This is a genomic window from Streptomyces sp. NPDC052701 (genome assembly GCF_040678355.1).
Taxonomy (GTDB): domain Bacteria; phylum Actinomycetota; class Actinomycetes; order Streptomycetales; family Streptomycetaceae; genus Streptomyces.
Genome location: NZ_JBFATO010000024.1, coordinates 1 through 57,182 on the forward strand (window position 1 = coordinate 1; position 57,182 = coordinate 57,182).

46 protein-coding genes (1 of these 46 running past the window's edge) are annotated in these 57,182 nt (G+C 73.1%); 18 read left to right on the forward strand and 28 right to left on the reverse strand.

What is annotated here, in order from left to right; genetic code table 11:
• Positions 1–501: 501 nt before the first annotated feature.
• Entirely contained in the window at positions 502–1,182 is a 681-nt protein-coding gene (locus AB0L29_RS24495; RefSeq protein ID WP_365829897.1) for a TetR/AcrR family transcriptional regulator, read from the reverse strand.
• Positions 1,183–1,318: 136 nt separating this feature from the next.
• Here AB0L29_RS24495 and AB0L29_RS24500 point away from each other — a divergent pair, with 136 nt between their 5' ends.
• Positions 1,319–2,368, forward strand: a complete 1,050-nt coding sequence (locus AB0L29_RS24500; protein WP_365829898.1) for a medium chain dehydrogenase/reductase family protein — start codon at positions 1,319–1,321, stop codon at positions 2,366–2,368.
• 701 nt (positions 2,369–3,069) lie between these two features.
• Complete coding sequence (locus tag AB0L29_RS24505; RefSeq protein WP_365829899.1) at positions 3,070–3,393, forward strand: STAS domain-containing protein; 324 nt, start codon at positions 3,070–3,072, stop codon at positions 3,391–3,393.
• 54 nt (positions 3,394–3,447) lie between these two features.
• On the opposite strand, the gene AB0L29_RS24510 is transcribed toward AB0L29_RS24505, so the two are convergent.
• The 3 genes from AB0L29_RS24510 to AB0L29_RS24520 all read right to left on the reverse strand — a co-directional run bounded on the left by AB0L29_RS24510 (position 3,448) and on the right by AB0L29_RS24520 (position 8,851).
• A complete protein-coding gene (locus AB0L29_RS24510) occupies positions 3,448–3,741 on the reverse strand; it encodes an STAS domain-containing protein (RefSeq protein WP_365829900.1) in 294 nt (97 codons plus the stop codon).
• Positions 3,741–7,892, reverse strand: coding sequence for a SpoIIE family protein phosphatase (locus AB0L29_RS24515; protein WP_365829901.1), 4,152 nt, complete (start codon positions 7,890–7,892; stop codon positions 3,741–3,743). Before AB0L29_RS24515 ends, AB0L29_RS24510 begins: the two co-directional genes overlap by 1 nt.
• 245 nt (positions 7,893–8,137) lie before the next feature.
• Complete coding sequence (locus AB0L29_RS24520) at positions 8,138–8,851, reverse strand: STAS domain-containing protein (RefSeq protein WP_365829902.1); 714 nt, start codon at positions 8,849–8,851, stop codon at positions 8,138–8,140.
• Here AB0L29_RS24520 and AB0L29_RS24525 point away from each other — a divergent pair.
• The gene (locus AB0L29_RS24525; protein ID WP_365829903.1) at positions 8,811–9,545 is read left to right on the forward strand and encodes a D-Ala-D-Ala carboxypeptidase family metallohydrolase; all 735 of its coding nucleotides are present in this window, start codon (positions 8,811–8,813) and stop codon (positions 9,543–9,545) included. The two genes, AB0L29_RS24520 and AB0L29_RS24525, sit on opposite strands and share 41 nt — an antisense overlap.
• A gap of 100 nt (positions 9,546–9,645) precedes the next feature.
• On the opposite strand, the gene AB0L29_RS24530 is transcribed toward AB0L29_RS24525, so the two are convergent.
• Both AB0L29_RS24530 and AB0L29_RS24535 read right to left on the reverse strand, forming a co-directional pair.
• Positions 9,646–11,442 carry a ThuA domain-containing protein gene (locus AB0L29_RS24530; RefSeq protein ID WP_365829904.1) on the reverse strand — a complete coding sequence of 599 codons (1,797 nt, stop codon included), beginning with the start codon at positions 11,440–11,442 and terminating at the stop codon, positions 9,646–9,648.
• Between the two features lie 21 nt (positions 11,443–11,463).
• The gene (locus tag AB0L29_RS24535) at positions 11,464–14,238 is read right to left on the reverse strand and encodes a PQQ-dependent sugar dehydrogenase (RefSeq protein WP_365829947.1); all 2,775 of its coding nucleotides are present in this window, start codon (positions 14,236–14,238) and stop codon (positions 11,464–11,466) included.
• 844 nt (positions 14,239–15,082) lie between these two features.
• Here AB0L29_RS24535 and AB0L29_RS24540 point away from each other — a divergent pair.
• Entirely contained in the window at positions 15,083–15,487 is a 405-nt protein-coding gene (locus AB0L29_RS24540; protein WP_365829905.1) for a roadblock/LC7 domain-containing protein, read from the forward strand.
• 303 nt (positions 15,488–15,790) lie between these two features.
• Here AB0L29_RS24540 and AB0L29_RS24545 read toward each other — a convergent pair whose 3' ends face one another.
• Complete coding sequence (locus AB0L29_RS24545) at positions 15,791–17,338, reverse strand: pectate lyase (RefSeq protein ID WP_365829906.1); 1,548 nt, start codon at positions 17,336–17,338, stop codon at positions 15,791–15,793.
• Between the two features lie 898 nt (positions 17,339–18,236).
• Positions 18,237–18,686, reverse strand: coding sequence for a spore-associated protein (locus tag AB0L29_RS24550; RefSeq protein ID WP_365829907.1), 450 nt, complete (start codon positions 18,684–18,686; stop codon positions 18,237–18,239).
• Positions 18,687–19,103: 417 nt separating this feature from the next.
• On the opposite strand from AB0L29_RS24550, the gene AB0L29_RS24555 reads away from it, so the two are divergent.
• Together AB0L29_RS24555 and AB0L29_RS24560 are read left to right on the forward strand one after the other, a co-directional pair.
• Entirely contained in the window at positions 19,104–20,237 is a 1,134-nt protein-coding gene (locus AB0L29_RS24555) for an acyl-CoA dehydrogenase family protein (RefSeq protein WP_365829908.1), read from the forward strand.
• 5 nt (positions 20,238–20,242) lie between these two features.
• The gene (locus AB0L29_RS24560; RefSeq protein WP_365829909.1) at positions 20,243–22,336 is read left to right on the forward strand and encodes a SpoIIE family protein phosphatase; all 2,094 of its coding nucleotides are present in this window, start codon (positions 20,243–20,245) and stop codon (positions 22,334–22,336) included.
• A gap of 178 nt (positions 22,337–22,514) precedes the next feature.
• On the opposite strand, the gene AB0L29_RS24565 is transcribed toward AB0L29_RS24560, so the two are convergent.
• The 3 genes from AB0L29_RS24565 to AB0L29_RS24575 all read right to left on the reverse strand — a co-directional run bounded on the left by AB0L29_RS24565 (position 22,515) and on the right by AB0L29_RS24575 (position 27,404).
• Entirely contained in the window at positions 22,515–23,690 is a 1,176-nt protein-coding gene (locus AB0L29_RS24565; RefSeq protein WP_365829910.1) for an amidase domain-containing protein, read from the reverse strand.
• Between the two features lie 147 nt (positions 23,691–23,837).
• A complete protein-coding gene (locus AB0L29_RS24570) occupies positions 23,838–25,121 on the reverse strand; it encodes a hypothetical protein (RefSeq protein WP_365829911.1) in 1,284 nt (427 codons plus the stop codon).
• A gap of 54 nt (positions 25,122–25,175) precedes the next feature.
• Positions 25,176–27,404, reverse strand: a complete 2,229-nt coding sequence (locus AB0L29_RS24575; protein WP_365829948.1) for a transglycosylase domain-containing protein — start codon at positions 27,402–27,404, stop codon at positions 25,176–25,178.
• Between the two features lie 932 nt (positions 27,405–28,336).
• On the opposite strand from AB0L29_RS24575, the gene AB0L29_RS24580 reads away from it, so the two are divergent.
• The gene (locus AB0L29_RS24580) at positions 28,337–29,566 is read left to right on the forward strand and encodes a phospholipase D-like domain-containing protein (protein WP_365829912.1); all 1,230 of its coding nucleotides are present in this window, start codon (positions 28,337–28,339) and stop codon (positions 29,564–29,566) included.
• Between the two features lie 61 nt (positions 29,567–29,627).
• Here the strand turns inward: AB0L29_RS24580 and AB0L29_RS24585 are convergent, their stop codons facing one another.
• Positions 29,628–30,842: a globin domain-containing protein gene (locus tag AB0L29_RS24585; RefSeq protein WP_365829913.1), complete on the reverse strand. Its 1,215-nt coding sequence runs from the start codon at positions 30,840–30,842 to the stop codon at positions 29,628–29,630.
• Between the two features lie 492 nt (positions 30,843–31,334).
• Between AB0L29_RS24585 and AB0L29_RS24590 the strand changes: the two genes are divergently transcribed.
• The 3 genes from AB0L29_RS24590 (at position 31,335) to AB0L29_RS24600 (ending at position 35,064) form a co-directional block, all read left to right on the forward strand.
• Complete coding sequence (locus AB0L29_RS24590; protein WP_365829914.1) at positions 31,335–32,024, forward strand: response regulator transcription factor; 690 nt, start codon at positions 31,335–31,337, stop codon at positions 32,022–32,024.
• A 207-nt stretch (positions 32,025–32,231) separates the two neighbouring features.
• Entirely contained in the window at positions 32,232–33,974 is a 1,743-nt protein-coding gene (locus AB0L29_RS24595; RefSeq protein ID WP_365829915.1) for a GAF domain-containing sensor histidine kinase, read from the forward strand.
• A gap of 181 nt (positions 33,975–34,155) precedes the next feature.
• A complete protein-coding gene (locus tag AB0L29_RS24600; RefSeq protein WP_365829916.1) occupies positions 34,156–35,064 on the forward strand; it encodes a pyridoxamine 5'-phosphate oxidase family protein in 909 nt (302 codons plus the stop codon).
• A 409-nt stretch (positions 35,065–35,473) separates the two neighbouring features.
• Here the strand turns inward: AB0L29_RS24600 and AB0L29_RS24605 are convergent, their stop codons facing one another.
• Positions 35,474–35,875: an STAS domain-containing protein gene (locus AB0L29_RS24605; protein WP_365829917.1), complete on the reverse strand. Its 402-nt coding sequence runs from the start codon at positions 35,873–35,875 to the stop codon at positions 35,474–35,476.
• A 149-nt stretch (positions 35,876–36,024) separates the two neighbouring features.
• Positions 36,025–36,447: a pyridoxamine 5'-phosphate oxidase family protein gene (locus AB0L29_RS24610; RefSeq protein WP_365829918.1), complete on the reverse strand. Its 423-nt coding sequence runs from the start codon at positions 36,445–36,447 to the stop codon at positions 36,025–36,027.
• 385 nt (positions 36,448–36,832) lie between these two features.
• Here AB0L29_RS24610 and AB0L29_RS24615 point away from each other — a divergent pair, with 385 nt between their 5' ends.
• On the forward strand, positions 36,833–38,068 hold the full coding sequence (locus tag AB0L29_RS24615) for an MFS transporter (RefSeq protein ID WP_365829919.1): 1,236 nt from the start codon (positions 36,833–36,835) through the stop codon (positions 38,066–38,068).
• Positions 38,069–38,287: 219 nt separating this feature from the next.
• On the opposite strand, the gene AB0L29_RS24620 is transcribed toward AB0L29_RS24615, so the two are convergent.
• The 5 genes from AB0L29_RS24620 to AB0L29_RS24640 all read right to left on the reverse strand — a co-directional run bounded on the left by AB0L29_RS24620 (position 38,288) and on the right by AB0L29_RS24640 (position 44,625).
• Positions 38,288–39,712 carry a cellulose binding domain-containing protein gene (locus AB0L29_RS24620; protein WP_365829920.1) on the reverse strand — a complete coding sequence of 475 codons (1,425 nt, stop codon included), beginning with the start codon at positions 39,710–39,712 and terminating at the stop codon, positions 38,288–38,290.
• Between the two features lie 111 nt (positions 39,713–39,823).
• Positions 39,824–41,383 (reverse strand): beta-N-acetylhexosaminidase, encoded by a 1,560-nt coding sequence (locus tag AB0L29_RS24625; protein ID WP_365829921.1) that lies wholly within the window; start codon positions 41,381–41,383, stop codon positions 39,824–39,826.
• A 45-nt stretch (positions 41,384–41,428) separates the two neighbouring features.
• Positions 41,429–42,265: a carbohydrate ABC transporter permease gene (locus AB0L29_RS24630; RefSeq protein ID WP_365829949.1), complete on the reverse strand. Its 837-nt coding sequence runs from the start codon at positions 42,263–42,265 to the stop codon at positions 41,429–41,431.
• 50 nt (positions 42,266–42,315) lie between these two features.
• A complete protein-coding gene (locus AB0L29_RS24635) occupies positions 42,316–43,179 on the reverse strand; it encodes a sugar ABC transporter permease (protein WP_365829950.1) in 864 nt (287 codons plus the stop codon).
• A 180-nt stretch (positions 43,180–43,359) separates the two neighbouring features.
• Positions 43,360–44,625, reverse strand: coding sequence for an extracellular solute-binding protein (locus tag AB0L29_RS24640; RefSeq protein ID WP_365829922.1), 1,266 nt, complete (start codon positions 44,623–44,625; stop codon positions 43,360–43,362).
• Between the two features lie 484 nt (positions 44,626–45,109).
• Here AB0L29_RS24640 and AB0L29_RS24645 point away from each other — a divergent pair, with 484 nt between their 5' ends.
• Together AB0L29_RS24645 and AB0L29_RS24650 are read left to right on the forward strand one after the other, a co-directional pair.
• Entirely contained in the window at positions 45,110–45,952 is an 843-nt protein-coding gene (locus AB0L29_RS24645) for a GntR family transcriptional regulator (RefSeq protein WP_365829923.1), read from the forward strand.
• The gene (locus AB0L29_RS24650) at positions 45,949–46,455 is read left to right on the forward strand and encodes a hypothetical protein (protein ID WP_365829924.1); all 507 of its coding nucleotides are present in this window, start codon (positions 45,949–45,951) and stop codon (positions 46,453–46,455) included. Before AB0L29_RS24645 ends, AB0L29_RS24650 begins: the two co-directional genes overlap by 4 nt.
• Here the strand turns inward: AB0L29_RS24650 and AB0L29_RS24655 are convergent.
• The 9 genes from AB0L29_RS24655 to AB0L29_RS24695 all read right to left on the reverse strand — a co-directional run bounded on the left by AB0L29_RS24655 (position 46,413) and on the right by AB0L29_RS24695 (position 52,741).
• A complete protein-coding gene (locus AB0L29_RS24655; RefSeq protein ID WP_365829925.1) occupies positions 46,413–47,204 on the reverse strand; it encodes an ABC transporter permease in 792 nt (263 codons plus the stop codon). The genes AB0L29_RS24650 and AB0L29_RS24655 overlap by 43 nt on opposite strands.
• A complete protein-coding gene (locus tag AB0L29_RS24660; RefSeq protein WP_365829926.1) occupies positions 47,201–48,202 on the reverse strand; it encodes an ATP-binding cassette domain-containing protein in 1,002 nt (333 codons plus the stop codon). The genes AB0L29_RS24655 and AB0L29_RS24660 overlap by 4 nt, the downstream gene beginning before the upstream one ends.
• 78 nt (positions 48,203–48,280) lie before the next feature.
• Positions 48,281–48,709 carry a hypothetical protein gene (locus AB0L29_RS24665; protein ID WP_365829927.1) on the reverse strand — a complete coding sequence of 143 codons (429 nt, stop codon included), beginning with the start codon at positions 48,707–48,709 and terminating at the stop codon, positions 48,281–48,283.
• 23 nt (positions 48,710–48,732) lie between these two features.
• Positions 48,733–48,993, reverse strand: a complete 261-nt coding sequence (locus AB0L29_RS24670) for a hypothetical protein (protein WP_365829928.1) — start codon at positions 48,991–48,993, stop codon at positions 48,733–48,735.
• A complete protein-coding gene (locus AB0L29_RS24675) occupies positions 48,990–49,355 on the reverse strand; it encodes a DUF2089 domain-containing protein (protein WP_365829929.1) in 366 nt (121 codons plus the stop codon). Before AB0L29_RS24675 ends, AB0L29_RS24670 begins: the two co-directional genes overlap by 4 nt.
• Positions 49,356–50,295: 940 nt before the next feature.
• The gene (locus AB0L29_RS24680) at positions 50,296–50,739 is read right to left on the reverse strand and encodes a nuclear transport factor 2 family protein (protein WP_365829930.1); all 444 of its coding nucleotides are present in this window, start codon (positions 50,737–50,739) and stop codon (positions 50,296–50,298) included.
• Between the two features lie 386 nt (positions 50,740–51,125).
• Entirely contained in the window at positions 51,126–51,302 is a 177-nt protein-coding gene (locus AB0L29_RS24685) for a hypothetical protein (protein ID WP_365829931.1), read from the reverse strand.
• A 416-nt stretch (positions 51,303–51,718) separates the two neighbouring features.
• Positions 51,719–51,871 (reverse strand): SDR family oxidoreductase, encoded by a 153-nt coding sequence (locus AB0L29_RS24690; protein ID WP_365829951.1) that lies wholly within the window; start codon positions 51,869–51,871, stop codon positions 51,719–51,721.
• On the reverse strand, positions 51,872–52,741 hold the full coding sequence (locus AB0L29_RS24695; RefSeq protein ID WP_365829932.1) for an SDR family oxidoreductase: 870 nt from the start codon (positions 52,739–52,741) through the stop codon (positions 51,872–51,874).
• Between the two features lie 91 nt (positions 52,742–52,832).
• On the opposite strand from AB0L29_RS24695, the gene AB0L29_RS24700 reads away from it, so the two are divergent.
• From AB0L29_RS24700 to AB0L29_RS24720, 5 genes are all read left to right on the forward strand, one after another.
• On the forward strand, positions 52,833–53,429 hold the full coding sequence (locus tag AB0L29_RS24700; RefSeq protein ID WP_365829933.1) for a TetR family transcriptional regulator: 597 nt from the start codon (positions 52,833–52,835) through the stop codon (positions 53,427–53,429).
• Between the two features lie 178 nt (positions 53,430–53,607).
• On the forward strand, positions 53,608–53,892 hold the full coding sequence (locus tag AB0L29_RS24705) for a hypothetical protein (RefSeq protein WP_365829934.1): 285 nt from the start codon (positions 53,608–53,610) through the stop codon (positions 53,890–53,892).
• A 214-nt stretch (positions 53,893–54,106) separates the two neighbouring features.
• The gene (locus AB0L29_RS24710) at positions 54,107–55,087 is read left to right on the forward strand and encodes a D-cysteine desulfhydrase family protein (RefSeq protein ID WP_365829935.1); all 981 of its coding nucleotides are present in this window, start codon (positions 54,107–54,109) and stop codon (positions 55,085–55,087) included.
• A 256-nt stretch (positions 55,088–55,343) separates the two neighbouring features.
• On the forward strand, positions 55,344–56,240 hold the full coding sequence (locus tag AB0L29_RS24715) for a DMT family transporter (RefSeq protein WP_365829936.1): 897 nt from the start codon (positions 55,344–55,346) through the stop codon (positions 56,238–56,240).
• A 263-nt stretch (positions 56,241–56,503) separates the two neighbouring features.
• A protein-coding gene (locus tag AB0L29_RS24720; RefSeq protein WP_365829952.1) for a permease crosses the window boundary here: on the forward strand, positions 56,504–57,182 show its 5' portion. The gene runs 284 nt beyond the window's last position; 679 of the gene's 963 nt are visible here — the first part of the coding sequence; the start codon lies at positions 56,504–56,506; the stop codon falls past the right edge of the window.

Here is a 57,182-nt window from a genome sequence, read left to right on the forward strand (position 1 = left end):
TCAGGAAGTAGCCGAACGAGGTGATCAGGTACAGGTGCCCGATCTTCTTGTGATCGGTGGTGGTCAGCCAGGACACGATCACCTGCCCCAGGCCACGGCGCTCCACCGCCGGCACAGGAGAGACGGGTTCAGTCGCGTGTGTCGCCATCAGCGTCCTTCGTCAGTGACCGAAACGCGGCAGTTCCAGCAGCGGGGACGCGCGGGCACCTCGCGCTGGGCATCGGACGGTGCGTAACCAGACCTGAGGAACCTAATCCCGCTGTTCTCGGCACGGCAGGCCGCAAGGGGACCGAATGAGCGGTTTTTCTATCCGTCCGAGTGCACTGCCGGATCCTGTGAGACGGAGCCGGGGGCGCCGGCCCTTGCCCCGGGCCCCGGGCCCGGGGCGGCCGGGGAGGCGGGGATTTCGTCACCTGCCGGTGCTCCCGGGCGAGCCGGCCGTCGCCGGGCCGCGGCGTGCGCTCCGGGCGACGGCCGCGTCCCCGGTGGCGCGGTCCGCCGTCAGGGGCGCGAGGCCGGCGCGGCGTGCGGCAGCGCCAGACGCTCCAGTTCGGCGCTGTAGAGAACGGCCGGGTCGAACCCCATCCCCGTGAAGTGGCCCGCCAGTTCCAGGGACAGCACGCCGTGGAGGCGGGTCCAGAAGGACAGGGCCAGGCGCAGGGCGGGCGGGCCGGCGGGATGGTCGTCCGCCCACTGCCGGTGCTCGGCGAGGTGGGCTTCGAGTCCGGCTTCGCCGGGGCTGCCGGCGCCGCCGCCGGCGGACCGGGCGGCGTCGAGAAGGACCGCCATGATGCCGGACGCGATCGTGGTGATGTCCTCGGGGGCGTGGTAGCCGGGGACCGGCGTGCCGTAGACGAGGAAGTAGCGCTGGGGGTCGTCGAGCGCCCACGCGCGCAGCGCGCGCCCCAGTCCGGCCAGGTCCGCGCCGGACGCGGCGGCGGCGCGGAAGGCGTCGGCGAGGCTGTGGTAGGCGTCCCTGATCAGCTCGGTGATCAGTTCGTCGCGGCCGGCGAAGTACCGGTACAGCGCGGGTCCGCTCAGGCCCATCTGCTTGGCGATGGCGTTCAGGGACAGCCCGGACGCCCCCGACGTGGCGATCTGCTCCCGGGCGCGCTCCTTGATCTCCGCGCGCACCTGGGCCCGGTACCGCTCGCGAGGTGTCCTGGTGTCCTTGGCCGCCACGTACCGGTCCTTTCCTTCGTCGGACGGTTAGAACCTATCACCGAAGAGAGGGGTTGCAGCAATTCTCTCAGTGTGTTGTTCTTGCATGAGTTACAGCTTCTAACAAAAGCGTCGTCGTCTAGCCGTGGAGGCCGTCATGGGAACCAGCGTGGAAACCGGTACCGGGAAACTCGTCGAGGTGGTGCTCCCCGGCATCGTGGAGCCGGAGGGCCTGCAGGTCCGCCGGGGGGACGTGCCGACGGCGGGGCCCGGCCAGGTGCTGCTCCGCATGGAGGCGACCGGCGTGTCGTTCGCCGAGCAGCAGATGCGGCGCGGCCGGTACTACGACCAGCCGCCCTACCCCTTCGTGCCCGGCTACGACCTGGTCGGCACGGTCCTCGGGACCGGCGAGGGCGTCGAGCCCGGCCTGGCCGGCCGTCGGGTGGCCGCGCTGGTCAAGGTCGGCGGCTGGGCCAGCCACGTACTCGTCGACGCGGCGGACGTGGTGGAGGTCCCCGACGGCGTCGGCGCGGCCGAGGCGGAGACGCTCGTCGTCAACGGCCTCACGGCCTGGCAGATGCTGCACCGCAAGGCGCGGGTGCGCCGCGGCCAGACCGTCCTGGTGCACGGCGCGGGCGGCGGTGTGGGTTCCGTCCTGGTCCAGTTGGCCCGCGCCGCCGGCGTGCGGGTGATCGGCACGGCGTCCCCGCGCCACCACGAGACCCTTCGCGGCCTCGGCGTGATTCCGGTCGACTACCGCACGCAGGACGTCACCGGCCGCGTCCGCGAACTGGCCCCGGGCGGTGTGGACGCGGTCTTCGACCACGTCGGCGGCCGCGGCGTCGTCGACTCCTGGCGCCTGCTCGCCCGCGGCGGCACGCTCGTCTGCTACGGCACCGCCGCCACCCGCGACGACACCGGCCCCCGGCAGTGGCCCGTCCTCAAGCTCCTCGGCCGTGTCTGGCTGTGGAACGCCCTGCCCAACGGCCGCCACGCCTGCTTCTTCAACGTCTGGGCCGGCCGCGCCGTCGGCAAGGCCCGCTTCCGTGCCCGGGTGCGCACCGATCTCACCGAGGTGTTCGCGGCCGCCCGGCGCGGCGAGGTCACCGCCCAGATCGCCGCGCGGCTGCCCCTCGTCCGCGCGGCCGAGGCTCTGCGGCTGGCCGAGTCGGGCGCCGCCACCGGCAAGGTCGTCCTGCACCCCTAGGGCCTGTCGTCGAACTCCCGCCTGCCCCGCCCTCCCAGCGGACGACGGGAGGGTGACGACCGGGCCCGGCCCCTGCCGCCGCCCTCCCGGCCGCCCCGACGCCGGGCGCTTCCGCCGCCGTCGGGCGCTTGGCCCGCCCCTTTCGGGGGCGCCGGCCGTCCGGGGGAGTTCGGCCGTCAGCTCCATCAGCCGCCGCCGCGCCGGCGGGGCGGCGGCGACGTCGGCGTCCGTCAGGGCGAGCGCCTCGGGCCGGGGCCGCCCCTGCCGGGGCCGGGGCCCGCTCCGGGACACCAGTGCCGCAAGGGGGTCGTCGGCGGCGGTCAGCGCGTGCGCGGCGACCTCGAACAGGGCGTAGGCCAGCCCGAGCGCGAGGGTCCGGGCCGGCATCCGGCCGTTCGGGCACGGCTGGGCTGCCCCGCGTACGAGGGGGCAAGGGGGCTGATCGGGTGGGTCTGCCGGGCGCGACGCGGGAGCCAGGCGCTCCCGGCGTGCGCGGGGTGCGCCGGCGACGGGGCGTCCCGGACCCGACGAGCACGGCGGTCCGGGCGACGTGGTACGGCACGCGCTCCAGCCGGGCCGGGCCGGGCCGTCCGGCGGGCGGCGTGAAGGGACTGTGACGCTTGTGGAACCGTGGTGGAACCGGACCGGGTAGCCTTGCCTGCCTGGGCATCCGTCCGCTGGACGCTACGGGAGGTGAAGGGGTGCTGCACGTCATTGCGCGCGAGGGCGACCGGGTCACGGCCGAACTGCCCGAGGACGTCGACCTGTACACCACGCCCGCGCTCCGGGCGGTCGTCCACCGCCTGATCGACGAGGGATGCCGCCGCCTCGTCCTGGACGCCTCGCGCACGGTGCATCTGGACTCCACCGGCGTCAGCGCCCTGGTGGCGTGGTTCCACCGCCTCGACGGCCAGGGCGGCACCCTGGTCGTCACCGGGTTGAGCGAGGCCCTGCACCGGATGCTCACCATCCTGGGGCTCGACACGGTGATGGCCCTCACGCCCGGTCCCGCCTCCTCGCCCTGAGCGGCTGTCGCGCCGCCCGTCCCGCACGGGGCCGGTACGGAGCGGGCGGATGTCTCAGGCGTCCAGTCCGTGCACGGGAGCGATGTCGGCGAGTCCGGAGATGGTCAGCACCGGCGCCAGCAGAGGCGTGGCGATGAGCTCCAGGCGGTCGCTGTGGGTGAACAGCACGCTGAGCCCCGCGCTGTCGAGGTATTCCACCGCGGTCAGGTCGACGACCACGGGCCCGGAGGTCCTGTCGAGGGCTTCCGCGAGCGAGCCGGCGTTGCCCTGGTCGATCTCGCCGGCGACCGCCAGCAGGGGCCTGCCGTCCGGACGCCGTCCGAGGGTCAGGGTGAGCGAAGGGGTCATCAGGCGATCCTCGTGTGCATGTCGACGACGGTGCCCGTGGTGCCCGGGGTGATGGTGACATGGTCCATCAGCGCCCTCATCAGCTGCACACCGCGGCCGCGGTGCCGGTTGAGTTCGGGCTGGGGGACCTTCCACCGGCCGGTGTCGGCCACGGTCAGGCGCAGGTCGCGGGCGGAGGTCTCCGCCCGCAGGCGGATGCTCTTCCCGGGGGCGTCGCGATGTCCGTGCTCGATGGCGTTGGCGCAGGCCTCTCCCGCCGCCACCAGCACGTTCTGCACGGTCTGCAGGGGCAGGCCGCACTGGTCGAGCCAGCCGCGCAGGGCGCGGCGGACAGCGGCGAGCTGGGCGGGCTCGGCGGGGAAGGCCACGTCCAGCGGCGCGGGATGGCGGTACAGCAGGAGGGCGACGTCGTCGTCGTACCCGCCGCTGGGTTCGAGGCGCCGCATGATCTGCGTGGCCAGTTCCTCGACGGTCACGTCGTGGCCCTCCTGGACGGCCGCGCCGGCCTGTTCGATGCCCGTGAGCAGCGAGCGTCCGCGCCGTTCGACGAGGCCGTCGGTGTACAGCAGCAAGGTGGAGCGGGCGGGCACGGTGCACGCGCCTTCCGGGCGGCTGGTGCCGGGGCGGACGGCGAGCGGCAGGAAGCGGCCGTCCTCCAGCAGACGCGTGGTGCCGTCGGGCTGGGCGAGGATACCCGGCGGGTGGCCCGCGCTCGAGTAGCTCAGACGGCCGGTGGCCGGGTCGAGGACGCCGCAGAAGACGGTCGTGCACACCGCGCCGGGTACGGCGGCGGCGAACTGGTCCAGCGCCATGAGCGTACGCGCGGGGCTCGGCGTCTGCAGCAGCAGGGCGCGGCAGGCGCTGCGCAGCTGCCCCATGACGCTGGCGGCCTCCAGACCGTGGCCGACGCAGTCGCCGACGACGATGCCGATGCGGCCGTCGGGCAGGGTGACGGTGTCGTACCAGTCCCCGCCGACTTCCAGGGGCCGGGTGGCGGGCTCGTAGCGGACGGCGAAGCCGGTGGGGAGCTGGGCCGGGCCGAGGATGGCCCGCTGAAGGGCGATGGCCGTCTGGCGCTGCTGGTCGATCCGGTGCACGCGCACCAGCCCCTGGGCGAGGTGCCCGGCCAGAAGGGCCAGCAGCAGCTGGTCCTCACCGGTGAAGGGCCTGTGGTCGCCGAGCTCGATCCACAGTGCCATCGGGCCGTCGGGGTGCCCGAGGAGGATTCCGGCCCCGGTCCGGTCGGCGACCGGGGCCAGCGAGGGCTGTCCGCGCAGGTCGGCGAGGGACCGGCGGCGGTCGGCGGGCAGGTCCCGCCACGAGAGCAGGGGGTCGGTGGCGGTCAGGGCCGGTTCGTCCCCGTGGCCGAAGACACCGGCCACGACGTGCCGCGCCCCCCACAGGTCCTTCAGGGTGTGCAGCGCGCCGACGAGCGCGTCGGACAGGCTGGTGGCCTCGGACAGCCGGGTGCTCAGCGCCGCCAGGGCGCTGTCGCGCTGGATGGCGTAGTGCTCGGCGGTCACGTCCCGGAACGTGCCGACGACCATGTGACGCCCGGTGTCGGGGTCCCGGGTCCGGTTGAAGATGGCGCTGATCCACAGCCGGTGCCCGTCGCGGTGGACGACGGGGATGGTGTAGCTGCCCCGGGGACTGCTCGTCAGACGGTTGAACGCGGCCTCGACCTGCCGGTACGCCGCGGGATCGGTCGCGGCGTCGGGCCACCACGGGTGCACGGGCCGGTAGGGCAGGCCCTCGGGGCCGTACCCGAGGATGTCGGTGAAGGCGGTGTTGATCTCGATGACGGCGCCGTCCTCGTCGCAGACGAAGAAGGCCTCCTGCAGGGAGTCGACCAGTGCGCTGCGCCAGCGCATGTGGTGGGTGCGCAGCCGCGCCAGTTCGATGTTGGCCCGGACGCGGGCCAGCAGCTCGGCGGCGGCGAACGGTTTGACGAGGTAGTCGTCGGCACCGGCCTGCAGGCCCTCGATGGAGGCTTCCTGCCCGGCCCGGGCCGACAGCAGCAGCACCGCGACGGACGCGGTCCGCGGGTCCGAGCGCAGCGCCGCGACCAGGGCCAGGCCGTCCAGGCCCGGCATCATCACATCGCTGACGACGAGGTCGGGGGAGCCGGCCCGGACGAGGTCGAGGGCGGTCATCCCGTCGTTGACGGCCGTGACCCGGTACCCCGCGCCCTCCAGCAGGCGCTTGAGGTACCCGCGCATGTCGGCGTTGTCGTCGGCGACCAGGACGTGCGCCGCGGCCGGACCCGATGCGGAGGCGGTCCCGGACACCGCCGCCACGGCTGCCGGCGGTGCCTCGGTGCGGTCGTCCGGCAGCCAGCGCAGCGCCTCCTGCACGTACGGGTCGGCCACCGCGGACACCGCGGCCGTGGCGGTGGCCGGGGCGATGGCGTGAGCGGGCAGGTGCGCGGTTCCGAAGGGCAGCCGGATGGTGAAGCGGGTGCCTTCGTCCTCGGTGCTGTCCGCGGTGATCGTGCCGCCGTGCAGGCCGACGAGTTCCTTGACCAGGGCCAGGCCGATGCCGCTGCCCTCGTGGGAGCGGGAGCGGGCGTTCTCGATGCGGTGGAACCGTTCGAACAGCCGCGGCATCTCCTCGGCGGGCACCCCGATGCCGGTGTCGGCGACGCGGACGAGGGCGTGCTCGCCGTCGGCGCGCACGGTGACGCGGATGCCGCCCTCGAAGGTGAACTTCAGCGCGTTGCTCAGAAGGTTGAGGACCACCTTCTCCCACATGCTCCGGTCGACGTACACCGGATGCGGCAGCGGACGGCAGTCGACGTCGAAGACCAGGCCGGCCTTCTCGACGGCGGAGCGGAAGACGCTGGCCAGCTCGGCGGTGGCCGCCGCCAGATCGACGGGCTCGTAGGTCGCCTGCATGCGGCCGGCCTCGATGCGGGAGAAGTCCAGCAGCGTGTTGACCAGTTTGCCGAGCCGGAGCCCGTTGCGGTGGACGACCTCCAGCTCCTCCTGCAACGGCGGATCGTCCGCGAGCCGGGTGCGCAGCTCCTCCAGCGGCCCCATGATCAGCGCGAGCGGTGTGCGGAACTCGTGGCTGATGTTGGAGAAGAACGCCGTCTTGGCCCGGTCCAGTTCGGCCAGCTCCTCCGCCCGGCGCTGCTGCGCCTGGTAGCTGCGCGCGCTGCCGATGCCGGTCGCCACATGACCGGCGACCAGTTCGACGAACCCCCGGTAGGCGTCGTCCAGGGGCCGGTACCGGTTCAGTCCCGCCACCAGGAATCCGTAGGGCGAAGTGCCCTGCTGCAGGAGCGGGACCACCAGCGCCTGTGCCGGGGGCTGCGGCCAGGCGCCGGTGGGCATCTCCTCGTACGGGCCGCCGGCGAGTTCCACGAGCACCGACTCGCCGGCCGCCGGCGCGGCCGCGGGCCACGCGCCGTGCGGCTCGTCGGGGCGCAGCACCGCGGGGGCGGCCGGGTGTCCGGCGGCCAGGCCGGTGGAGGCGGCCAGACGGGCGGAGCCGTCCTGCTGGAACAGGTAGGCGGCGGTGAACGGCAGGTCGTGCGGATTGCGCCGGAGCTGCCGGGCCGCGAAGAGCAGCATCTCCTGCTCGGTGCGCACCACGCTGGGATCGGAGCCCAGGTCCCGCAGCGTGGCCATGCGCCGTTCGCCGACGACCCGCTCGGTCTCCTCGCTGACCACGCACAGCATGCCCACCACGGCGCCGTCGTCGTCCCGCAGCGGACTGTAGGAGAACGTGTGGTACGTCTCCTCGGGGTATCCGGACCGCTCCAGGAACAGCAGCAGCGCCTCGTCCCAGGTGGCCTGCCCCGTGGTCAGCACGGTGTCGATGCGCGGGCCGATGTCGTCCCAGATCTCCGCCCACACCTCGCCGGCCGGGCGGCCCAGGGCCCACGGGTACTTGCGGCCCAGCGTGTCGCGGCGGTAGGCGTCGTTGCAGAAGAACGTCAGCTCGGGTCCCCACGCCATCCACATGGAGAACCGCGAGGACAGCAGGATGCTCACCGCCGTCCGCAGACTCTGCGGCCACTCCTCGGGCGGTCCGAGGGGGGTGGCGGCCCAGTCCACCGCGGCGAGGTCCCGGCCGACCGCGTCGTCGGCGGCGAACACGTCCGCCCCGGTCGGCGGCCGGTGCCCGGCGTCATCCGGTCGCGGCATCCGTCGCCCCTTCGTACCTGTGTGCTCTCCACCGTGCCGGTCGGGGCACGCCCGTCCGGGGGAGTGCCCCGTGTCGTCGTCGGTGCACCTCGAAGCTCCGCCCCGTGGCGCGCCGCTCTCGCCGGAGGGCCGGCCGTCCCGACGAATCCGCAGGATAGATCATCCGGTTTGCGGATCTTCACCCGCGTCGGCCGCCGGTCCGGCGGAGCGCTCCGGCGGGCCGGCGGCACGGCGAAGGGACGTCCTCAGGCCTCGAGGGCGTCCCACCCGTGCCGCGGGTGGCGGCCCAGGTCGTGGCGGTCGAAGTGGGCGAGGGCCTGGGGGAGGGAGGCGCGCAGGGCGAAGACTTCCGTCAGCCCCAGGATGTCCAGCTTGGTGGTCAGGTGCTGGTTCAGGCCGGTCAGGATCAGCGTGCCGCCGAGGTCCTCGAGCCGGTGCAGCCAGCGGAGCAGCAGCGTGACGCCGGTGGAGTCCAGGTAGGAGGTGCGCGAGGCCTCCACGATCAGGTGGCGGCAGCCCTCGTCCAGCAAGCGGTCGCCGATGCCGCTCATCGCCTCGCTGGTGTGGAGATCGACGTCCTCCGGAAAAGCGACGATCACCAGATCATCGCAACGCTGCACTACCTTCAGCACGTCCATTCCACCGTCCTTGCCGCGTCCTCGCCCACCATGGTGCCCCACCGCCCGTGCGGCGGTGCGGCGGACCGGACTTCCCCCGCCCCGGGTGGCTCCCGCGGAGCCCCGCGAGTGCGCCGCGACCGTGTCCTCCCCGCCGCCTCGGTGCCTCAACCCGCATCGGCGGAAAGGCACTTGGGTTCCGCGGTGTTGACGCGCGTAGCTGCTCGGCCCCACCCTGGCGGGGCCGCCGCCGGGTGGTGGCGGCTCGCCGCAGGGCGACACGGACGGTCGGGAGGCCGGGATGTTCAGACGCGTGGCACGGCTGCTTGTCTCGTTTGTCATGATCGTGACAGGTGTGGTGGTGGGGGTGGGCGCCACCTCGGGCACCGCGCACGCCGACGAGTGCTACACCTGGAGCCGCACCCTCTCCCAGGGCTCGTCCGGCGGCGACGTCACCCAACTGCAGATACGCGTCGCGGGGTGGGTGACCTCGGGCGAGCGACTGTCCTACGACGGCCAGTACGGCGCGCGGACCGCCGAGGCCGTCAAGAAGTTCCAGGCCGCCTACGGGCTGCCCGCGGACGGCGTCGCGGGCCCGCAGACCTTCAGCAAGCTCTACTCGCTCCAGGACGCGGACTGCACGCCGGCCCACTTCGGTTACGCCGAGCTCAACAAGTGCAACTCCGACTGGTCGGGCGGTGCGGTCCCGGCGGCCACCGCCAGGGCGAACGCCCTGAAGACCATGTGGAAGCTGGAGGCGATGCGGCACGCACTGGGCGACGTGCCGATCACGGTCTCCAGCGGCTTCCGCTCCTACGCCTGCAACAACGCGGTGGGCGGATCGTCCACCAGCCGCCACCTCTACGGCGACGCCGCCGACCTGACCGGCTCGCCCAGCCTGTGCCGGCTCGCCCAGCAGGCCAGGACGCACGGCTTCTCGGAGATCCTCGGCCCGGGCTACCCCGGCCACAACGACCACACCCACCTGGCGTTCGACCCGTCACCGTACTGGTCCGCGCCCACCTGCGGGATCTGACCCGCCCACGGCACCGCTCCTCCCGCACCTCGCCGGGGTGCCGGGACCGTGACAGCGAGGGCCGGAAGCGGTACCGGCCCTCGCCCGTGTCCCGGCGACCCTAGGGCAGGGTCCATTTCTGGTTGGGTCCGGTGTGGCAGGTCCACAGGTGGACGGGGGTGCCGTCGTTCCAGGTGCCGCCGGAGGCGTCGAGGCATTTGGCGGACTGGGGGTTGCGGACGGTGCCGTCGGGCTGGGGGGTCCATTTCTGGGCGCCGGTGCCGTTGCAGGTCCACAGCTGGATCTTCGTGCCGTCCGCGGTGGCGCCGCCGGAGACGTCGAGGCACTTGCCCAGGGCGCGCAGGGTGTCGTCGCCGGGCAGGGTCCAGGTCTGGGCGGTGCTGTTGTTGCAGGTCCACAGCTGGACCTTGGTGCCGTCGGCGCTCTGGGCGTTGTCGACGTCCAGGCACTTGCCGCCGACCCCCCGCACCGCGCCCGAACGCGGCCCCGGGCCGGAACCCGACTCCTTGATGCGGATGTTGCGGAACGCCACCTCGTCGCCGTCGCCGTGGTTCTGGATGCCGATGTGTCCCTGGGCGAGGCTGCGCGCCGGGTCCGTGTTGGTGAAGTCGTTGACCTTGCGTCCGTTGAGGAAGACCTCCAGGCGCTCGCCCGTGACCCGTATCTCGTAGGTGTTCCACTCGCCCGGCGGGTTGAGCGCGGCGTCGCGTGCGGCGATGTCGGCCGACTTGAACCCGTAGACGGCGCCGGTGGTGCGATCGGCCGCGTCGGTGGCGTCGATCTGGATCTCGTAGCCGTTGTCCACCGCCGTCCACGGGTCGTCGGAGGCCGGGAAGCCCACGAAGACTCCGGAGTTGTCGTCGCCGGACATCTTCCAGTCCAGCTTGAGGGAGTAGTCGCCGGTGAACTCCTCGGCCGAGTACCACAGCATGCCCAGCCCGCCGTGCGAGGTGAGCGTGGCGTCGGCCAGGGTGAACCCGCCCGGTCCGGCCTGCTTGAAGCCGGTCGTGCCCGAGCCGTCGAACAGCGCCCGGTAACCGGTCTCGGGACGGCAGTCGGCCTCCGTCATGCCGGCCGTCCAGCGGATGCCGCCCAGCAGGTGCCGGCGGAAGGCGGGTTCGCCGTACGACTCGTCGGTGTGACCGCCGCCCGTGTAGAAGGCCCGGCCGCCCTGGTACTCCTTGCACCAGCTGATCGGGTGGTCCCCCGACATGGAGCCGCCGCTGTAGCTGGACTCGTCCAGGGAGGCCAGGACGCGTGCGGTGGTGCGGGGGTTGGTGCGGTAGTTGTACCACTCGTCGGTGCGCTGCCAGGTGCCGCCGAGGTGGGCCGTGGCGTCGTGCGCCCGGTCCTCGACCTCGACGGTCGCGGACTGGATCGCGGGATGCGAGTGGAACAGGGCCCCGGCCAGACCCTCGTAGAAGGGCCAGTCGTACTCGGTGTCGGCCGCGGCGTGCACGCCGACGTACCCCCCGCCGCCCTTGACGTACTGCTCGAAGGCCGTCTGCTGGGAGCCGTTCAGGACGTCCCCCGTGGTCGAGAGGAAGACGACCGTCCTGTACTGGGCCAGGTTGCCGCCGGTGAAGGCTCCGGCGTCCTCGGTGGCGTCCACGGTGAAGTTGTGGGCCGTGCCGAGGTCGCGCAGTGCGGCGATGCCGTCGTCGATGGACGAGTGCCGGAAGCCGGCGGTCCTGGAGAACACGAGGACCTTGTAGGCGGGGTCGGCCGCGGCCTTTTCCTTCGCCGCGGCCGCGTCCTGTGCCGCCGGTGCCTGTGCGGCGGGTGCCGGCACGGCGGGCGGGCGCTGCGCCGGGGCGGACACAGCGGTCGCCTGCGGTGCCGCGGCCAGCAGGGCGCCGGCGAGCAGGGTCAGGGCTGTACGCAGTCGGTTGCGCATGGGTGACTCACCTCCTTGTCGTTAGGGCAGGGTCCATTTCTGGTTGGGTCCGGTGTGGCAGGTCCACAGGTGGACGGGGGTGCCGTCGTTCCAGGTGCCGCCGGAGGCGTCGAGGCATTTGGCGGACTGGGGGTTGCGGACGGTGCCGTCGGGCTGGGGGGTCCATTTCTGGGCGCCGGTGCCGTTGCAGGTCCACAGCTGGATCTTCGTGCCGTCCGCGGTGGCGCCGCCGGAGACGTCGAGGCACTTGCCCAGGGCGCGCAGGGTGTCGTCGCCGGGCAGGGTCCAGGTCTGGGCGGTGCTGTTGTTGCAGGTCCACAGCTGGACCTTGGTGCCGTCGGCGCTCTGGGCGTTGTCGACGTCCAGGCACTTGCCGCCGACCCCCCGCACCGCGCCGGAGCGGGTGCCCCCGGAGGTGGTGAAGGAGAACTCGTCGATGTCGAACAGGGATCCGGAGCCGCCCTTGAACACCAGGTGGAGCGCCGTCGTGCCGGCGGGCCGGTCGGTGAGGGACGCGGTGACGTCCTGGAACGTCTCCCAGCCGCCGGTGACCGGGACCGTGGCCGAGCCGAGCAGCGTCCCGGTGGCCGACCCGGCGCGCACCTCGATCGTTCCGCCCGCCCCCGCCGAGGAGACGCGGGCGGTGAACCCGGTGGCGTTGTCCAGCGCGTACGGCGTGAACGAGATCCAGTCGCCGTTGTCGATGTGGCCGACGGTCCTGCCGCCGTGTGCCGGGCCGTGGGCGACGACCTGGACGCCCGAGGCGTCGCCGTAGTGCTCCGCCTGCCGGTGCGAGGGCTGGGTGATGTGCTGGTCGTGCGTGGTCAGCGCGAGCTGGCCGTTCACCCCCTTGTCGGTGTACTCGGCGTCTACCACGCCGAAGATGTTGGCGTTGGGGTCGTGTTCGCCGTCGGCCAGCGTCTGCAGCGTCCCGGAGCAGCCGGTCGCCGAGGTCTGCGGGTGGCCGTGGCTGTCGTGCCCGACGATGAAGGAGACCTTGACCCTGGAGCAGTCGATCGTGCCGTCCTCGGGGTCGGTGACCGTCACCTTGAACGGGATCGCCGCGCCGAAGTCGTATATCCGGCCGTCCACGGGCAGGTCGAGCCGCACCGTCGGAGCGGTGTTGCCGACGGTGATCTGCACGGAGGCGGTCGCGGACTTCCCGGTGGAGTCGGTCACCGTCAGGGTCGCCGTGTAGCGGCCGTCGGCGGTGTACGTGTGCGAGGGGTGGGCGGCCGTCGAGGTGCCGCCGTCACCGAACGTCCAGGCGTGGGTGAAGCCGTCGCCGTCCGGGTCGGAGCTGCCCGCCGAGGAGAACGACACGGTCAGCGGTGCCTTGCCGGACGTGACGTTCGCCTTGGCCTGGGCCACCGGCGCGCGGCCCCCGGTGACGTGCTCGATCCGGTACAGGGCGGAGTTCTCGTCGCCGTTGAAGTAGCCGGTGCCGTAGTCGAGGACGTAGAGGGCGCCGTCCGGGCCGAAGGCCATGTCCATCACCTGGGTGCCGCTCCAGGGGAAGGCGTTGATGGACTGGACCGTTCCGTCGCCGCCGCTCTGGATGCGCTTGATCCAGCGACGGCCGAACTCGCCCGCGAAGAAGTGCCCGTCGTACTCCTGCGGGAACTTCACCTCCGACGTCGACGAGGCGTCGTACCGGTAGACGGGGCCGCCCATGGGGGATTCCGAGCCGCCGCCGAACTCCGGGACCGAGCCGCCGTTGTACGGGATCCACGCGGGCTGGGCGGGCGGCAGGTCGGTCAGGCCGGTGTTGCGCGGCGAGGTGTTCCTCGGCGCCGCGCAGTCGAAGGCGGTGCCCGACCTCCCCGTGGCGAAGTCGTAGTCGACGTAGGCGTCGTTGCGGCCGGTGCAGTACGGCCAGCCGTAGTTGCCGGCCTTCGTGATCCGGTTGAACTCGACCTGGCCCTCGGGGCCGCGTCCGGGGCTGGCGACACCGGAGTCGGGGCCGTAGTCGCCCAGGTAGACGATGCCGGTGGCCTTGTCCACGCTCATCCGGAAGGGGTTGCGGAAGCCCATCGCGTAGATCTCCGGCCGGGTCCTGGCCGTGCCCGGCGGGAAGAGGTTGCCGCCGGGGATCGTGTACGAGCCGTCCGCGCCGACCTTGATGCGCAGGACCTTGCCGCGCAGGTCGTTGGTGTTGCCCGAGGAACGCTGGGCGTCGTAGGCGGGGTTGCGCGTGGCGCGCTCGTCGATCGGGGTGAACCCGTCGGAGGCGAACGGGTTGGTGTCGTCCCCCGTCGACAGATACAGGTTGCCCTGCGCGTCGAAGTCGATGTCGCCGCCGACGTGACAGCAGGTGCCCCGTGACGCCGGGACGTCGAGGATCTTCTTCTCGCTGGCGGGGTCGAGCGTGCCGTCGGTCCTCAGCACGAACCGGGAGAGCCGGTTGACCCCGTCGAACGGGGCGAAGTCCGAGGCCGCGCCGTCCGAGGGGGCGTCGCCGCCGGGGGTGTCGAGCTTGGGGGCGTAGTACAGGTACACATGCCGGTTGGCGGAGAAGCCCGGGTCGGCCGCGACCCCTTGCAGGCCCTCCTCGTCGTGGCTGTAGACGTCGAGCTTGCCGGCCACCTTGGTGGTGCCGGACGCGTCGGTGAGGCGGACCGTGCCGTCCCGCGAGGTGTGCAGCACCGAGCGGTCGGGCAGCACCGCCAGCGTCATCGGCTCGCCGGTCTCGGCGACGCCCTTGGCGAGGGTGACCTGCTGGAATTCGGGTGCCGCGGCGACTTCGGAGGCGTCGCCGCGGGCTTTCGGGGCCGCTGCCGCCGGTGCGGCGGGCAGCACGAGACCGACGGCGCACACCACCGCCGGTACGAGCCATGGAACGAGTCCGCGTCCGAACGGTCTCGTGCTGAACGGTCTCCTGCGCACAGGTGTCTCCCGGAGGTGGGGTGGAGACAGGCCGAGACCGGCCTGCCGAGGGAGTACAGGGCGCGCGCCGTCGCGCCATGACACACCGTCACACAGGCGTGACGGGTACATAACAAGGAAGTTAGCGGCCTCCGTACGGCGGCGTAACCCCTTTCGCACGAGATATCAGTGCTTTTTCCATGACGGGGACAAAGTCGTCCGGCAGGTGAGGAGGGACGCCTCCGGCTGCCGGAGGGCGCGGGTCCGTCCGGATTCTCGGGAAGGAGCGGGATCCTTGCCGTCTCCGCCGCCAACTCCCCTATAGTGACCGCTTATTGAGCATCGGGTGTCGCTTCTGGACCGGAATCGCGCCTCCGTCGCGATCGAGGATCTTCTTTTTCATGACTGCGCCTGGCCCTGCCGGGCGGACGGCTCGTCCTCCGTGCCGTCGTGCCCGCCGCGCCGCTCACCGCTTCGGTGGTGGTCGGCGTGGCCGTGGCCGTCCCCTCGTCGGCACGCGGGGCGCGGCGGCTCTCGCCAGGCGGTACGCGGCGGCCGCCCCGGCTCCCGGACCGCTCCGGGGCGGCAGCCGGGCCCATCGCTGCCGCCGCGCCCGCCGAACCGCCCGTGACGGACCGGTCCGAGGCCCGGCCGCCCCGGACGGCGACTGCGCGTGGACCGGGACGCCGGCCACGCCCCACCCGACCCCGACACCGACTTGGACCTGGCCCCGGCCCGATCACCCTCTTGCAGCACGGAAGGCGAAAACCACCCCATGACCGGCACCACAACCGACGACAAGCTCACCTGGCTCGTCGAGGGACTGCTCGAACGCACCCCCGGCGCCCGGCACGCGCTCGTCCTCTCCCGTGACGGGCTGAAACTGTGCCGCACCCCGGAGCTCTCCGTCGACCAGGCCGACCAGCTCGCGGCGATCGCCGCCGGCATCCAGTCGCTGTCGCGCGGCGCCTCCGTCGAGTTCGGCGACGGCAGCGGGGGAGTGCGCTCGGCGATGACCGGGTTCTACGGCGGTGTCCTGTTCATCGTCGAAGCCGGCGAGGGCGCGCACCTCGCCGTGGTCACCACCGAGGACGCCGACGCCGGACTCGTCGGGCACCACATGAACGAACTCGTGGAACGGCTCGGCGAGCACCTGCGCGCGGAACCCCGTACCTCGTGAGCCGCCCCGGCCGGGACGACGCGCCCGGCCGGCTCCGCACCCTCACCGGGGGACGGAGCCGGACCGGCCTCCTGGAGCAGCTGCTCGTCGGACTCCGCGACCTGTGACGCCCGCACCCCTACGGGTGTCACAGGTCGCCGACGACTTGAAGAGGGCGACCGCGGCCGGGGCGGCCGAAGGCGGCTCGCGCCCGGCGGGGGCCCGCCGACGAGGGCTCGGCACGCCCCTTTGCCCCCTGCTGTGGACGGGGGCGTCCGGGCCCGGGGGATGCCCCGGACCCGGACGGGCGGCGGAGCCGCTCGGTCACCCCGCGTAGGTCTCGTACTCGGCGATTCGCGGCGTGCCGGTCGAGCCGGTGATCTCGAACGTGATCTTGTGCAGCGAGGTCCGGGGGAAGGTGATGACGCCCGCTCCGCTGCCGGAGGCCAGGACGGCGCCGGTGTCGGCGTCGAGGAGCCTCCAGGAGCCGATGCCGCCCGTGGAACCCGGCGCCTCCCGGACGTCGACCCGCGACACCGTGGTGGCGGAACCCCACTTGATCGAGACGGAACCGGTCGGGCCGGCCGGCGACCAGTGGGTGTTCATGTCACCGTCCCGCACGTTGCCGTAGCTGGTTCCGTCGGCCTTTCCGGAGCCGTCGGAGCCGGCCCCGATGCTGAGATTGGTCCCGACGGGCTGGCTCGGCGTGGGTGTGGGAGTGGTCGGGGTCGGGGCGGGGGTGGTCGGCGTCGGGGCCGGGGTCTGCGGCGAGCAGCTGCCGTCCGACACCTTGAGCCCTTTGCCGGCGCCCGCCGTCTGGCTCACGACGCTCGGCACGCAGCCGGCGGCGTCGAGGCTGTAGGAGTAGGGGATGCCGACGGTGGTGTTGGACTTCGGGTCGGGACCGGCCGGGTTGTTCTCGCTGCCGGGGGCGGACCAGGTCACGTTGTCGAAGACGTTGCCGCCGACCTGCCAGTAGCCCGCCGCGTCGGTGTAGAAGGTGCCCAGGACGTCCTTGGAGTCCTCGAAGTAGTTGTTGTCCACCTTGGCGCGGGCTCCGGCCCGGGAGTTGATGCCCGACTCGTTGAGGCTCCTGTAGTGGTTGTTGTAGATGTGGGCGACGCCGCCGCGCAGCAGGGGCGTACGGGAGTCGATGTTCTCGTACAGGTTGTGGTGGAAGGTGATGTAGCCGTTCGAGAGGTCGCTCTCGCTGGAACCGACGAGGCCGCCGCGGCCGGAGTTGCGCAGGACGCTGTAGGACAGGGTCACGTACTGCGTGTTGTTCTTCATGTCGAAGAGGCCGTCGTAGCCCTCCGACTCCCCGCCCGACGCCTCCAGGGTGACGTGGTCGACCCACACGTTGCGGACGTTGCTCTCCATGCCGATGGCGTCACCGCCGTTGGACGTGGGGGAGCCCGACTTCTTGACGTTCCGGACCGTCACGTTCTGGATGACGATGTTGCGGGAGTCGCGGATGTGGATGCCCAGCTGGTCGAAGACGGCTCCGCTGCCGACCCCGACGATCGTGACGTTGCTGATCTGCTTGAGCTCGATCACGCCGTCGGCGGTGCTGCAACTGCCGCCGGACACCTTGGCGGTGTTGCCGTGGTTGATCGTCCCCTCGACCTGGATGGTGATCGGGGTGCTGCTGCTGGCCCGGTTGCACAGGGCCGCGTGGATCGCGGTTCCCGTGGTGGCCCGTACCGTCTGCCCGCCCGCACCGCCGGTGGTCCCGCCGTTCTGGGTCGCGTAGCCGGTGGCGCCGCCGGCGGCCGCCGACGCCTCGGGTGTCGACAAAGTCACGCCGGCCGCGGCCGCCAGGGCCAGTGTGGCCAGCCCCGCAGAGAGTCGCAGCGCTAATGGTCGTCTCATCCTCGCCTGTCCTTTCGCCTTCGCGTCGTGGGTGTCGGTGTTCCGTTCCGGGGTCGTTCCGCCGGGCCGCGAGGCGGTCGGCCTGCCGCCGGCCAGGTCGCCGGCCGGCCCTGGCGCGGTGCCCTTCCCGCCGCTGCCCGGGTCGGCGGTCACGGTGCGGCCGGATCTCGGGGAACGCCGGTGCGGGCCGGTCACGGGGTCGTCGTGAGCGCGGTGCGACGCGTCCTCGTCGTGCCGCTCCCGTTCGTCCCCCGGCGCGTCGGCCTCCTGGGTGAAGCCCTCGCGCCGGAGCCGGTGGCCACGGGTGCGGCACCGGCGCGGAGGGTGCCGCGACGGGCGCCCCCACCGGGCTCCTCATACATGGGGGAAAGCGCTTTCCATTCGCGAGGATAGGGCGGCGGTCGAGGGGCTGACAAGACTTGTGCGCCACTGCCGACAGCGCTTCGCCGCCTCGTCGGCGGCCGTCATCCGGGATCACGGGGATCACCTGAATCACCGGGATCACCAGAGTCACCGGGATCACCAGAGTCACCGGGATCACCGGGATCACCGGGATCACCGGGATCACCGGCTCCGGCGGAGGGAGCCGGGCAGGGTGCCGCCGGGCGGTCCGGCGCGAGCGTGAGGGCCGGCCGCCGGCGCGCTCACTGCGGAGTGCGGTTCCGGCCCCGAGCCGCGGCGGTCCGGCACACGACCCGGCGCCCACACGCGTGCTCGCCCTGGCGGAACCGCGTGGTTCCGCCAGGGCGAGCCGGGCTCCCATGGGCCCCCGTGGGCTCCCGTGCGGCCTGCGGGGCAGGGGCGCCGCCCCGGTCACCGGCGACCGTCGGCCGGTGGTTCCGCACGGCCGGGCCGTGGGAGGCGGCACGGGAGCGGGGAGCCGGACAGGAGGCGTGGATCAGCGGGTGAAGGTGACCCGGTGCTCCTTCAGGGAACCGCAGTTGGAGCCGGAGATCTGCACGTACACGTTGTCGATGCTGCCGCCCCAGTCCACGCAGTGGCCCTTGCCGTAGGCGTAGGCCGGCCCCGCGTACGAGGTGTACGACCCGTAGTCCTGGTCCGCCTGGTCGGTCTCGGGGACGTAGATCCAGGTGGACATGTCCACGGCGGTGCCGGGAGTGCTGCGGATGGTCGTGACGCAGTTCCTGCCGTTGGCGGAGTTGTACGTCAGGTAGACGGTGCCGAGCGTGCCGACGGGCGCCGAGTTCACGGTCTGGTAGCCGCTTCCGCAGACCTTCTGCGGGGTGGTGCCGGGTGCGGCGGAGGCGGGCGCCGCCAGGGCGGTCGTGGCCCCGACCGACAGGGCCGCTAACGCGCCGGCCGCCAGGGCGGAACGTGTGAATCGCATATTTCCCCCTTGTGGGTCTTGGAGCTGGTTGCTCCTGCCTGGTGTGACCCGCGGGGCATCCGAATGGTTGTGCCCCGCCCGCGGAAGACGACGGATCCGCAGGAGCGGCCGCGCGGGGAAGCCCGCCGGAACGCTTGGAGCGGACTGATCGGCTTTCCTCACCCCGCCCGCTGCCCGCTGCCCGCTGCCCGCTGCCCGCTGCCTGGTGCCCGGTGGCCGAGTGGCCGGGGCGACATCCGAAGCCTCGTGGTGTGCGGAAGGGGCAGGAGGAGTCGTTGCGGCCGAAGAGTTAAGCTGGGGGGCTGTTGGCGTCTGGCAGTAGTGCGCCTGTGACTGTCACGCCCGCGGATGCCTTCGGACCGGGGCCCTGTGAAGAAACGGAGTGCACCGGTGGTGCGAATGGAACTCGGAGCCGCAGTGTCCACGGCGCGGGAGATCGCCGAGGAGGTCCTCGCCGCGGAGGCCGCGGCGGTGGACGAGGAGCACCGCTGGCCGGACAAGGGCATCGCCGCACTGCGGTCCCGGCTGGGCGGGTTGGTGGTGCCGGAGCAGGCCGGGGGGATGGGGCACGGGCTGCTGGCGGTGGCGCAGGTCGGTGAGGCGACGGGGCGGGCGTGCGCCTCGACGTCGATCTGCTTCGGGATGCACCTGGTGGGTTCGGCGGTGATCGCGGCGAAGGCCAGCCCCCGGCAGCAGAAGCACTACCTGGAGCCGATCGCGGCCGGTGAGCACCTGACGACGCTGGCCCTCTCGGAGCCGGGGACGGGAGGCGAGTTCTGGCTGCCGCAGACCCGCATGGAGCGTGCCGGGGAGGACCGGCTCCGGCTGACCGGTGCGAAGAGCTTCGTCACCAACGCCGGCCACGCGGACTCCTACGTCCTGTCCACCCTGGCCGCCGGACCGGGAACGCCGCCGGGGCAGTTCTCCTGCACCGTGGTCGACGCCGCCGTGCCGGGGCTGGAGTGGGGGCCGCGGTGGCAGGGCTTCGGCATGCGCGGCAACGCCTCGCGCGGGCTGGAGCTGCACGGGGTGGAGATCCCCGACTGGTGCCTGCTGGGGGAGGAGGGCGACGAGATCTGGTACGTCTTCAACGTCGTCGCCCCGTACTTCCTGATGGCCATGGCCGGCACCTACCTCGGAGTGGCGGCGGCGGCACTGGAGGAGACCCGCGCCTTCCTGCTGCGACGCAAGCAGGCGCGCACGGGACGGTCCGTCGCGAGCCAGCCGGTCGTCCAGCACCGCCTGGGCGCGATGTGGGCGCGGGTGGAGCGCACCAGGCGGCTGATCTACCACGCGGCGACCGAGGCGGAGTTCGGCGGACCGGAGGCCCTGCTGGGTCTCGCCTCGGCCAAGGCCGAGGTCGCCGACGCCACCGAGGCCACCGTCAACGACGCCCTGACCCTGGTGGGAGGCGTCGGCTACGGCGAGCGCTCACCCCTGCACCGCATGCTGCGCGACGCCCGCGCCGCACACGTGATGTCCCCGGGAACCGACCTGTTGCGGGTGTGGACCGGCAGGGCCCTGCTCGACGAACCCCTGCTGGAAGGCTGACCGGGGTGAGCCACGGTCTGCCCCTGCTGCTGCTGGTCGGCCTCCCCCGGGAGACGGCCGGTGCCATCACGGCCGAGCTGGCCGCGACGGCCGAGATCGTCGAGAGCTCCGCCGAGGACGCCCCGCGTCACACGGCCGGCACCCGCGGCCGGCGAAGGCCCACGGTGGTGGTCCTCGGGGCGACGGTCACGGCACCGGTCGGCCTCGTGCACTCCCTGCGGCCGCACGCCGAGGACGTGGTGGTCGCCGTGACGACCACCACGGCCACGGACGGCGAGCTCGCCGTGCTCCCCCTGCTCTTCTCCGCCGACGTCGTCCGCCGCATGCCGCAGGGGGAGGAGCGGGTGCCCGACGTGGTCGGCGACCTGCTGCGGCGGCTGACCCACCGGCGCACCCACGCCCAGGCGCAGGCCGTGGCCCAGCAGCGACTGACCTCGGGTACCTCGATCGACCGGCAGCTGGGGGAGCGGCTGCTGGGGCAGTTCCTCTCCCAGGCCCCGATCGGTGTGCTCATGCTGGACGGCGACGCGCTGATCGCCTGGAACCGCCGGGCCGCCGACGTCCTGGAACTGACCGAGCCGGACTCGGTGCGCCGGCCGGTGACCGAGATGTTCGCCGAGGACCAGCGCACCGCGCTGCGCCGCCATCTGGCCGCCTCGAGGCGGCGCCGGGACTCCGAGCCCGACGCGGTCTTCGAACGGGTCCGGGCCGACGGCACCTCCCAGGCCCTGCGCATCGCCGCCCAGCAGGTCCTGGACACCCAGGGCCGCAGCCGCACCCTGGTCCTCGCCGAGGACGTCACCGACCGCCTGCACGCCCAGCGCAAGCTCGCCGAACGCACCAGCCACGCCCTGCTCACCGCCGAGGTCGCCGCCGCCATGACGGCCCCGGGGCCCCTGGACGAACGTCTGCGCAGGTGCGTGCGGGCCGCCACCGACCGTCTGGGCGCCGATCGCGTCTGCATCTGGACCCTGGACGCCCGCGGCGAGTTCGCGCACACCATATGCGCCGCCGACGACACCGAGTCCGCTGATCCTTCCCCCTGCCGGACGGCTCAGCGCGCCCTGGTGGCACAGGTCGTCGCGGAACGCCGTCCGCATCTGGACGTACCGCCCCGCCCGGACCCGCGCACCTCCCCCGGCGCGAGCGGCCGCGGTTCCTTCGCCGGCTACCCCCTCATCTCCGGCGGGGAGCTGATCGGCGTCCTGTCGCTGACCACCCGCCTGGCTCTGCCCGCGTCCACCCAGAGCACCCTGGAGAACATCGCCGACCAGATAGCCGTCGGCACACGGCAGGACCGGCTGCTGCACCGCCTGACCGACACGACCCGGGCCCTCGAACGCCCCCTCCTGCCGCCACGCCTGCCCGACCTGCCCGGCTTCGAACTCGCGGCCCGCTACGCGCCGTTCAGTCAGGGGCTCCACATCGGCGGCGACTTCTACGACGCCTTCACCGCGCCCGACGGCCGGCACGTCCTGGTCCTGGGGGACGTCTGCGGCAAAGGCCCCGACGCGGCCGCCATCACCGGACTGGTGCGCCACACCCTGTGGGCCGCCGCCCAGCACACCAGCGACCCCCGCCACGTCCTCGGCCTGGTCAACAACGCCCTGCGCCGCCAGGGCACCCCCTTCTGCACCCTCGTCTACGTCGTGATCGACCCCGCTCACACCCCCGCCCGTCTCCAGGTCACCTGCGCCGGCCATCCCGCGCCGCTCCTGTGCCGGGCCGACGGCGACGCCGCGCCGCTGAAGGTGCGCGGGCCCCTGCTGGGCGTGCTGGACGCGCCGCATCACCCGGTCACCGAGGTGGAACTCCTGCCCGGCGACACCCTGGTGCTCTACACCGACGGCTTCACCGAAGGAGCCGGCGCCGAGGACCTTCGTGAGCCGGAGGACCTCGCCGCCATCGCCGCCTCCCGGCCGTCGGCCGCCGCGGCGGGCCGCGCCGAGAGCATCGCCGCGGGCCTGCTGGACGACGCCCACCGCTGGTGGGGCGAGCGGCTGCGCGACGACCTCGCCGTACTCGCCCTCACGGCGAGGGCCGCACGGGAAACCGCGGGGGATCCGGTGGACGCGGCGCGCGTCCCCGGCCGGGAGTGAGGCCGCCGCCCGCACCGGCCGTCCCCGCGATGCGCCGGAGCCCTCCCGCACGGGGAGGGCTCCGGCGCCGGACGGGACCGGCCGGGGACGGGCCGCGCCCCGGCGGGGCGGAACGACCCGGACCCGCCGGGGCGCCTCGGCGGCGAGGAGACCCGACGGGACCGGCCGGACCTGCCGATCAGGTGCGGTAGGCGTAGTACGCGGCGTCCGGGTACGACGCGATGATGCTCGCCACCGACCGGCGGTAGGTGTTGGTGGAGTGGTACGTCAGGTACGGCACGCCCTGCGGGCTGCGGTACGTGACGATCATCGTGTGGTCCTTGGAGCCGTCCTTGTCGAAGTCCACCTGGAGCACGTCGCCGACGTCCATCTGGTAGACGTTGGCGAGGCTGGTGACGCGCTTGGAGTTCAGCGCGAACCAGGACCACTCGTTGACGCCGATGAACGAGTGCGACTGGATGTCGGCGGTGCCGAACCACTTGGTGTAGTCGTACACGTAGCCGGGCACGTGCTTCCAGCCGCCCGCCTTCAGGGACTGGCTGACGAAGTTGGTGCAGTCGCCGCCCGCGCCCTGCCCGTTGAAGTCCGGGTAGGCCGGGTTGTAGGCGCTCCAGTGCTTCTCCGCGTAGGCGGCCATCGCCTTGTAGTCGTAGCCGCCGGCGGTGAGGTCCTTCGGGGCGGACGGCGCGGGCCGGGTGACGGCCGCGCGCGGGGCCGACGGCATGGTGTCGTCGGCGGTGGTGGTGGCGGCGACCATCGGCTTGGCGGGCTGGTTGACCGCGAGCTGGCTCTCGTCGGTCCCGCGGATGCCGGTCAGCCGCCAGTCGCCGCGCCGGTCGGCCCGGAAGGTCAGCTCGTGGTGCGCCTGGAAGCCCGTCGTCCTCGGCTCGTCGCCGCGGACCTTCTCGTACGTCAGCGTCGTGGTCTCGGTGACCGCGACGACGGCCTTGCGGCCGCTGACACGGGTGCGGTCCAGGGTGACGGAGGTGCTGGCCGCGCTGTACTTCTCGCCGAGCCGCGCGAGCCGGTCCTTGCGGTCGCCGAGCTTGTCCAGGGCGCTGTCCTCGGTGCGGGCGGTCCCGGAGGAGAGCGCGACCTCACCGGAGAAACCGTCGGTCAGCGGCTTCTTCCCCTTGCCCGGCTCGTCGACCAGGGAGTTGGTGCGGTCGGTGAAGACCGCGTCGGCCAGCCGCTGGAACGTGGCCTTCGTCCTGGCGTCCACCTCGGGCTCGGCCGTGGTGGACGCGCCGGCGCTCCAGCTGGGCAGCAGCGCCGCGCCCGCGACGACCGAGGCGGCGGCCGCCGTGAGTATCGTCACGCGACGTCGCGTGCGACTCGATTTCCTTGACTTCACTGAAGTTTCCCCTCTTGCCCCGGCGGAGGGATGCCGGGACAAGCGGAATCTTTGCATGCCGTATGCGGCCGGTGTGCAGGGGGCCGCGCCTTGCGCCGCACGGGAGTTGGCGGGCCGTGACCGCCGCCGGACGCCGCCCGGCGGCGGTCACTGCACGATGGCGGACCAGTCCGGGGACTGCGCCGGGTCCAGACTGCGCAGCCGCTCCAGCGTGGCCGGCTTCTGGGCGTCCATCCAGTCGGCGAGCTCCTTGAAGGACACGCACTTGACGTCCTTCTTGGTGCACACGTTCTTGATGACCTCGTCGACGGCCTTCATGTAGATGCCGCCGTTCCACTCCTCGAAGTGGTTGCCGACGAACATCGGAGCGCGGCTGCCGTAGTAGACGCGGTTGAATCCGGCCATGTAGGTGTCGACGGTCTCCTGCTGCCACTCCGGGTACTTGGCCGGGTCGCCCTCGGTCTCGCCGTCGGACTGGTTGTAGAGGAAGTTGAAGTCCATGGACAGGCCCTGGTACTTGCCGCCCTCGTAGGGGAGCATCTGGAGCGGGAAGTCCCAGATGCCGTTCTTCTTCGTCGGCCAGATCTGGAAGTCGCCGGCGGAGCTGGCGTCGTAGCGCCAGCCGTAGCTCTTGGCCGCCTTCAGCAGGTTGGCCTGGCCCTCCAGGCAGGGGGCGCGGCCGCCGGCGACCTCCTTCTTGACGTCGAAGGGCAGCGGGTCGATGTCGGTGTAGCCCGTGTTGGACTTCCAGTTCTCCACGAACCGGTAGAACTGGTCGATCTCGCTCTTCCACTCCGCGACGCTCCAGTCGCCGCCGCCCTTCGCACCGCAGAAGTGGCCGTTGAAGTGGGTGCCGATCTCGTTGCCGTCCTTCCAGGCACCGGCGAGCTGCTCCAGGGTGGTGCGGATGTGCTCGTCGGTGGGGAAGCTGATCGCCGCGGTGCCCCTGGGGTGCTGCGGCGGGGAGTAGAGGTCCTTCTTGCTCTTGGGCAGCAGGTAGATGCCCGTGAGGAAGAAGGTCATGTGGGCGTTGTACTCCTTGGCCATCTCCCGGTAGTGGGAGAAGAGCCGGTCGTCGCCCTGGAGGGCGCCGTCCCAGGAGAAGACCACGAACTGGGGCGGCTTCTCGCCGGGCTTGAGCGGCCTGGGCTCCAACTGGTTCTTCTGCGGGCCGGTGTAGGAGGTCGAGCCGTCGCCGAGCACCTTGATCTTGCCGTCCCACTCCGGTTCCCCGCTCGCCCGCGAGGTCGGCCGCCGTGATCCGTCCTTGGCGGACGAGGTCGAGGTGGTGTCCTCGGTGCCGGAGAGCGCCAGGTAGCCGGCGACGAGGGAGGCGACGACGAGGAACGCCGCCAGGGTGAGGAACCCCGGACGGGCGGCGGGACGGTGTGGTGCGCGGGCCTTGCGGCGGCGGCCCGACGGCTGTTTCATCTGCGGCTCAATCTCTCGGGGACAGGGGCTGGGCGATGCCGGTCGCGCCGGTGGTCAGCCGAGCGGACTCATGGCACGTGACCAGATGCCGTACGGGACGCTGTCGGTGGCCGTGCCGCCCAGGCCCTTGAGCGGCAGGGGTTCCAGGCTCTTGCTCAGGTCGATGCGGTAGACGACGACCGCGGTGGAGACCTTCTTGGCGGTGCCGACGTACCAGGCGGCGGTGTCGTCCCGGGTCGTGCCCGCCTTCCCGGCGACCCCGGCGGAGGCGGGCGCGGCGTCCGGGTGGGCGGTGCGGAAGGCGTCGGTGAGGGCGGAGTGGACCTCGCGGGCGGTGTCGACGCCCACCGCGCGGCGGGTGGGCGGCGCGTCGAGGGCGACCTTGTGGCCGTTGCGGGTGATCCTCCGCACCGAGTAGGGCTCGGTGTGCACGCCGTCGGCGGCGAAGGTGGCGTAGCCGCTGGCCATGCGGATGGCGCTGGGCGTGGAGCTGCCGGTGGACAGGGCGGGCACCCGGGCGCCGATGCTGGAGGGCAGCAGGCCGGCGGCCACGGCGGTGGCGCGCACCTTCTCCAGCCCGGTGTCCATGCCGAGCTGCATGAACGGGGTGTTGACGGACAGGGCGAGCGCCCGGTGCAGGGAGATCTGCCCGTAGGACTTGCCGCCGTCGTTGCGCGCGGAGACCTTGCGGCCGCTGCGGTCCCAGTACGGGCCTTCGGGCGTGGTGACGGGCACGCCGTCGTCGCCGTTGTAGAGGGTCTCCCCGGTCACCGGCGTGGGCTCTCCGTCGCGGGTCTTGCGCACACCGTGCTCCAGTCCGGCGGCGTAGACGAACGGCAGGAACGCCGAGCCGGCGGGCACGGTGGTCGCGTTGGACTCGTTGTAGCCCTGCGTACGGTGGTCGGGGCCGCCGTAGACGGCGAGGATCCGGCCGTCGGCGGCGATGGAGGCGGCGCCGTAGTGGGCGGCCTCGGCGGCCTTCGGATCGTCCTTGCGGGCCTGCTTGCGGGCCTTGGTGACGGCGTCGGTGAGCTGGGCCTCGCGGTCCTTGTCGAAGGTCGTGTAGATCTGGTAGCCGCCGAGGTCGAACTCCTTGGCGGAGATGTGCGCGTTCTTCTTGACGTACTGGGTGGCGAGTTCCACCAGGTAGTCGCTCTGCTCGCCGGTGTCGTACAGCGGGTTGCTCTTCAGCGGCTCGGGGAACTTCCGGTACTTGGCGCGCTCCTGCGCCGACAGCTTGCCGATCGACACCATCCGGTCGAGGGTCCACGACCAGCGCTCCACGGCCCGCTCGCGGTTGGCCTTGCCCAGGTGGGGGTCGAACAGGCCGGCGCCCTTGAGCAGGGAGGCGAGGAAGGCGGCCTCGCTGGCGTTGAGCTCGCTGACGTCCTTGCCGTAGTAGGCCTGGGCGGCGCGCTGGATGCCGTAGGTGCCGCGACCGAACCAGCTGGTGTTGAGGTAGCTCTCCAGGATCTCGTCCTTGCTCATCTTGTTGTCGAGCTTGAGGGCGATCATCGCTTCGGTGAACTTGCGGCTGACCGTCTGGTCCTGGCTGAGGTAGACGTTCTTGACGTACTGCTGGGTGATGGTCGAGCCGCCCTGGGTGTCGCCCCGGCCGAGGGTGCGGAACAGGGCGCGGGTGATGCCCTTGAAGGAGATGCCGGGGTCGTTGTAGAAGCTCTCGTTCTCGGCGGCGAGCACCGCCCAGCGGACGTCCTCGGGGATCTCGTCCAGCGGCATCGCCTGCCGCTGGACCCAGCCGGTGCGGGCCATCGGGGTGCCGTCGGCCCAGAAGTACACGTTGTCCTGCTGGGTGGCGTAGGTGTTGAGGTCGTCCGGGATGTCGGTGGCGGCGTAGGCGACCGCCAGGAAGAGGCCGCTCAGGCCGAGGGAGGCGAGGAATCCGCCGAGGGTCTGCCGCCAGGAGGGGATCCAGCGGCGCCACCCGGTGCGGCCCGGCCGGGGGTAGTGCGGGCGCAGCCGGCGGACGTAGGGGCCGAGGAAGGCGACGACGGAGCCGAGCACGGGGGCCAGCCGGGGGCCGAGGGTCGCGGTGAGGCGGGCGGCGGGGGAGGGGCGGGGGGCTTTGCGGCGGCGACGGGAGGACGTGCCGGACATGTCGGATGCGGCGGAGGGGGTGCCGGGCGTCTCGGACGCACCGTCAGTGGCGGATATGCCGGAAGCGTCGGGTATGCCGGATCCGGCGGGTATGCCGCCCTCGGGTATGCGAAGCTGCATGGTCTCGTCCGCGGCCGGCCGCGGCGGCGGGACCTTCAACTGCATGGTGGCGTCCGGCTCCGGGGGCACCTCGTCGCCACCCTGATCCCGTCCCCCCTGTCCTGCCTGGGTCACGACCGTGTCTCCCTCCGTACTCCGTACCGCTCGCTCCGCACTCCGTATTGCTCGCGCAGGCAAACCGTACAGACGTACGAGGGTTTGGTATTGGTTGCCACAGCGGCGACCGCAAACCCTGAATCCTCCCCCCGGACCACACGGGGCATCGCGGCGCTCTCAAATTACCAGCGCCCTTCGCAATGTCTCCACACGGCGATCGGGCGGAACAGGTCACACCTGGAACCGCGAAAGCCTCAGCTGAACGCGGTGCCGCCCGGTGCCGCGGGGGCCCGGCCGGGTTCGTCGCGGGGCCCGGGACGGCGGCCCCTGCCAGGAGCGCGACGGCTCCGGCACGCGCCCGTCGGCGCCGGTACGTCCCGGTGGCCGCCCGTCCGTTTCGCCGTACCGTGGCCGGATTCCGTTCACCCGGCACGGCAACCGGCGTGCGGCGGACGGCTGGAGCGGGCGGTCCGGGGCGAAGCCGCGGGGGCCAGGTGGACTGGCCCGGGCGGGCCGTTTAGGCTGCCTGGGCTCCCCTGCCTGCGGGAGCGCGCAGAGGGGGCGAGGGATACGGCCGATGCCGCGCCGGGACGTGTCGTGCGGACGGCGGCCGGGCGTACGAGGGTGAGGGGAGCGGGTGCCATGGCGGAGGAGGCGTGCCGTGACGGTCTGCCGCGCACGCCGCGTCCGGTGAGCGCCGCGCGGCTCGGCCGTGCCGCGCACCGGCGCGCTGTCCCGGTGCGGGGGGCGTCCCGCGTGCCGCCGTCCCGTCCCGCGTGTCCGTCCGGCGTACCGGTGCCGGTCGCCGCGGACGGCGTACCGGTTCCCCGCCCTGCCGTCGGCGCCCCGTTCGCCGTTCGTCCCCGCGCCGGAGCTGCCGTATGACCGCGGCGCAGGAACGGCTCGACGGCGGCGAGGAGCGGCTCGACGGCGGCGAGGAGCGGTTCGGTGACGGCCCGTCGGGCGTCCACCGCCTGCGCCGCCGCCTGGAGCGGCTGATCGGCGTGGCCGCGACCGAGGGGAACGAACTCGTCGCGTTGCGCAACGGCGACGAGATCTTCCCGGCCATGCTCGGCGCGATCAGGGCCGCCGAGCACACGATCGACATGATGACGTTCGTGTACTGGCGCGGTCAGATCGCCCGTGACTTCGCCGCGGCCCTCTCCGAGCGGGCGCGCGCCGGGGTACGGGTGCGGCTGCTGCTGGACGGGTTCGGCTCCAGCAGGATAGAGCGGGACCTGCTGGACCTCATGGACGCCGCCGGCGTGCAGGTCGCCTGGTTCCGCAAGCCGCTGTGGCTGTCGCCCCTCAAGCAGAACCACCGCTGCCACCGCAAGGCGCTGATCGTGGACGAGCACACGGCGTTCACGGGCGGTGTCGGCATCGCCGAGGAGTGGTGCGGTGACGCCCGCAACCCGCGCGAGTGGCGTGACACCCACGTCCGGGTCCGGGGGCCCGCCGTGGACGGCATCGCCGCGGCCTTCGCCCAGAACTGGGCCGAGTGCCACGACGAGCTGTACGACGAGCGCGACCGTTTCCTGGAGCACGCCCAGCCCGGCACCTCGGTCGTCCAGGTCGTGCGCGGGTCGGCCAGCTTCGGCTGGCAGGACATGCAGACCCTGATCCGGGTGATGCTGACCTCCGCCGAACGGCGTTTCCGCCTGGCCACCGCCTACTTCGCCCCGGACGCCTACTTCATCGACCTGCTGTGCGCCACCGCGCGCCGGGGGGTGACGGTCGAGATCCTGCTGCCCGGACCGCACACCGACCAGCGCGCCTGCCAGCTGGCCGGCCAGTACCACTACACGCGCCTGCTGGACGCGGGCGTGTCGATCCGCCAGTACCAGCCGACCATGATGCACGCCAAGATCATCACGGTGGACGGCGTGGCCTCGCTGATCGGTTCGACCAACTTCAACCGGCGCTCGATGGACCACGACGAGGAGGTCATGCTCGCGGTGCTGGACGAGAACTTCACCGCGGGGCTGGACCGGGACTTCGACGCGGACCTGCGGCGCAGCGTGGCCATCGACCGGGACCGCTGGAAGCGGCGTGCCGTGCTGCAGCGGCTGCGGGAGGCGGCTGTCGTTCCGCTGCGGCGGTTCCTGTAGCGCGGCGGGCGCACGGCCAATCCTCCGTGCACCCTCGTGCGCCACGCCGGCCGGCGGGGGTTCAGGCCGCTGCGGCGGGCAGCCACAGGTCCGGGCCGAAGACCTCGTAGCGGATGCGCCGTGCCGGGACCCCGGCACGCAGCAGTCGTCCGCGTACGTCGCGCATGAACGGCAGCGGCCCGCACAGGAACACCGTGGCGTCCTCGGGGAGTTCCACTCCGCGCAGGTCCATCAGGCCGGTGCGGGCGTCGGGTTCGTCCGCCCCGGGGCGCTCGTACCAGAAGACGGCGCGGGCGTCCGGGAGCCGGCCGAGGAGGCGCCGGGTCTCCGTGCGCAGGGCGTGGTGACCGGGGGAGCGGTCGGCGTGCAGGACCAGCACGGGGCGGGCCGAGCCGGTGGCCGCGAGGTGGGCCAGCATGCCCGTCATGGGTGTGCAGCCGATGCCGGCCGAGACCAGTACGACGGGGACCGCGGCGTCGGCCGGGTCGTCGAGGACGACGTCCCCGAAGGGCGCGGAGAGGGTCAGCTCGTCGCCCTCGTGGATCTCGTCGTGCAGGACGGCGGAGACCTCGCCGTCCGGGGCGCCGGCCGTGCCGGCCACCCGCTTGACCGTGATCCGCCGCAGGTCCTCGCCGGGGTCGGAGGACAGGCTGTACTGGCGCACCTGGTGGACTCCGTCGGCCATGCGGACGCGCACGCTCACGTACTGGCCCGCGCGCGCCCGCGGCGCCGGGCCGCCGTCGGCCGGACGCAGCACGAAGGACACCACCTCCGGGGCCTCGGGGCGGCGCTCGACCACCGTCCACCGCCGCCAGATCCGGCCCGGCCGCACGCCCGCGTCCTGGTAGAGACGTGCCTCCCGGGCGATGAGGGCGCCGGCCATCAGCCAGTAGACCTCGTCCCAGGCGGCGGCCACCTCCGGGGTGACCGCGTCGCCGAGGACCTCGGCTATCGCGCCGAACAGGTACTTGTGCACGATCGTGTACTGGTCGTCGGTGACCCCGACGGCGGCGTGCTTGTGCGCGATCCGCGCCAGCAGCGTGTCCGGACGCTCGTCGGGAGCGTCCAGCAGCGCGGTCGCGAACGCGGCGATCGACCCGGCCAGCGCGCGCCGCTGGGCCCCACTGGCCTGGTTGCCGCGGTTGAACATGCCGTCGAGGAGTTCCGGCCGGTCGCGGAACATCGTTCCGTAGAAGCGCGTCGTGATCTCGTCGAGCGCTCCCGCCACGGCGGGGAGGGTGGCGCGTACGACGGCGGCGGACTCTGCGGACAGCATGGGGCCTCCCGGACGGGAAAGGGGCGAGAGCGCCGCGTCGAGGGGGCGGCGGGTCTCCTGTCTAGCAGACACGCCGCCGTGTTCCGGCGCCGTTCTGCCGCCCTTGCGCCGGGCCGGGACCATCGGCCCGCGGACTCGGGACCATCGGGCCGGCGAACCGGCGTGATCCGGGGCCGGACGGCGCCGGGAACACCCACCCGGCCGGCCCCGCCTGCGGCCGTCGGCACGGACGCCCGCCGGGTGGCGGGCACCACCGGGCCGCTGCGCCCGGCCCCGGCCCCGGCCCCGATTCCGGCTCCGGCACGCGGCCACGCCCGCCGGACGGGCGGCCGGACCGGCCGGCGCCCGCCGTGCGACGCCCCGCACCCGTCCGCCCTCGGGCCCGGACACCCCAGGGCGCCGGGAACCGGGGACCATCGGCCCTGGCCTTCAGTCCCCCGGCGGGGAAGGATCTCCCCCGGGACCCGAAGAGGACATCACGAGGAGTGACCGATGGAGGACGGCGAGCAGACCGGCACCGGAGGGCCCATCCGGGTCTTCCTCCTGGACGACCACGAGGTCGTCCGGCGGGGCGTGCACGATCTGCTGGACGACGAGCCGGACATCACGGTGGTCGGCGAGGCCGCCACCGTCGGGCAGGCGCTGGCGCGCGTCCCCGCGCTGCGCCCCGACGTGGCGGTCCTCGACGTCCGCCTGCCCGACGGGGACGGCGTCACCGTCTGCCGTGAGCTGCGCTCGGGCATGCCCGGCCTGGCCTGTCTGATGCTGACCTCGTTCGACGACGAGGAGGCCCTGCTGGACTCGATCATGGCGGGTGCGTCCGGGTACGTGCTGAAGCAGATCCAGGGCTCGGACCTGGTCTCGGCGGTGCGCACCGTGGCCCGTGGCCAGTCGCTGCTGGACCCGAGCGCCACGGCCAGGCTGATGGCCAGGCTGCGGGGAGGCCCGCAGCGGCAGGAGCCGGACGCCCTGCCGGGCCTGACCGAGCGGGAGCGGGAGATCCTGGCCCTGATCGGCGAGGGCCTGACCAACCGGCAGATCGGCCGGCGGCTGTACCTCGCGGAGAAGACGGTGAAGAACCACATCTCCCGGCTGCTGGCGAAGCTGGGCGTGGAGCGCCGCGTCCAGGCCGCGGTCATCGCCACCCAGGCCCGGGACCGGCTGCGCGGCGAGGGGCGCTGACGCGCGCAGGCGTACGGGCGCCCCCCGTTCCGGCCCCTCCCTTCCGGCCCCGCGCGGTACGCCGCCGCGAGGCCGCCGCGCCTTCGACCTGCCGGGCGTGCCCCTGGTGGCAGGGGTGGTCCCCCGTGCCCTGCTCACGCGCCGACCGCTACCGTGGCAGACGAGCGGACGGCGGTCGGCTCCGCGCAGGACGGTGGGAGGAACACGTTGCCAGGCTCCGAGGACGCCCGGAAGGCCCGGCTGAAGCTGCCCCAGCTCAGGCTGGACGAGCTGCTGGAGGAGCTGCAGGCCCGCGTGGACGCGGCCCGGGGGACCCGGGACCGGGTGCACAGCCTGCTGGAAGCGGTGCTGTCGGTCGGCCGGGAACTCCACCTGGAGCAGGCGCTGTACAGCATCGTGGAGGCAGCGACGGCACTGGTGGACGCGGAGTACGGCGCGCTCGGTGTGATCGGCCCGGACGGCAGGCGGCTGTCGGCCTTCTACACGGTCGGCGTCGACGAGGAGCAGATCGCCCGCATCGGGAACTACCCGGAGGGCCACGGCATCCTGGGCGAGCTGATCCGCCACCCCGAGCCCCTGCGGCTGCCGAAGCTCTCCCGGCACCCGGCCTCCTACGGCTTCCCGCCGCACCACCCCCCGATGAACACGTTCCTGGGCGTCCCCATCAGGGTCCGGGACCAGGTCTTCGGCAACCTGTACCTGACCGAGAAGCGCAACGGGGCCGAATTCGACGAGGAGGACGAGTCGGTCCTGTCCACCCTCGCCGTGGCCGCCGGCGTCGCCATCGACAACGCCCGCCTGTACGAGGAGTCCCGGCTGCGTGAGCGGTGGCTGCGGGCGACCGCGGAGATCACCCGCAGTCTGATGTCCGGCGGCGACCAGGGGGAGGTCCTGCGGCTGATCGCCGAGCGGGCGCGGGAGATCACCGGCGCCGAGCTCGCCGTGGTCGCGGTGCCGATGGAGGACACCGACGCGCTCACCGTGGAACTGGCCATCGGCCGGCACGCGCAGGCGCACCGCGGGCTGGTGCTGCCCGTCGGGGGCAGCCTCACCGGGCGGGCCTTCGCCGGCGCGGCACCGGTGACCAGTCCGGACGTCTCCCAGGACGACCGGGTCTCGGCCGGCCCGCCGCGTTTCGCCGGCCTGGGCCCGGCCGTGGCGGTCCCCGTGGGGACGGGGGACGGCGTACGCGGTGTCGTCCTGCTGGTGCGCGAGGCGGGGGCGAGCGAGTTCGCCGAGAAGGAGATGGAGCCGCTGTGGGGCTTCGCCGCGCAGGCCGCGGTCGCCATGGAGCTCGCCGAACGCCGCAGGGACGCCGAGCAGATCGCCGTCCTGGAGGACCGCGACCGGATCGCCCGGGACCTGCACGACCTGGCCATCCAGCGGTTGTTCGCCACCGGCATGACCCTGCAGAGCGCGGGCCGCCTCATCGACCACGCACAGGCCTCGGAACGCGTCCTGCGGGCCGTGGACGACCTCGACGAGACCATCAAGATCATTCGATCGACGATCTTCGGCCTGCGCACGCGCGACGGCGACGCCGCCCCCGGTCTGCGGGCCCGGGCCGTGCGCGTGGTCGGCGAGGCCGCGCCCGTCCTGGGCTTCGCGCCCGGCGTGCGCATGGAGGGACTGCTCGACACCCACGTCCCGAAGGAGACCGCCGACCACGTCGTGGCCGTGCTGTCCGAGTCCCTGACCAACATCGCCCGCCACGCGCACGCCGACCGCGCCGAGGTGGTGCTGGAGACCGACGGCAACGAGGTGCGCCTGACGGTCGCCGACAACGGGGTGGGCGTACCCGCGGGGGGCCGTCGCAGCGGCCTCGCCAACATGGCGGAGCGGGCGAGGAAGCTCGGCGGGGACATGGAACTCGGCGACCGGGACGGCGGCGGGACGCGACTGGTGTGGCACGCCCCGGTGCGGGAAGCGGTGGGTCCGCCCGGGAGGTGAGCACGGCGGGGTGGCGGAGGCGGCGGCCCCCGGGCCGCGCGGCGGTTCGCCGGCGCGGGCCTCGGGGAGGGGCCGTCCGGGCACCGGCCCGGTCCTCGCGGCCCATTGGTGCGGGACCCGGTGCGGCGTGATCCTGGAGGGGCGGGCCCAGAGCGGACCCATCGAGGGAAACGGCACCGTCATGCACGCTCATCTGGGCGATCTGCTGATCGTCGAAAGCCCGGCCACCGGAACCGCCCGGCGCGACGGAGAGATCGTCGGGCTGCACCACGACGACGGAACACCCCCGTACGACGTGCGGTGGTCGGACACCGGCCAGGTCACGCTCGTGTTCCCCGGCCCGGACGCACACGTCCGGCACCTTCACCACGAGGGGACGGCGCCGGGCGGGGCGGCGGACCCCGACGCGGCGGTCCTGGCCGCGACGGGCCCTCGGGGCGCCGCGGCGCAGCCGGGGGACGTGGGGCGACGCGTGGCGGCCGCGCGCCGCCGGCAGGGCCTCAGCCGGGAGGAAACGGCCCGCCGCGCCCACATGGCGCCGGAGTACCTCGCCTACCTCGAGGAGCATCCGTCCGACCCCGGTCTGGGCACCCTGCTGCGGCTGGCCGACGCGCTCGGCACCCGGCTCGCCGAACTCCAGGGCGCGGACCGGGACCTGCCACCCGGGCAGGGACACGCCCTCCTCCGTCCCCGCCTTCGGGAACTCGGCCGGGAGGAGTGCCGCACCCTGCTGTCCACGCACGGCGTGGGGCGCGTGTCGCTGACGACCGCCGAGGGCCCGGCCGTGCTCCCGGTCAACTACGACCTGGTCGACGACGCCCTCGTCTTCCGCACCTCGCCCGACGCCGCCCCCGCCGCGGCCGTCGGCACCGAGGTCGCCTTCGAGGTGGACCACATCGACGAGGCCATGAGCCAGGGCTGGAGCGTGCTGGTGGTCGGCCCGGCCCGCGCCGTCACGGACCCCGACGAGGTGCGCCGCCTCGACGAGCGGGCCCACACCGGCCCCTGGGCGGGGGGCGGACGCACGCTGTGGGTGGCGATCCGGCCCCTGCGCGTGACGGGGCGCCGCATCACGCCGGCGGACCGGTGAGCGGATGCTCCGTCGCCCGGTTCCCGGGCTCGGCCCGGTCCCCGGGCGGACGGCCCCGGCCGGCCGGCGGGACCCCGGCTCTCCCGTGTGGCCGCGGCGCCCCGCGGCGGGCAGTTCCGTGTCCGCCCAGGGGCGCCCTCGAACCACCCGTCCTCCGGAACCTCGCGGGCCGTGCGCCGTGACGAGGCCGGCCGGGGCCGGATCCGGGACGGAGGACCACCCGGGGGCGGCCGGGCCGGACCCTCCGGTGCCCGGGGGAGACGGGTCCCCGGGGCCCTCGTCCTGCGCCGGGGTGCCTACGCCTATCTGGCCGGCGGCGCTCCCGCGCCCGGCTGTGCCAGGTGGGTGGTGAGCCAGTCGGAGGCCAGGTCCGCGACGGTGTCCAGGCCGCCGGGCGGGCGTTCGTGGATCAGGCGGGGCGGCGGCCTGCCGGTGTGCCGCCCGTCGCGGTGCCCGCGCGGTCCAGGGCGTCCGCCAGCCGCGGGTACAGCTCGAAGGCGTCGGCCAGGCCGGTGAGCCGCAGCAGGCGCCGGAACCCGGCGCTGTCGGTGACCAGCCGCAGCCGGCCGTGCCGGGCCTCGGCCCGGTTGCGCGCCCGGCACAGCACGCGCAGCCCGGCGCAGTCGATGAAGGACACCGGGCGCAGGTCCACCACCAGGTCGGGGCCCGGAGCGGCGGTCAGGGCGTCGAACCGCGCGCGGAGCGCGGGCTCGGTGAGGATGTCGATCTCGCCGTGCAGCGCCAGGACGGTCGTGCCTCCGACGGTGCGTTCGGTATGGCTCGGCGGGGTTCCCGTGTGCGTGTGCGCCATGGGTAGAGCCAAGACCAGGCGCCGCACCGCGCGGAAGGGCCGGGCGGCCCCGTACGCGCGCCGGCCCGGGGCCGTTCGGCCCCATGGGACGGCGCGGGCCGGGCGGGCGCACGCGCAGCGGCCGGCCGGCGCCGCCTTCCGGGACCTCCTCACGGCGTGCCGCGCGTCGCCCCGAGCGCGCGTCCGGTGACCATCTCGGACGCGATCCGCACGAACACCGCGTGCCGCGGGGGCGGCCAGGAAGCGGGACCGGCCCGCGAGAGCCGGTCGTGCTCGGCGGGATCGGTCACCACGGCGGCTCTTCCGGTGACGACCACGCTCCAGCCGGACCTCGTCGCCGCATCGAGCTCGTCCGCCTCGAAGGCGACCACCACGCCGTCGACGGCGCGTGCGAGATCCGAGTCCGGCGAGGTGCGCAGCAGGACGGAGGCGTCCGTGTCCACGAAGAAGTCGACGGGGAGGACGGCGGGCAGTGCCTGCCGGGTGTAGACGACGCGGCCGACCGGCACCCTGGCGAGCAGGCGCAGGCACTCCGGCCGGTCGAGTGCGCGGGAGGCGTCGTTCTGGAACACCGGTCCATCGTCGCCGCGGTCGTCGTGCGGGGGTAGGGCCGACCGGCCCTACCCCCGCACGACGCGAGGGGGGCGGTACACGGGGCCGCGAGGAGGAACGGCCGGCCCGAAGACCCGCGGGACCGTCCGCGCGTCGGGGCCTGCGCCTTCGGTGGGCCGTCCGGGCCGGGCGGCCGCGTGGCACCCCGAAATCGCGAGCGTGCGGGCGTCAGTCACTTCGACGGCCCGTGGTCTCGCCCGGAAGCCGGCCCGGCGACCGGTACGGACGTCACCCGTCGTGGCCGCGGCGGCGGTTCCCGCCGTACTCGCAACTCTCTTGCTCTTGCAAGTAATATGCAACAAGCTATGCGGGTCCTTACCGCCCTTACCGGATGCGGAGCCCGTCGTGCCTCACCTGTTGCCGGACACCGGACCCCAGCGCGTCCTGGCCGCCTCGAACTTCGTCTGCACCGTCGGCAGCGGCCTCTACCTGACCGCGGGCGTCCTCTACTTCACCCAGGCGGTCCACCTCCCGGCCGGCCAGGTGGGACTGGGGCTGGGCATCGCCGGATTCGTCTCGCTGGCCCTGGGCATCGCCGTCGGCCGCCTCGCGGACGAACACGGAGCCCGCGGTGTCTATGCGACCACCCTGGTCGTCCAGGCGCTGGCCACCGCCTGTTTCGTACTGGCGGACAGCTTCTGGCCGTTCGTCCTCGCGGTCTGCGCGGCCACCGGGGCGAAGGCGGCCGGAGTGGCGGCACGCAGTCCCCTCATCAGGCACCACGGGGGCGAGCGGCCGCAGGAGTTCCGCGCCTGTCTGCGGGCCGGGACCAACCTCGGCGTCTCCCTCGGCGCCCTGCTGGCCGGCTGGGCCGTCCAGGTCGGCACCCACACCGCCTACCACCTCATGGTCATCGGCAACGCCGTCGCCCTCGCCGCCTCGGCGGCGCTCCTGGTCCTCCTGGCGCCCGTGGCACCCGCCCCCTCCGCCCCGGGCCCCCGCTGGAGCGCCCTGCGGGACCGCCCCTACCTCCTGCTCACCGCCCTCGACGGGATCATGGCCATCCAGTTCAAGGTGCTCACGGTCGCTGTTCCGCTCTGGCTGGTCGCGCGGACCACCGCACCCCACTGGATGGTGTCGGCCACCATGTTCACCAGCACCGTCATCGTCGTCGCGTTCCAGGTCCGGGCCAGCCGCGGCATCGGCTCCCCCGCAGCCGGCGGGAGGGCCTACCGCCGGGCGGGCGCGGCCTTCCTCGTCTCCTGCGCACTGATCCCGCTGTCCGCGGGGGCACCGGTCCGGGCGGCCGTCTGCCTGCTCATGACCGCCGTGGTGATCCATACGGTCGGCGAGCTGTGGCACGCCGCCGCGGGCTTCGAGGTGTCCTTCGCACTCGCCCCCCGGCACGCGACGGGCCAGTACCTGGGTGTGTTCGGCCTGGGCGCCGGCCTGGCGGAGACCGCCGGCCCGTCCCTGCTCATCGGGCTCTGCATCACCTGGGGCCGCCCGGGGTGGTACGTCGTCGGGGCACTGTTCGCCCTGACCGGCCTGGCGGCGCCCCCTGCCGTCCGCCGGGCACAGCACCACCGGAGCACCCGGCCGGCACCCCTCCCGGCCGCGGGGAGCGCGCCCGCCGCCTGAACCGCCCGCCGAGCCGGGCCGAGGACGACCGGATCGCCCCGGCTCGGCGACGGGCCGGCGTGTTCCCCGGCCGCGGGGCCGGGAGGCGCGTCGTCCGGCTGCGCGAAGGCGGGGACGCGGGCCGCCGCCGGCCGGGCCGGGCGCCCGCGACGCGGTGGTGCCCCGGTGGCCGGTGTTTCCGGGCCACCGGAGCGAGGGGGGACCGGGAACCGCCCGGTCTCAGGAGGAGGGGACCTCGTCCACGAAGGACGTGCCGGCGCTGCGGTACGCGGCCACCTTCGCGGCCACCTGGGCCGGGGTGAGGACCCGGTCCTTGACGTGCAGGACGTAGTCGACCCGCTGGTCGTAGGCGCGCGGTGCCGTCGAGGTCTGACCGGCGAGATCGATCAGCCACTGGTTGAAGTTGATCGACATCGGCCGCTCGGGCAGGTACCGGGCGTCGTGGGTGCCGAAGAGCTGCCCGTCGACGTAGTAGGTGATGGCGCTGTCGTCGATGGTCACGACGAGGTCGTGCCAGCCGGCGAAGCTCCGCCGGCTCTCGCTGTGCTGGTTGACGGCCTGCCAGGGGTCGGGGTTGTACGTCTCCCAGGAGGTCGTGTACAGGATGTTGGACGGCTCGCCCCAGCCCCCGTTGGGCAGGTACTCGAAGTCGTACTCGGCGTAGTCGTCGGCCATCGGGGCCTTGAGGTCGTTGATGGTGAAGAAGGTCTGGACGACGCGGTCGCCGTCGGGACCCGACTTCGGGGCGTCGGAGAACTTGACGCGGGCGGCGTAGGTGCCGTTCCTGAACTTCATGTCCTTGGTGAGGACTTCCGTGTGCCTGGTGGACTCGCCCGTGCCCGCGGTGGAGGTCTCCAGGTTCATCACCCTGCTGCCGCCCTCGGTGGTGAAGGTGACCTTGGACGGGTCCCAGGTCGCCCCGGGGACGCCGGGGCCGCCGGAGTTGGAGCGGACGTTCCAGCCGTGCGCGGAGAGGGCGGGGTCGGTGTGGGACGTGTAGGTGAAGTCGTCGAACAGGGTCTGGCCGCCACCGGGCGGGTCCGTGGGATCGGTCGGGTCCGTGGGGTCGTTGCCGGCGGGCGCGGTGCCCCAGACGGTGGTCCCGGCGAGCTGGGCGGTGACCTTGTTCCAGTCCGCGTACGAGGTCTGGGCGCCGCCGAAGGAGTAGTCGTCGCTCTGGTCCAGCGTCTGCCAGGTGGACTGGTGGAACCGCAGCTGGATGTCTCCGGTGTCGCCGCCGGGTGCCAGCGTCCCGGCGGACGAGGTGAAGCCGATCTCCAGGTAGCGGTCGGCGGTGGCGGTGGGACTGCTCAGCGTGCCGAAGGTGCCGGTGACGGCGGAACACCCCCGGACCGCCCAGGAGCAGGCGAAGCGGTAGGCGGCACCCGGCGCGTCGGCCTTGAAGTAGTAGCGGATCCTCACCTGGCTGAGCTGGACCGGGGCGGAGCCGGTGTTGCGGACCTTGAACCAGGGCTCGCTCTGGTCGGCGGTGGCGCCGCCGGCGCCGGTGCGGTACTGCACCACCAGGCCGCCGTCGGCGGCGGAGGCGGTGACGGTGGGGAGGGCGGCCAGGGCGGCGCTGCCCAGCAGGGCCGACAGGGCCAGGGCCGAGCGGGCGCGAAGGCCGGTCGGACGAGTACTCATCCGCGTGGGTCCTTTCCGATCGAGGGGAGCTCCCGCTTGCCGCGGGAGAGTCGTGGGGGGTGAGCCGGCATGGACAGGGACGGGGTGGTGGCCGGGGCGGGCGGCGCGGCCTCACACGGCGGTGCGGGCCGGCGGACGCGGCGGGGCGGCGTGCGGGACGCCCAGCGCGTCCAGGCGGAGCCGGTGCCCGGCCAGCCGGGCACGGAAGTCCCGCCAGTCGGCCGTCGGGTGCCACACCCGCTCGGCGAGCGCGCACAGGCGGGGGAAGGAGAGGTACTCGATGTGTTCGGGTGTGGTGACGAACTCCGTCCACAGCTGGCCCTGCGCGCCGAGGATCCGTGCCCGCAGCCGCGGATCGGACTCCGCGGGGGTGAGGTCCAGCCCGTACACCGTGGGCAGGTCGACGACCGGGCCGGGCTGGGCGGGAGGCTCCAGCGGGCCGCGGCCGCGCGCGTAGTCGAGGTAGGTGGTGCGGTGGTCGGCGTGGACGACGTCCTGACCGCGGCGGGCGGCCGCCCAGGCGTGTGCCGGCTCGCGCCAGCTCATCACCGTGCATTCCACCGGCAGCGTGACACCGGTCTCGGCCCAGGCCACCGGCCGGCGGCCGGCCCGCAGGACGTGGTCGGCGATGCGCGCCAGGAACCAGCCGTGCAGTTCGCGGGGCCCGCCCAGTCCTTCGCGGGAGGCGCGGGCGCGTGCGGCCGGACTGTTCTCCCACTCCGCGGTGGGACATTCGTCGCCGCCGATGTGCAGGTACGGGGACGGGAAGACGTCCATCACCTCGTCCAGGACCGTGCGGAAGAAGTCCAGGACGTTCTCGCCCACGCCGAGCACGTTCTCGCACACGCCCCACCGCGTCCACACGTCCAGGCGCCGCCCGGGGTCGTTGCCCAGTTCCGGGTGGGCGGCCAGGGCGGCCCGGACGTGCCCGGGCATGCCGATCTCCGGCAACACGGTCACCCCGCGGTCGGCCGCGTAGACGACGAGACCGGCGAGCTCGGCGCGGGTGTAGGACCCGCCGTGCGGCCGGCCGTCGAAGCGGTCGCTCCCCGCGGGACCCGCCATCGACTCGGCGCGCCATCCGCCGACCTCGGTCAGCCGGGGGTAGGCGGCCACCGGCATCCGCCAGCCCTGGTCGTCGGTGAGATGGAGCTGGAGCACGTTGAGTTTGTGCAGGGCCAGCAGGTCGACATAGCGGCGCAGGTAGGACGCCGGCTGGAAGTGGCGGGCGACGTCGAGCATGGCGCCGCGCCAGGTGTGCCGCGGCACGTCCGTGATGTCCACCGCGGGCAGCTCCCAGCGGACGGTGCGCTGGGGCCGGCCGGACAGGACCTGGTGGGGGAGGAGCTGACGGATCGTCTGGACGCCGCGCAGCAGTCCTGCCGGGCGGGCCGCGCGCAGCAGCACGCCGTGGGCGTCGACGGTCAGGCCGTACCCCTCCTCGCCGAGGCCGGACGCGGCGTCCAGGACGAGCACGACGGTGCCGTCGTCGGCGTGCTCCAGGCGGAGCCCGGTGGCCGGGGCGAGGTACGAGCGCAGCAGGGCGGCGGCCGGCTCGGTGCCGGGGGTGACCCGCAGCCGGGTGGTGGCGTCGAGACGGAAGCGGCCGGGGCGAAGGCGCAGTTCGCGGGGGCGGGGTATCAGCGCGGATTCGGGACGTGGCAGGTCCACGGGCGGTCTCCGGGGTCGGCGGGACGAGGGGTCGGCGGATGCGGTTCAGCCCTTGACCCCTCCGGACGCGAGGCCCGAGGTCACATGGCGCTGCAGGACGAGGAAGACGACCAGCGCGGGCAGGGCGAAGAGGGTGGCGGCGGCCATGGTGGCGCCCCAGTCGGTGCCGAACGTGGACTGGAAGGAGGACAGCCAGACCGGCAGGGTGCGGCTGTCCTGCTGCTTGATGATCAGGAAGTTGGCGTAGGTGAACTCGTTCCAGGCGGTGATGAACCCGAACAGCGAGGTGGCCATGAGGCCGGGCGCCAGCAGGGGGAGGGCCACCTTGCGGAAGGCGGCCGGCCTGCTGCAGCCGTCGACCTGCGCCGCCTCCTCCAGTTCGGGCGGGACCCCGGCGATGAAGCCCCGCAGGACCACCACGGTGAACGGCAGGGTGATCATGAAGTAGACCAGGGTCAGCGCCGGCAGCCGGTCGAGCATGCCGGTGTCCCGGGAGATGATGTAGACCGGGATGACCAGCGATTCCCAGGGCGCCATCTGCGCGATGAACACGGCGAGCATGAACTGCCGCCGGCCGCGCCAGCGCAGCCGGGCCACGGCGTAGGCGGCGCCGAGGGCGACGACGAGCGCGAGCAGAACGGCGCTGAGCGTGACCAGGACGCTGTTGCGCCAGAAGAGGGCGAACCCGTCGGCGTCCACCGCCCGCCGGAAGTGCTCCACCGTCCAGTGCTCCGGGAGGAGCCGGGGATCGGCGGACTGGATGTCGCGCGAGGGTTTGAACGCGGTCGCCACCATCCAGCACACGGGGAACAGGCAGACCACCACGGTCAGGGCGGCGGCCGCGTGCAGCGGCAGGCGGTGTGCGGCGCGGCGCGGCGTGATCCCGCGGCGGCGGACGGCCGGGGCGGCGCCGGCGGCGGGAGGTGCGGCTCTCACGGGCGTTCGCCCTCCTGACGGAACAACTGGCGGAAATAGAGGACCAGGACGCCGCTCATGAGCAGCACGGTGACCATCGAGGCGGCGGACCCCAGGTCGTAGCGCTGGTGGGCGAGGGCCGTCTGCACGGCGTACACCGGCAGGATGGTGGTGGCGTCGCCCGGCCCGCCCCGCGTCATGACCCAGATCTGCACGAACGCCTTGAACGTCCAGATGACCTCCAGCGAGAGCACGAGCATGAAGAGCGGCCGGATCAGGGGGAAGGTCACCGAACGGAGGACGCGTGCCGTGCCGGCCCCGTCCATCCGGGCCGACTCGTACAGTTCGCCGGGGACCGTGGTGAGGGCCGAGTACAGGGTGATCGCGGCGAAGGGCACGGACTGCCAGACGACGAGCGCCACGATGATGGCGAACGCGGCGCCGCCGTGCGCGAACCACGGATAACCCTCGAACGAGGTGAATCCGAGGCCGGTGAGCAGCTCGTTGACGATGCCGAACTCCGAGTGGAACAGCCACTGGAAGACCGTGGTGGCGGCCACCACGGGCACCGCCCAGACCAGCACCAGGGAGCTCAGGACCACGGTCCTGCCGATCCTGCCGAGCCGTTCGACCATGAGGGCGACCAGGCAGGACAGGACCATGACGGCGACCACGTTGACCGCCGTGAACAGGAAGGTGCGGCGCACCACCTCCCAGAAGCGGGGGTCGGACAGCAGGGTCCGGTAGTTGCGCAGTCCGACGAACTGCGCGTCGCCCAGGATGAGCTGGCGCAGGCCGAAGTCCTGGAAGGACATCACCACGGCCCGGGCCAGCGGGTAGAGGAGCAGGTACAGCATCCCCAGGACCGCCGGCGCGATCAGGACGTACGGCCAGGGGGAGGCCCGGCGGGCCGCGCTGGGCCGGACCGGCCGCCGCCCGGCGGTGCGCCGTGCCGGACGGCGGCCGGCCGCACCGGGCACGTCTCGCTCACGGACGGTCGACACGGCGCCCCCTCGGCTCGGCTGTCGGGTTGTCGTCCCGTTCGGCGACCACGTCCACGGTCAGGAGGCGCTGTTGAGGGTGGCGGTGATGGCGCGGGACGCCTTGGCCGCCTCGGTCTTCGGGTCCCGCCCGGTGAGGACGGCCGTCATGTACTCCTTGACCGGGTTCTTGGCCTCGACGGCCGCCCACCGGGGCGTGTTGGGCGTGGCGTGGCCGCGGGCTGCACCGGCGGCCATCGCCGCGGCGCCGGGGTCGGAGGCGACGGCGCCGGCGAGCGTGGTCTTGTTCGGCACGTAGCTCATGGCCGCCGCGAGCTTCTTCTGCCAGGCGTCGCCGGTGAGTTCGCGGAGGAAGGTGAGGGCTTCCGCCTGGTGCGCGGCGACGGCCGGGACGACGAGGTCGGAGCCGCCGGTGAAGACGGCGCCCGGGGTCCGCGCGCTCTTGCCGGGAACGGGGAAGAAGCCCAGCTTGCCCTTGAGGCCGGGGTTGTTCTGCACCACGACGTTGGCGTTGCCCGGTGTGGCGATGATCTGGGCCACCTCTCCCTTCGCCATCACCTCCGCCTGCGGCGGCCGGGCCTCGTCGGAGTCCTCGGGGCCCTTGCCGAGCGCCTGGAGACGCTGGTAGAAGGCCATCGCCCGCAGCGCCGCGGGGCTGTCGAGCGCGCCCCGCCACCTGCCTTCGGTCTCGACGGCGAGGTCGCCGCCCTCGTCCCAGATGAAACCGGCCAGGGCGTACCAGTTCTGGCCCGGCAGGTAGATGCCCTGTGTGCCGCCCCGGTCGAGTTTCCGGGTGGCGGCGATCCACTGGTCCCGCGTCTTGATCCGTCCGGCGTCCACCCCGGCCTTCTCGAAGAGGTCGGTGCGGTAGACGACGACCCGGTTGGCCGCGTAGAACGGGATCCCGTACTGCCTGCCCTCGTACGAGCCGGGTTCCGCGAGGCCCTTCAGCCACTTGTCACCGCCGAGCTCGTCGACCTGGTCGGTGAAGTCGGTCAGGCCGCCGCTCTGCGCGTACTGGGCGACCTGCGTGTTGCCGACCTCGATGACGTCCGGGGCGTCGTTGCTGGCCAGAGCCGCGGTGACCTTCTCGCCGACGCCTTCCCACTCCTGGATCTGGATCTTGACGTCGATGTCCGGATGGGCCTTTTCGAAACCCGTCTCGAACTCCTTCTGGAAGGCGGCCGAGACGCTGTCGCGCATCAGCCATACGTCGAGGGCGGTCCTCTCGCCCGCGGCGCCCTCCGAGCCGCCGCCGGAGGAGCACGCGGTGAGTCCCGCACTCATGAGCACGGCGGTGAGCAGGGCGAGGGAGTGGGACTTCACGGTTCACCTCTGGGGTACCTGGAGACGGACGACGCACGACACCCTCGGTTGACCAGTTGGCCGCCAGGGCTTTACCAGTTGATGTCGGATGAAGGTGGCATAGACCAATCGAGACGTCAACCCTCCCCGCTCGCCCGGGTGTTCGCCGTCCGGCCGGTCCGCTGACCTCGGTGGGCGGCGCCCTCCTGGCCGCGGCGGGCGGAGCCTTCCGGCCGGTCCGGGCCGGCGCCGGCCGACGTGCCGGCCGGTCCGCCGGCCGGGGATCCGGCGCGCGGGCCGAGTCGGCGCGGGCCGGCGACGACGTCTGCGAACACCCCGCCGCGCGACCGCCCGAGCCGGCCGGGACCTCACTGCCACGGACGTCCCGACGGCTCCCGCGGGGCTGGATCAGGCCGCGTCGGGCTGACTAGACTCTGCTGACCAGCAGACCAGTTGCGGTCAGAGGCATACCAGTTCCCCTCCCGACGACGAACGAGAGCCCTGCATGGAGATCGCCGCCGCCTCCGGTGCGGTACTCAAACGCGAGCGGGTCCGGGACGCGATCCTCCAGCTCATCGAGGCGCGCCGGCCGGGCGACGCCATCCCCTCGGAGCGCGTGCTGTGCGGGGAACTCGGAGTCTCGCGGCCGACCCTGCGCGCCGCGGTGGACGAGCTCGTCGCCGCGGGCCTGCTGGTGCGGGAGCACGGCCGGGGCATGTTCGTGGCCGCCGAGAAGATCACCCAGGAACTCGTGTCGGACCGCCACGCCTTCAGCCTGCCGCAGGCCGGTGGCGTCTGGACCAGCAGGCTGCTGGAGTTCCGCACCCTGCCAGCCGGTGCCCGGGTGGGACGCAAACTGCGGATCTCACCGGCGGCGGAGATCCGCTACGTGGCCCGGCTCCGGCTGGTCGACGGCGCGCCCATGGCCATCGAGCACCTGCACGTCCCGGCGGCCCTGGTGCCCGAACTGACCAGTGGGGAACTCGAACAGGGTGACCTGTACGAGCATCTGCACGACCGCCATGGCGTCCAGGTCAGCGAGGCCGTGCAGTCGATCGAGCCCACCGTGGTCACCCGGGCCGAGGCCGAGCTGCTCGACGTGCCGGAACTGTCCCCCGCCCTGCTCTTCGAGCGCCTCACCTCCGACACCCGCGACCGGCCGGTGGAGTACGTGCACTCGCTCTACCGGGGCGACCGCTACCGCATCGTGTCCCGGCTGGCGCTCGGCCCGAGGACCCGCCCGCCCGCACAGCGCGAGGGGCACCACCCCGGCATCCCCCCGGGCGACCTGGCGCACGGTGATCCGGTGACGTTCTCCGCGCGGGGGGTGGTGCAGGAAGGCATGTGAACCGCATGCTCCCCCTCGGGAAAGCGGTTCTCCTCGCGGGTCGCCACCCCTGGTTCCACGGTGCGGTCCTCGTCCGGCGGCGGGGGATCCGCTGTACCGTCCCGGGCAGGGCCGACCAGCCCCGCGACCGCGAGAACCGCGGTGCGCGCGGTGGCCGGCCGCCGAAGTCCGACCCGCACGACCACCGGGCCCGGCACGCGGTCGAGTGCGGCGTCAACCGCTCGCCGCTGCTGTTCCGGCCGGGCTGCGAGTACCTGCGCCCGCCCGTTCACCACCACGTGCGGAGCGGCCTCCTCGACCAGCCGCAGCGCGGTGTTGAGGCCGAGGCGGTGCGCGTCGAGCCGCTCCTCGGCCCGGTCGTACGGCTTGACGCCGTCAGCCCGGGCACCGGAGGCCCACGCGGGCCGGACAGCGGCACGGAACGAGGGGTGGGGCTGCTGCTTCGAGGTGGTGCTGCCGGCTACTTCGGGTCGCGGTCGAACAGGGCTTTGGACCAGAAGTAGCCGAGGACCGTGAGACCCACGCACCAGGCGACGGCCAGCCAGCCGTTGTGGCCGATCCCGGTGCCGAGCAGCAGGCCGCGCAGGGTCTCGATGGCCGGGGTGAAGGGCTGGTATGCGGCGATCGGCTGGATCCAGCCCGGCATGGCCTCGGCGGGGATGAACGCACTCGAGACCAGCGGCAGGAGGATCAGCGGCATGGCGCTGTTGCCGGCCGCCTCGGCGTTCGGACTGGCCAGACCCATCCCGACCGCGATCCACGTCAGCGCCAGGGAGAACAGCGCGACCAGTCCGAACGCCGCCAGCCACTCCAGGACCGTGGCGTCGGTGGAGCGGAAGCCGATGGCCACGGCGACGGCCCCGACGAGCACCACGCTCATGACCGACTGCAGCACGCTGCCGACGACGTGCCCGATGAGCACCGAGCCGCGGTGGATCGACATCGTACGGAAGCGGGCGATGATGCCCTCGGTCATATCCATGGCCATGTACACCGCGGCGCCGATCGTGGTGCTCCCGACGGTCATGAGCAGGATGCCCGGGACGATGTAGGCGACGTAGTCGGAGCGATCCGCGCCACTGCCGCCGATGCCGGCGCTCATCGCGTCGCCGAAGACGTAGACGAAGAGCAGCAGCAGCATGACGGGCGTCAGCAGCAGGTTCAGCGTCGCGGACGGGTAGCGGCGCGCGTGCAGCAGATTGCGGCGCAGCATCGTGGACGAGTCGCGTACGGCGGGGGGCAGGGAGCTCATCGGACAGCCCCCTTGGCCGGGGTGGAGACGTTGCTGCCGGTGAGGGCGAAGAAGACGTCGTCGAGGTCGGGGGTGTGCACGGTCAGCTCGTCCGCCTCGATGCCGGCGGAGTCCAGCCGGTCGAGGAGGGCGCGCAGCTCGCGCTGGCTGCCGCCGCTGGGGATGTGCAGCGCCAGCGCCTCGTCGTCCCGCTGCGCTTCGCGCAGCGCGGCGGCAGCGGAGCGGTAGGCGGAAGGGTCGGTGAAGCGCAGGCGGACATGCCCGCCGGGGATCATCCGCTTGAGCTCCTCGGCGGTGCCCTCGGCGGCGATCCTTCCGTCGTCGAGCACGGCGATGCGGTCGGCGAGTTCGTCGGCCTCCTCCAGGTACTGGGTGGTGAGGAAGACGGTGACGCCGTCGGAGACGAGCTCGCGGATGATGCCCCACACGTTGTGGCGCGAGCGCGGGTCGAGGCCGGTCGTCGGCTCGTCGAGGAAGAGGATGCGCGGGGAGCCGACCAGGGTCATGGCGATGTCGAGGCGCCGCTTCATGCCGCCGGAGTAGCTCTGCACCGGCTTGCCGGCGGCGCCGACGAGGTCGAAGCGCTCCAGCAGCTCGGCGGTGACCCGCTTGCCCTCGCTCCTGGAGAGGTGGTGCAGGTCCGCCATCAGGCGCATGTTCTCCTCGCCGGTGAGCAGCCCGTCCACGGCGGAGAACTGCCCGGTGACTCCGATCGCGGCCCGTACCCCGTCCGGTGACGTGGCGACGTCGTGACCCGCGACCTGGGCCTGCCCGCCGTCGGCGGCGATGAGCGTGCAGAGGATCTTCACGGCGGTGGTCTTGCCGGCGCCGTTCGGACCGAGCAGTGCGAACACGGACCCTTCCGGGATGTGCAGGTCGATGCCGTCGAGGACGGTCTTGTCCCCGTACGCCTTGCGCAGGCCGACGGCGGAGATGGCGGGCGGCGGCGACGGGTGACCGCCATCACTTCTGGACGTGGGCATGACAGATGAAGGCATGGAGCCTCCCTTTGAAGGCTGAGGAAAGGGGGAAGTGGGGGCCGGTCCCGGTGGGTCAGGCCCTGGCGCGTGGCGGCGTCACTCGCAGTAGACCCGCATCGTGGAGCCGGGGTCGTCGATGTCGACGATCACGTCGTCGAGGTGCTCGATGAGGTCCTCGAGGTGCTGCGGCTTGAGCTCGGCGAGGTCGATCGGCACGCCGGCCTTGTCCAGCTCCGCGTTGACCTTGGTGATGGCCGCCGGCGGGAGGAGGGCGGTGAGCCGGACGCCGGCGCGCAGCAGCTGCAGCGGGATGCGGATGTTCACCCGGCTGGTGCCGTCGCCGGTGTCGTCCTCGGCGTCCATCACCACACGCAGGTACTTGGGGCGGGCCTTCGTGCGGGACGTCGCTCCCGGCGGCGCCTCGGGCCGCTCGCGCTGGAGAGCATCGATCAGCCGTTCGGCCTCGTCCGCGGTGATCTTCCCCTCGGCCAGCATCTCCAGGATCTGGCGGCGCTGCTCGTTCATGGTGTGCTCCTGCTTCTCTCAAGTCATCTGACGCTGACCAGCACGGCCGTTCGGCCCTGCGCCATCTCCAGCCGGGTGCCGGGCAATGCCCACAGCACCCGTGCGGCTCCGCGCAGCGCGCCCACCGGGCTGATGCGGAAGACGAGGCACGCGACACATCCACCCAGCACGGCGAGCAGCAGCAGCGGCGACAGCAGCAGCACCACCGGCGCGACGGGGACGCACAGCCGCACCCGGCGGCCGTTGGACCGGCGCACGCGCACCGTCACCAGCTGCGGGATCATCGCCCCTCCAGCTCGGCCAGGGCGTCCTCCGTGCTGATCTCTCCCCGGCGCAGGCGGTCGATGACGTCGGCGGCGCCGGTGGGCGCCGGGTCGGTGTCGACGAAGTCGAGCTGTTCGGCGATCCGCTTCAGGCGGGACTTGACCGTCGGGTAGCTCACCCCGAAGACCCGCTCCATCTCCTTGATGGAGCCGTGCGCCCGGACGAACGCGGCGACGAACACCTGGTCGTCGATGCTGAGTTGGGCCAGCTGCGGCGGCTCGAACTGTCCCTCGATCGCGACGCCGCTGTCGGCGAGGCGGACTCGCTCGACCACGAACGGCCGGCCGCGCGTCAGGTCCGTCAGGTCCTGCCAGTCCACCATCGGCTCCCTACTCTCGGCGACCTACTCATACTTCATGGCGGCCTTGAGATTTTCAAGGAGTCGACTCGCGTACTTTGAGATTTTCAATCACGGGCCTTGAGGTGCCGATGTGGGACGGCTGGCGCAGATCTCCTTGGATCTCATCGGATCCCCTTGGATCCGGTGACGGCTGATGACGGAATCCGCTGACAGCCAGGGTCGGATCCGTCCGCAGGAACGGGGAGCAGCACGGCCGACCTGGTCTGCAAACGGGTGTCGACCGACCGGCAGTCGACCGGCCGTAGAACCTCGTCCTCGACGAGGCCAGGATCGAGGACCCGGTCACGTTCGGGGACGAGGCGGTTCCTCCAGCCGCCTCCACCCGTTCCAGCGGCCGGAGTCCGGCGAACTGCTCACCTGTGCGCGGCCGGGCGGCACCGTGCGCATCTCCGAGATGTTCCGCCTCGTGCGCGGCACCCGGCACGTCCTCGACGTGCCCGACGTCCTCCACCGCGACCGGCTCGCCCTGCGCATCCGCGACGGCGCGTTCTCCGCCATGGACCTCACCGCCTGTCACCCGCGCACCGGTGCACTGCTGTCCACGGTGAAGTTCACGGTGCAGACCCTCGCCGCCGGCGGCGACCTCCAGCGCGCCCTCCAGCGGGAACCGGCCTACGACGGACTGCGGGCCACCGGGGCCAAGGGCGGTCGCCGCCCGACCAGCCCGGCCGGGAGGACCGAGCGGCGTGCGCAGGGAGCACCTGAAGGGCCGGTCCATCGCGGCCCTGGTCCGCGAACACCGAACGCGGCGTCCGAAAGGGAGCGGGGATATCCCCAGGTCAGGGGCTACTCCGTGGTTTTTTCGGCGAGTACTGCCGGGACCCCTACGCGGCGACCGCCCTCGTCGCGGCCCTCGGCGAGGGGCTGTGAGCAGCGTCTTCGTGATCGGTCCGGTGGTCCTTCACCGGGTCCCCGCCTCGAACGCCTGGGCGACGGCCAGGCTGTCCTCGTAGACGTGGTGCCGGGTGACAAGCCCGTCTTCGACGGTGAGGTGCAGAGCGAACCGCGCGCGATACGCGCGCCCGGTGGGCCGGGCGGTCTGACGGATCTCGCCGAGCACGACCGCGTCGTTTCCGTCGACGAGGATGCGCTCGATCTCGGTCGCCACACGCTCCGGCACGTGGTACTCCGCAAGCTCGCGATAGTGGGCGGCCGCGTCGGCCCGGGTGGACCGGTGACGGATCCACGGCGTGGCGGTGCGGCCGTGCTCGGCCTCCGGCCAGTCGAGCTTCCAATCGCCCTGCTCGGCGTACAGCTCGGCGATGCGCTCGGGGTCGCCCTCACCGATTCTGCGCAGTAACTCCTCGACCACGGTGCGCGTGTTCGCGGGTACGGCTGTGGACATCGCTGACTTCTCCCTCCCGGTCCGCGTCCTCCGACGCGGAGAGATCACTCATCCTGCCAGCGGGGGCACGCCGAGTCGATCATCTTTGAGACAAGGCAGCCCCTCATCGAGATCACCTTTGATGCGTGCCTGGAGCCGGGGCCCTGCCGACCCGGATCTGTTGGTGATGCGCGAGGTCCGGCGGAGCGAGGCGCATTCACGCGCCGGCGAACTGGGCTCGTACCCGCGGGAATCAGCCCCGGCTCGCGGCCGCGCCGGCGGAAGGAGGCAGGGCGATCGAACGGCTGCGGCGTCCGGACCGGCTCGTCCGGCGCCCCTCGCGGGGGCGGCGACGCCACCCGAGGAGCAGCCGGACGACGGCCACCGCGACGCCGTGTCGTCCGGCGTCACCGGGCGGCGGCGTCCGGGCGGGGGCGGGCCGTTCTGGCGAGGTTGTTGTACACGCGCCTCAGGTGCTTGGCCACGGGACACTGCGCGCCGTCCGCCTGGCACTGACGGCAAGTCCGCAGGTGGGTCTCGTAGTCCTCGCGCGCATGCTCCAGGGAGTGGTACGGCGGCTGCATTCGGCTTCCTGACGGTCATACGGGTGCCACGGATCACGGGCACATGGGGGAGGGGCGCACCTCGACTGGTTGCCTGAGGCGCACATACGCCAACTGTGATCTTGTTACTAGGGGTACGGCAAGTCCGGGCCGGCCGGCGGATCCCGCGTCCGCGTCGATCGGGCCGACGGCCCCCTGGCGCGGCATGTCGAACGCGCCGTCGGGGAGCTGCGAAGCGTTCCCCGTGCCTGACCCCGGGAGGCGGCGGCACGGTGTCGACGGGCGGCCTGGAAGGGCTCGTCCCCGCAGGCCAGGCCCCGACGTGGTCTGCCCCTCGGTGCCGCTGCCGGCGCACGACCGTGAACCCGGCCCGCGGTCCTGGTCCGCAGCCGCGGGGAGACATCGTGTGCTCGTCGTGCCGGAGCGCGGGGTGTGCGTCAGGTGAGGGGGCCGAGGGTGAAGCCGCCGTCGGCGACGATTTCGGAGCCGGTCGCGAAGCGGGCCTGGTCCGAAGCGGCGAAGAGGGCGAAGGTGGCGATTTCCCCGGGGGTGGCGTTGCGGGGGACGGCGAAGTCGTCGACGGGGACGATTCACTGGCCGGCGGGGGCGGCGGGGGCGGTGAAGTCGTCGGCGTCGGTGGAGTGGGCGAGGCTCCGCCCGGCTTCGAGGGCTTCGAGGCGGCCGCGCAGGGCGGCGGTCGCCAGCGCGTACGCGTCGGAGCCCAGCGTCAGGCGGAACGGCGCCTCGGCCCGGTCGGCGGAGGCGATGATGGCCGCCGCGATCTTCGCGGGGTCACCGGGGGCGGGCAGCGGAGGCAGGTCGCCGGAGAGGACGCCGCGCATCCGTCCCGACGGGCCGTCGGCGTACTCGGGCAGTGGAGCGCCCAGGACCGAGCTGTCGGCGGCGAAGCCGGTGCGTGCCACGCCGGGCTCGACGACCGTCACGTCGATACCGAACGGCGCGAGCTCGGCGACGGCCGACTCCCAGAACCCCTCGATGCCCCACTTGGTGGCGTGGTACAGGCTCATGGCGGGGAAGGCGACCTGCCCTCCGACGCTGGCGATCTGGATGTAGCGTCCGCCGCCCTGGCGGCGCAGGTGCGGGGTGGCGGCGCGGACGAGCTGGATGGGTGCCGTGAGGTTGGTCGCGATCTGCCGGTCGATCTGCTCGTCGGTGAGTTCCTCGGCCGCCCCGAACAGTCCGTAGCCGGCGTTGGACACCACGACGTCGATCCGGCCGAGATCGGTGAACGCGTGGTCCACGACCTCGCGCAGCGCGGTCGTGTCGGTGACGTCCAGGCGGGCGCGCCACAGCCGCTCGCCGTAGCGGGCCGCCAGGTCGTCGAGGCTCTCCGGACGCCGCGCGGTGGCGGCGACCCTGTCCCCTCGTGCGAGCAGTTGTTCGGTGAGGTGGCGGCCGAAGCCGGAGGACGTGCCGGTGATGAACCAGGTGCGGGTCATGTCTTGCTCCTCGGGTGGTAACTAACTGGATACATTCCTACTCCACGCCGCCCCTCCTGTAAATACCTGGATGGTTATGTACGATGGGCGCATGCCACCCGACGCCACCGAGACCAAGCGACGCCTCATGAAGGCGGCGATCGAGGAGTTCGCCGCCTACGGCCTGGCCGGCGCCCGGATCGACCGCATCGCCGAGAACGCCTCGGCCAACAAGCGGTCGATCTACATGCACTTCGGCACCAAGGAGGAGCTGTTCGACATAGTCGTCGCCGACAGCATGATCAAGCTGGCGCAGTCGATCTCGTTCGAGGACGGCGACCTGGCCGACTACGCCGGCGACCTGTTCGACCGACTGGAACGGTGGCCGCACATCCGGCGGCTGTACCTGTGGGCGGGGCTGGAACGGCAGCAGCCCGTCGAAGCCGAGGTCCAGCAGTACCGCAAGAGGGTCTCCGCCATCGAGGCCGCCCAGCAGGCCGGCGAGGTCCGCGCCGACATCCCCGCGGCGGAACTCATGGCCATGGTCATCGCGCTCGTGATCAGCTGGGACACCGCAACCTGGTCGCTCAGGGCGCTGCAACCGGAGAACCGCCCGGAAACCGGCCCCGACCACAGGGCCAGGGTCACAGCCGCGGTGGCCGCACTCACCCGGCCCCCCCAAGCCCGCCTGCCCCACCGCCCCGGCTAGGCGGTGTCGTCGAACTCCCGTCGTCCGCCCGGAGGACGGGCCCCGCGGCGTCGGGTGCGTGCTCCCGGCGGGCCGGGCGCCGGTACTCCGTCCGGCTGCCGCGCGGGCATAACCCCGGCCGATCGGGCTACCCGTTGAGGTGTCTGCGGGCAACCACACTTCGGGAGGGGACAGGGCCATGACGGTCACGCGGCACGAGGCACTCGCGATCAGCGCTGCGGCGATGGGGGGAGCCGGGGTGGCCGTCGCGGCTGTCCGCTGGTGGCTCCGTCACCGGCCGCAGCCCCACCCGCGCCGGCCGGGCGAGGACCGGGTGGAGGAGCTGCATCTGGCCTTCCGGGACCCCACCGCGCCGCCCGCCGCCGCACCGCAGGAGGTGCTGCGCCGGTACTGGAGCCGGCTGCAGCCGCTGGACCTGACGGACGAGGCCGAGGACGCGCTGCCGGCGATGTCGCCCGAGTGACCCGAGTGAGGGGACCGGATCGCCGGACCGGGCGATCAGCCGGGCGCCCCCCCCGCGGCCCGGATCCGGGCCGCACCGCGGCGGACCGGCTTGGGGAAGACCTGGACGGCGGTGACGAGGGTGGGGCGGTGGACCGGCCCCGCCGGGTGCGGCCCCCGAAGAGGGCCGGGCCGTCCCGGCCACCGGCCGGACGGACCTGCGCCGAGGGAGATCCATGAGCACCAAGGCCGTCCTGTCGACATGGCCGACCCCGCTGGAGCCCATGCCCCGTCTGGCGACGGCCCTGGGCCTGCGCGAGGACGACCTGTGGATCAAGCGGGACGACCTGGCCGGCCTCGGCGGCGGAGGCAACAAGGTCCGCAAACTGGAGTGGCTCGTCGGCGAAGCACTCGCCACCGGGGCCGACACGCTGGTGACCACCGGAGCCGCGCAGAGCAACCACGCCAGGCTGACCGCGGCCGCGGGCGCCCGGCTCGGACTGGACGTCGTACTCGTCCTTCCCGGAACGCCCGACAGCGTTTCGGCCGCTTCCGGCAACCTGGTGCTCGACAGCCTCTTCGCAGCCCGTGTCCACTGGGCCGGCGACGCCGGTCCCGCGTCCCTGTCCGGCGTCGCCGAAGACGTCTGCCGGCACCTGCGCGCGCAGGGGGCACGCCCGCACCTCCTCCCCTTCGGGGGTTCCGACCCCCTCGGCGCACGCGGCTACGCGGAAGGCGGTGAGGAACTGCGCTCCCAGCTGCCCGACGTGGACCACGTCGTCGTGGCGCTCGGCTCCGGGGGAACCATGGCGGGACTGATCGGCGCCCTGGGAGCCGAACGGGTCCTGGGCGTCCACTGCGGTGCCGTGGCGGAACCGGCCGCCACCGTGGCCGAGCTCTCCAGCCGCCTCTCCCGGCGCGACATCGACCCCGGCTCCCTGCGCATCCGCACCGACCAGGTCGGCGCCGGCTACGGAGCACTGCACGAACCTGTCATGGAGGCCATGCGCACGGCGGCCCGCACGGAGGGCATCGTCCTCGACCCCGTCTACAGCGGGCGCGCGATGGCCGGCCTCGCCGCCGCCGTACGCGACGGCGACATCCGCCCCGCGCAGCGGACGGTCTTCCTGCACACCGGCGGCCTCCCCGGCCTCTTCGGGCATGCCCGGACCGTGCAGCGGGCCGTGAGCGCCCTGAGGACGTACGACTGGCGGTGAGGGGCGGCCGCGGGGCACCGCCCGTCCGCGGACCCGCTTCCCGACCGGTTCACGGCCGGCCGGATCCGCCGTGGCGAGAGCGTACGGCCTTCACGCGGCGGACCGGGGACCCCGGCCCGCCGGAGCACCCCCCTGACCGACGCGGTCGGCGCCGTGCGCCGTGCGGCGCGGCGGGCGCGTTCGCGGGGAGCGGGACGGTGGGCCACCATGGCAGGGACCGGGGTGGGCCGTCTCGTCGTCTCGGAGGACCAACACGGTGAACGCCTTGGTGCCGGTCCTGTTCGCGCTGGGCGCCGCGTTCAGCGACGCCCTGGCGACGGTCCTGCAGCGCAAGGCCGCCCTGAAGGTGCCCCGGTCCGACACACTGCGGGCCGGGTTGATGCTCGACCTGCTGCGGCACCCCGTCTGGCTCGCCGGCATCCTCGCCGTCGTCACCGCGGCGGTCTGCCAGGCCGTCGCGCTCGCGACCGGGCCGTTGACGGTCGTCCAGCCCCTCCTCGTGCTCGAGCTGCCGCTCGCTCTGGTCATCGCCACGGTGCTGCTGCAGGGGCGGCTGTCCCGTCCCGGCTGGGTGGCCGTCTGCGCTGTCGTGGCCGGGCTCGCCGTCGCCCTCGTGGCCGCCTCGCCCGCGGGCAACCGCACGCAGGTGCCGATGGACCGGTGGATCCCGGCGCTCGCCGTCTGCACGGCCGCGATCGCCGGACTCGTGACCGCCGCGCTGCGCCGCCCCGAGGGCCGCGCCCGGGCCGCCTGCTTCGGGCTGGCCACCGCCGTCGCGTACGCGGTGACCGCGGCGCTGATGAAGACATCGATGCACACGCTCGACGACGGCGGCGTCGCCGCGTTCCTCACCACCTGGCAGACCTACGGCTTCGCGCTGTTCGGCGGGGCCGCGCTGTTCCTGCTGGAGAACGCGATGCAGGCCGGGCCGCTGGTCGCGTCCCAGCCCGCGCTCACGCTCGGCGACGCGGGCGTGAGCCTGGCGCTCGGGATCACGGTCTACGGCGAGTACGTGCGGTCGGGCTGGTGGCTCCTGCCCCAGCTGCTGGGCGTCGCCCTGATCGCCGCAGGGGTGACCGCCCTTTCGAGGCTGCCGCTCGCCGGCGCCCTGACCGGCGAGGACCGCCCCACCGCCGGCGCCGAGGCCCCGTAGGCCCGCCCCCCCGTCGGCACGCGGAGGGCGGCCGCCTGCCGCCGGCCGCGGAGCGCCGTGAGCCCCCGTTTCCCCCGGAGCTCGCCCTGGGCGGCGCGTCGGGGCGCGGTGGTGCGGGATCCGGCGGTTCCGGGGGCCGCTATCTTTCGATGTGAACATCGGACATCTGGAGTGGCGTGCAGAAGACAGACGAACCGGCCGAGGAGGCGTCCGCGGACACCAGGCCCGTCACGGCGGCCCCCGCGGACCCGGACGAGACGCCCGTGAGCGGCTGGCCCCGTTCCTGGTGGCTGCTGTTGCTCGGGGCGGCCGTCCTGCCCGGCGCGGCGGTCTTCGTCCTCGGCCGGTGGGGGGACGAGCCGGCCGTGCAGGCCTGGCGGACCGTCTGCCTCTCCATCGCGGTGCAGGCGCTGCCCTTCCTGCTGCTCGGGACCGCCCTGTCCGGCGCGATCAACGCGTTCGTGCCGGCACGGGTGTTCAGCCGGGTGCTGCCGAAGCGGCCCGTGCTCGCGGTCCCGGTCGCCGGTGCCGCCGGGGTCGTCCTGCCCGGCTGTGAGTGCGCGTCGGTACCGGTCGCCAACAGCCTCATCGGCCGGGGTGTCACCCCGGCCGCCGCCTTCGCCTTCCTGCTGTCGGCCCCCGCCGTCAACCCGGTCGTGCTGACCACCACGGCCATCGCCTTCCCGGGCAGTCCCGCCATGGTGCTGGCCCGGCTGCTCGCCTCGCTCGCCACCGCGGCCGTGATGGGCTGGCTGTGGCTCTGGCTCGGCCGGGAGGAATGGCTGAGGCCGGCCGTGCGCCACACCGGGCACCGGCCGGGACACAGCCGCTGGACGGAGTTCCGCAGCGGCTTCCAGCACGACTTCCTGTACGCGGGCGGCTACGTCGTCGTGGGGGCCATGGCCGCGGCCACCTTCAACGTCGCCGTCCCGCAGTCCGTGC

What these genes read in the sequence shown, in the direction of transcription:
- AB0L29_RS24500 (WP_365829898.1), top strand. Translation starts at nt 1,319, where the DNA reads ATGGGAACCAGCGTGGAAACCGGTACCGGGAAACTCGTCGAGGTGGTG.
- AB0L29_RS24510 (WP_365829900.1), bottom strand. Translation starts at nt 3,741, where the DNA reads ATGACCCCTTCGCTCACCCTGACCCTCGGACGGCGTCCGGACGGCAGG.
- AB0L29_RS24515 (WP_365829901.1), bottom strand. Translation starts at nt 7,892, where the DNA reads ATGCCGCGACCGGATGACGCCGGGCACCGGCCGCCGACCGGGGCGGAC.
- AB0L29_RS24525 (WP_365829903.1), top strand. Translation starts at nt 8,811, where the DNA reads ATGTTCAGACGCGTGGCACGGCTGCTTGTCTCGTTTGTCATGATCGTG.
- AB0L29_RS24520 (WP_365829902.1), bottom strand. Translation starts at nt 8,851, where the DNA reads ATGACAAACGAGACAAGCAGCCGTGCCACGCGTCTGAACATCCCGGCC.
- AB0L29_RS24530 (WP_365829904.1), bottom strand. Translation starts at nt 11,442, where the DNA reads ATGCGCAACCGACTGCGTACAGCCCTGACCCTGCTCGCCGGCGCCCTG.
- AB0L29_RS24540 (WP_365829905.1), top strand. Translation starts at nt 15,083, where the DNA reads ATGACCGGCACCACAACCGACGACAAGCTCACCTGGCTCGTCGAGGGA.
- AB0L29_RS24545 (WP_365829906.1), bottom strand. Translation starts at nt 17,338, where the DNA reads ATGAGACGACCATTAGCGCTGCGACTCTCTGCGGGGCTGGCCACACTG.
- AB0L29_RS24550 (WP_365829907.1), bottom strand. Translation starts at nt 18,686, where the DNA reads ATGCGATTCACACGTTCCGCCCTGGCGGCCGGCGCGTTAGCGGCCCTG.
- AB0L29_RS24570 (WP_365829911.1), bottom strand. Translation starts at nt 25,121, where the DNA reads ATGAAACAGCCGTCGGGCCGCCGCCGCAAGGCCCGCGCACCACACCGT.
- AB0L29_RS24575 (WP_365829948.1), bottom strand. Translation starts at nt 27,404, where the DNA reads ATGCAGTTGAAGGTCCCGCCGCCGCGGCCGGCCGCGGACGAGACCATG.
- AB0L29_RS24580 (WP_365829912.1), top strand. Translation starts at nt 28,337, where the DNA reads ATGACCGCGGCGCAGGAACGGCTCGACGGCGGCGAGGAGCGGCTCGAC.
- AB0L29_RS24585 (WP_365829913.1), bottom strand. Translation starts at nt 30,842, where the DNA reads ATGCTGTCCGCAGAGTCCGCCGCCGTCGTACGCGCCACCCTCCCCGCC.
- AB0L29_RS24590 (WP_365829914.1), top strand. Translation starts at nt 31,335, where the DNA reads ATGGAGGACGGCGAGCAGACCGGCACCGGAGGGCCCATCCGGGTCTTC.
- AB0L29_RS24600 (WP_365829916.1), top strand. Translation starts at nt 34,156, where the DNA reads ATGCACGCTCATCTGGGCGATCTGCTGATCGTCGAAAGCCCGGCCACC.
- AB0L29_RS24605 (WP_365829917.1), bottom strand. Translation starts at nt 35,875, where the DNA reads ATGGCGCACACGCACACGGGAACCCCGCCGAGCCATACCGAACGCACC.
- AB0L29_RS24620 (WP_365829920.1), bottom strand. Translation starts at nt 39,712, where the DNA reads ATGAGTACTCGTCCGACCGGCCTTCGCGCCCGCTCGGCCCTGGCCCTG.
- AB0L29_RS24645 (WP_365829923.1), top strand. Translation starts at nt 45,110, where the DNA reads ATGGAGATCGCCGCCGCCTCCGGTGCGGTACTCAAACGCGAGCGGGTC.
- AB0L29_RS24655 (WP_365829925.1), bottom strand. Translation starts at nt 47,204, where the DNA reads ATGAGCTCCCTGCCCCCCGCCGTACGCGACTCGTCCACGATGCTGCGC.
- AB0L29_RS24660 (WP_365829926.1), bottom strand. Translation starts at nt 48,202, where the DNA reads ATGCCTTCATCTGTCATGCCCACGTCCAGAAGTGATGGCGGTCACCCG.
- AB0L29_RS24665 (WP_365829927.1), bottom strand. Translation starts at nt 48,709, where the DNA reads ATGAACGAGCAGCGCCGCCAGATCCTGGAGATGCTGGCCGAGGGGAAG.
- AB0L29_RS24670 (WP_365829928.1), bottom strand. Translation starts at nt 48,993, where the DNA reads ATGATCCCGCAGCTGGTGACGGTGCGCGTGCGCCGGTCCAACGGCCGC.
- AB0L29_RS24675 (WP_365829929.1), bottom strand. Translation starts at nt 49,355, where the DNA reads ATGGTGGACTGGCAGGACCTGACGGACCTGACGCGCGGCCGGCCGTTC.
- AB0L29_RS24680 (WP_365829930.1), bottom strand. Translation starts at nt 50,739, where the DNA reads ATGTCCACAGCCGTACCCGCGAACACGCGCACCGTGGTCGAGGAGTTA.
- AB0L29_RS24685 (WP_365829931.1), bottom strand. Translation starts at nt 51,302, where the DNA reads ATGCAGCCGCCGTACCACTCCCTGGAGCATGCGCGCGAGGACTACGAG.
- AB0L29_RS24695 (WP_365829932.1), bottom strand. Translation starts at nt 52,741, where the DNA reads ATGACCCGCACCTGGTTCATCACCGGCACGTCCTCCGGCTTCGGCCGC.
- AB0L29_RS24700 (WP_365829933.1), top strand. Translation starts at nt 52,833, where the DNA reads ATGCCACCCGACGCCACCGAGACCAAGCGACGCCTCATGAAGGCGGCG.
- AB0L29_RS24705 (WP_365829934.1), top strand. Translation starts at nt 53,608, where the DNA reads ATGACGGTCACGCGGCACGAGGCACTCGCGATCAGCGCTGCGGCGATG.
- AB0L29_RS24710 (WP_365829935.1), top strand. Translation starts at nt 54,107, where the DNA reads ATGAGCACCAAGGCCGTCCTGTCGACATGGCCGACCCCGCTGGAGCCC.